A 55,699-nucleotide genomic window follows, 5' to 3' on the forward strand; every position below is an offset into this window, starting at 1 on the left:
CGGCGTCACCGCACGCCGATGCGAATGTTCTTGACTTGCTGGAACTCATGCAGTCCGTCGATTCCACCGGTTCTGCCGAATCCGCTCTGCTTGTAACCGCCGTAGGGGCCCTGGGGTGAGATTCGGCTGTTCTGATTGATCCATACCGAACCGGCCTCGAGCTGCCGCGCCACCTGATGGGCCCGGTTCAGGTCGTTGGTGTGCATGAATGCGTTCAGACCGTACGGGGTGTCGTTGGCGATGCGAACTGCGTCGGCGTCCGCACTGAAGCGCATGAGGGAGACAACGGGACCGAACGTCTCGGTTTGCGCGAGGTCGGAGCTGTTGTCGACATCGCCGAACACCGTGGGCTCGACGAAGTAACCCTGCGCCAGTTCGCCTCCCATCCTGGAGCCACCGGTGAGTAGCTGGCCGGAGCCGTCCTTGGTGGCTTGTTCGATGACGGAGACGATCCGGGCTGCCGACGCCTCGCTGATCACCGGGCCGACACTCACCGTCGGATCGAACGGGTCGCCGACCTTCGCTCTGCCGATCGCGTGGAGGAACTTGTCGACGAAAGCGTCGTACACCGACTCATGGACCAGCAAGCGGCTGGCGCACGCGCAACTCTGACCGGCTTGCATCACCGGGCCCTGGTGAGCCGACAGCGCGGCAGCAAGATCGAGATCGGCGTCGGCGAAGACGATGCTGGCCGATTTGCCGCCAAGCTCTGCCACGACTGGTGTCAGATGTGTGGCCGCGGCCTGGACCACCGCCCGCGCGGTCTGTCCGCTGCCGGTGAACCAGACCTTCCCGATGCCCGGGTGGCGCACCAGGGCGTTCCCGCCTTCGGCGGCCGCGGGAACGACGTTGACCAGACCGGTGGGCAAGCCGGCCTCGGCGCAGAGCTCACCGAAGCGCAGGGCGGCCAGCGGTGCCAGCTCAGACGGCTTGAGTACCACCGCATTTCCCGCCGCCAGCGCCGGGGCCACGCAGGAGGCCGTGACTGCCAGCGACCCGTTCCACGGCGCCAAGACAGCGACCACGCCGTACGGTTCGCGCTCGACGAAGTTGAGGTCGAACGATCCGCTGACCGGAGTGCTCGATCCGTGAGGCTTGTCCGCGTATCCGGCGAAATGGCGCAGGAACTGCTCGAGCATCACGGCGGTGCCGGCATACGAGACCGGGACGGCATAGTCATGGACATTGAGCTCAGCGAGTTGGCCGAGGTGCTCGCGGACAGAATCGGCCAGATCGATCAGCAGGTCACGCCGACGATCTGCGGTCCACGACTGCCATTCTCGTTGCGCGTGGCGCGCCGATTCGACGGCGAGGTCGACGTCGGCGTCGCCCGCGAGCGCAACGGTGGCGTTGGGCAGACCGGTCGCAGGAAATATGTGCCGGTGGTATCCCCCCGAGGTAGCGGTGATGCGGTCGCCGCCGACCAACAAACCCACCGGTTCGTCAATAGTGGCGGGCAGAACGGCTGTGGAGTCGGTCACGATGGTGAACCCGCCTCTGCCGCCCACTCCTCGGATACGCGCAGTTTCTGCTCGCCGATCACCTGGTTCAGGTGCGACGCCTTGGGCCACCCGTAGTAGGCGGCGAAATGCAAAGCCAATTCATCCATTTCGTCGAAAGAGATGTCGCGACTCTTGAGTGCGGCATAGACGTGACTCAGGATCGGATAGGGGGCGTCCTGGAAGGCGACGCAGGCCACGGTGATCAGCCGGCGTTCCTTCATGCCGAGACCCGGACGCAGCCACATCTCGCCGAAAACGAAATTCAGGATTCCCGCGCCCTGAAACGGGTTGTCGCGCAGGGGAGCGTACGGCAGGCAGTTGATGTCCTTGAACGATTGCTCACCGACCGCCAGTCGCTCTTCGGGATCGCTGGGTGTCGGCAGCGGCAGTAATGCCGGTGCAGGGGGTGGCACTGCTCCTCTCTCCCGGTGAATCCGGTCCCATTGTTCATCCACCACCCCGTTGAACCGCGACGCTTTCGGCCAGCCGGCATATACCGCGAAATGCAGTACTGTTTCCCGCATTTCGATGATCGTGACGTCACCGCTGTTCAGTGCTGCATAGACGTGATCATGCAACGGGCCGTCAGCGTCGGCGGCCGCGACGCAGGAGAGCGTGATGAACCGGCGTGCCCGACGGCTCAGCATGGGCCGCTGCCACACCTCGGCAAAAACAAAGTCCAGCATGTTGGTCGTGGCCGGCGTGGAATCCTCGGGCGCGGCGAAGGTCATCACGTCCTCGAACGCGCGTCTGCCGCGCTCGAGTCTGTCGATATCAAAGGTGGTCATGTAGTTTCCTTCTGCTGGGCCGTGCTCATCGGAGCGTGACCCCAGCGTCGACCTTGAACTCCAAACCGGTGACGTGGCGGGACTCGTCGGAGACGAGGAACAGCACCGCGTTGCTGATGTCGATCGCTTCGGTCATCACGATCGGCAGGGCGTTACCGAACAGCGGCGCCAGATCGGGCCGTACTCCGGCGAGCAGGGTGTGTAGCGAATCTGGCCGCATCCCGGTCGCGACCCCCGTGGGGTGCACCGTGTTCACTCGGACACCCTGCGCCGCAAGCTCATTGGCCAACGCTCGACTGAGCCCCACCACGCCATGTTTCGAGGCCGTGTACGGCGTGTGCAGCGGCGTGCCTTTGAGGCCGGCCGCCGAGCTGATGTTCACCACGCTGCCCCCGCGCTCCACCAGATGAGGCAGCGCAGCGGCACAGGTGTTCCAGGTACCGATCAGGTTGACGTCCACAACTGTTCGCCATTGCTCGGAGGTGGTGGTGTCCCACGTACCCGCGGTGAGCACTCCGGCATTGGCGACTGAGGCGTCCAAGCCACCCAATTGTGCAACCCCGTCGTCGACGGCGGCGGTCAGGGCGGCGGCGTCGCGCACGTCGACGGTGTAGCTGACTGCCCGGCCGCCATGCTCTTCCACCAGTCGCGCGGTCTCATCGAGGTCGTCCCGTGTCGACAACGGATACTCGATGTCGGGCAGGGACGCGCAGATGTCGACCAAGATCAGGTCGGCGCCTTCTTCGGCGAGTCGCACTGCGTGACTGCGGCCCATTCCCCGTGCTGCGCCGGTGACCAGCACTCGCTTACCCGCCACTCGGCCGTCACGTGCGCTCACAGTTTGTTGCAGAAGCCGGCGTCAACCGGGAATGCGACCCCAGTGACGTACTGAGCGGCGTCAGAGACCAGGTATACGATCGCGGCGCTGATGTCTTCGGGTTCGAGCAGCCCGACCGGCATCGGGTTCTGCAGGTGCGGCCCGCCGTCGGGGTAAGCCTGCAAGAAGGCCGTCATGGCAGGGTTGGTGGCCATCATCGTGTTGACCGCGGTCGGATGCACGGTGTTGACACGGATACTGTGCGGGGCAAGCGCGTTCGACAACGTACGCATCAGGCCGACGATGCCGTGCTTGGAAGCCGCATATCCCAGTCCGCCACCCTGCATACCGCCGAAACCCACCAGGCCCGCGGTGGAGCTGGTGAATACGATGGATCCGCCCCGCCCCCCGGCGATCAGGTGTGGCATCGCCGCTTTCGCGGTGTTGAAGGAACCGTTCAAGTTCACGTCCACCACGTCGGTCCACATTTCGAGCTCTTCGTCAATCGTCAACGGGCGGAACCCCATCGCGGCGATTCCGGCGTTGGCCAATACGATGTCGAGTCGGCCGAAGTGCTCGACCCCGGTGTCCAGGGCGGTCTTGAGCGCGTGGAAGTCGCGAACGTCGGCCACCGAGCCAAGCATCTTGCCGCCCTGGGCTTCGACCAGGGCGATGGTCTCGTCGAGTTCGGCGGGGGAGGCCATCGGATAGCCGTTGGAGGCGATATCGGCGCAGATGTCGATGCCGATGATGTCGGCACCTTCGGCGGCAAGCCGTATGGCGTGGCTGCGGCCCTGACCGCGGGCAACGCCCGTGATGAAGGCGACTCTGCCATCCAATGAACCCATGAATCCTCGCTTCGTTGCGCTCGCCACAGAGCTATTACGGATGTGAGCTGAGTAACGCTGTTACTCGCGGTAGAGTAACCCCGTTACTCCACGACGGCAAGGGGGTCTATCGGGTGAGCAAAACCGACCCGGCGCGGGCCGACGCGGATCGGGGAGACAATCGGATCTTGAGCATCGTCGTCGAGATACTCGAGACAGAAGGTTATGACGCGGTGCAACTGCGCGCCGTCGCACGCCGCGCACGCACATCGCTCGCGACGATCTACAAGCACTACCCGAACCGGGATGAACTCATTCTGGCCGCGCTGCAGAAGTGGATGGACGAAAACCGATACTCCGGTTTGGTCCGCACCGAACGATCACCGGACGAATCGTTGTATGTGGCCCTGATGCGTTTGCTTCGTTCGATCTTCGAGCCCTGGGAGCGGCATCCGGCGATGTTGACCGCGTTCTATCGCGCTCGGTCATCGCCCAACGGTCACGTGCTGTTCCGCCGAGGCTTGGACATCGTCGCACCAGCGGGGCTGGACGTGCTCGCCGGCGTGGACGAAGCCTTTATCCGCGACCTCGACACCGTCCTGTCCAGCGTGGTGTACGGGCTGTTGGGCCGGTTTGCCCTCGGCGAGATCGCCATTACCGACATCGTCCCTGCCTTGGACCGCACCGTCTACTGGCTGACCGCGGGATATGGTGCCTCCAAAGGGTCACTGGTCGCCGCGGACGGGGCGGCAGAACCGGGGGCTTCGGGCCCGGGGCTGTGATGCCGGGGTTCCGGTCGGAGGCCGCATCGACATGTCGATGCGAGAGAACAGTATTCGATCCGGGCCTGGCAGATAACAGGGTTGGCTCCTGGCTTTTCCCAGGATCGGAGCACTTTGTGCTTGTGCTCCTGGTGGGACCGGCGAGAGGATCTTGACCCGGCGAAACGGGCGACTCAGAGCAGAGATGTCCCCACAGGGCGCAGGTGACGGCACAATCTCGGTCCGATTGAGATGTGATGTCACGCAGTTGCCCTGGAGTCCAGTGCTGTCATCATCGGACGAGTGGCACCAAGAACCGAGGCAAGAACCGACAGTAGGCTGGCAGCTCGCCTCGCCGCGCTCGCCTCGCTGGGGGCCGCAACCATTCACTTCGCCGTGGTGCCTACCCATTGGCACGAGTGGATACCGGCGGGCGTGTTCTTCGTCGCGCTCGCAAGCTTCCAATTGTTGTGGGCGAGGGCGGTGCTCGTCCGCGTGACGACCACTGTTCTGGCCGCAGGGATCTTGCTCAACGCCGGAGCCATCGCGGTGTGGGCGTTGTCGCGGACCGCGGGTGCCCCGTTCGGCCCTCACGCCGGACAAGCCGAAGTCATCCAGGCCGCAGACTTGTGTGCTCTCCTGCTGCAGATCTACGTGGTGATGGGTGCTGGCTGGGTGTGGTACCGCGGCCTGCGCGGCGAGCCGGTGACGGCCTTGGCGAGTGCGGTGGTCCTTCTCGGTGCAGTGGGTGTGGTCGGGCTGGCTTCCACGGTGGGCGTTGCGTCTGGTCTCCGGCACGACCACCACGGGCCGGCAGGTGTCGAGCCTGCTCATCATGGACCCGACGTCGAACAGGCGGACAATCAGCACGGCGACCACCCGCATCCGCCCGCCTCCGCGCCCGTGGAGAAGGCCAACGGCACCCCGGCCCCACCGCCAGAACTTCCGGAACCGCCAGCCCAGCCGGCGAAGCCGTCCGACGACACCCATGATGCCCACGAGCACGACCACTGACGCCTGACTGCTCGGACACCTCAACCCTGTGCCCCTCCTGGTTCCTGATCGAGAACTCCTGCCGTGCCTTTGAATTGGACAGCGGCCGGCGGAAACATCGGTGTAAGGAATTGCAGCACAGGTAATTCGGCACTCACCGATGGGGGCTTGGTCCTTGCACCGCACTGACCTCATCGACGTGCGTGTCGGGCCCAGTGAGACTGTCAGCCAAGGATACGACCAACCCGCCCAACATGAACGCCGAGATGGCGGCCACCAGTGCACCCGTACTGAACGACGGGATGAAACGCCGGATTGCAGTGACCTGGCCGGCGCCTTGGTGGTACTGGTGCTTCAGCGCATGTCCTTTGCCGCGTTTGAGCAGGTAGCGGTTGACGGGGTAGGCGGCGAAGAAGGCCGCGGTCAGGGCGATGGCCATGCCGATCCAGAAGATGGGATTGACCAGTCCGGCGTTCATGGCGCCCGGGATGGCGGCCATGACGAGGTTGTCGACGATCTCCATGGTGGCGATCGAAAGGGTGTCGGCAGCGAGGACCACACTGAGCGCGGTGCCCAGGGCAAGGCCCGCTTTCAGCAGCGGCAAGGTGGAGAGGCTGTAGCCGAACAGGAATGCCAGCGCCACAGCGATGGCGATGGTGGCCAGATTACTCAGGCCCAATGCTGTGCCGATGATGAGGCCGACGATCTCACCAATGGCGCAGCCGGTGAGGCAGTGCAGGGTCGCGCTGACGGCCATCGTGTTGATGTTGTCCATGGCCGTGTGCTCGTGATCGTGGGAGTGGCCGTGCGAGCTGTGGTCGCGCTGGCTGGTCATCGCAAGGCCCCCTCATTGGTAGGTACAACTGCAGGTCTATCATACCCCTGGGGGGTATGCAAGGGTATGTCATTCGAATAGCGCTTATCCCTGGAGCGGCCCGGTACTTGAGTTGTGGACAGGGCTTTTCGAATCTGTTGCGAAGGTCCTCCGTGCGGACCTGCCCTGCTGCTGCGCGGTGATACCCCCGCGATGTTGTTGACGCGCGCATCGGCCACTTGCATCGCAGACCGTCGGTTGCGGCCGGGTCCCATCCGCACGCGCCGAATGCCCTCGGCAACCCTCACGGAAGGGGCCTCCGTCGCGGCACGAATCACCCGAATTGACCGACCAGAATCGGCCCGAGCGTTTCGGCGCCCATGCGACGGGTAGACCCGCACGTACGTCGTCAAAGGGAACCCTATGAACGTCATCGAAACCGCCAAAGAGCGGGCCAGAGAAGTTGCCGCAAAAGTCCTTCATCCCGGTGAGACCGAGCCTCGCTCACAATCGATCACCATTCACGCGCCCCGGCCGGCCGTCGCCGAGTTGTTCCAAGACGCCGAACGACTTTCGGTGGTCTTGGGCGATATCGCCGAAGTGGAGCACCTGGGCCCACACCGGCTGCGGTGGACGTTCTCCGGCGCGGAGAAGGCGGTGTGGGAATGCGTGGTCACCGCCGGCGAGGACCGGGTGGAGTTCACCGATGTGAAACCGGACAACGCGGCGCACGTCGTGCTGGAACTACGCGACGCCTCGCGTGACCGGGGCACCGAAGTGGTGGCACGGATCAGCGCCCCGGCGCCGGGCCTGCTGACCGGACCGTTGACATTCAAAGCGCTCTACCGGGCACGGGCGTTGTTGCAAACCGGCGAAGTGCCGACGCTGCATCACAATTCGAGCGCCCGCACGTCGGATCGCTGAGAGGAAGCCTCATGAGAGCACTGGTGTGGAACGGCGTCAACAATCTGTCGGTGGAGACCGTCGACGACCCCGAGCTGGTCAACCCGCACGATGTCATCGTGCAGGTGAAGCTGACCACCACCTGCGGATCCGACCTGCACTTCATCGACGGTTACCTGCCGGGGATGCGCGAGGGGGACATCTTCGGTCACGAATTCATGGGTGAGGTGGTCGAGGTCGGCCGCGAGGTGACCGAGACGAAGGTGGGCGCCCGCGTGGTGGTCCCGTCGTTCATCGCCTGCAACCGATGCTGGTACTGCGATCACGACCTGTATTCATTGTGTGACACCACCAACCCCAATGCCGAGATGCAGCAACCCATTCTGGGGTCACCGACGGGAGGCATCTACGGGTACACCCACCCCTTCGGGGGTTACGCCGGCTCCCACGCGCAGTACATCCGGGTACCGTTCGGAGACGTCAACTGTTTTGCGGTACCGGACTTCGTGACCGACGAACAGGCCCTGTTCATGTCCGATGCGGTACCGACCGGCTACATGGGGGCCGACTTCTGCGATATCGCCGGCGGTGACACCGTGGCGGTGTGGGGCGCCGGCGGTGTCGGGTTGATGGCGGCAAGAAGCGCCTTGCTGCACGGGGCAGGCAGGGTGTTCTCGATCGACCGGCTCCCCGAACGGCTGGCCCTGGCCGAAAGCCTCGGCGCCGAGACCATCGACTACACCGGCGTCGACAGCGTTGAGGACGTACTGCGGGAGGCCACGGGTGGCCGCGGCCCGGATGCGGTGATCGAGGCGGTGGGTATGGAAGCCCACGGCACCGGTGTGCAGGAAGCCTATGACCGTGCCAAACAGCTGCTGCGGATGGAGACCGACCGCGCCAGCAGTCTTCGCGACGCCATCCACGCCGTCCGCAAGGGCGGGGTGGTGTCGGTGCTCGGCGTGTTCGGGCTGACCGACAAGTTCCCCATGGGCGTACTGATGAACAAGGGTCTGACGCTGCGCACCGCCCAGCAGCACGGGCAGCGCTACATTCCGCAGTTCTTCGACTACGTGCAGCAGGGCGACCTGGACCCGTCGGTGCTGATCACTCACGATTTCCCGCTCGAAGAGGGTGTCCGCGCCTACGACCTGTTCAAGAACAAGACCGACGGGTGCATCCGCGTCGCGCTGCGGCCCTAGCGGGCACGAAGAAAGGCACCCGCGGGGCGGGTGCCTTTCTCGGTCGTCAGCGGACGTTGACGTAGGCCGTCGTCACGTTGTGCGGCGCGAACTGGCGGTCGTAACCGGTGTAGTCCTCGCCGATGATCGACTCGGTGTGGGTGAAGGTCGGCCCCACGCCCACGGAGACGACACTGGCTTCGGCGAGCGGCACATCGGACAACCGGTTGACGACTACTGTGTACCCCTCGGTCTCCAAGCTGGCGATGACGTCTTCGGCGTTGCCCGCACCGGTGGGTGCGGCGGCCGCCGGAGCGGCCAGGCCGAGAACGCCGGCGGTCAGCGCGGCGGCGGCGGATGAGGCGATTGCGTACTTCTTCATGGTCGTGCTTCTTCCGTGTTCCGATAGTTACTGCGGGACCGGGCTTCTGGTCTGTTCTGGCTTCCCGGTCTATCCCTAGCTTCCAGTGCACCCCACCGTCGGCGCGTGCGTAATCCACTACCCGAGTGGCAGACTCGGGCGCATGCCGGATGCCGTTGGTCCTGACCCGCAGTACGACGTGTTCGCCGACGAGTTCTCCGAGCACGCCCGCAGCAACCTGTACAACGCGCACTACGACCGCCCGGCGTGCCTGGCTCTGCTGGGCGACGTCGCCGGCAAGACGGTGCTGGACGCCGCCTGCGGCCCGGGGTTCTACGCCGAGGAACTGGTGGCCCGGGGTGCGCGGGTGATCGGTTTCGATCAGAGCCCGCGCATGGTCGACCTCAGCGCCGAGCGGGCGCCGGCCGGCAGCTTCCGCACCCACGATCTCGCCGCGCCGCTGGACTGGCTGCCGGATGCGTCGGTGGATCTGGTGCTGTTGGCGCTGGCCCTGGAGTACGTGGACAACCGCACCCGGGCATTGAATGAACTACGCCGGGTGCTGCGCCCCGGCGGAGCGCTGGTGCTGTCGCGTATGCACCCCACCGGAGACTGGTTACGCCACGGCGGCAACTACTTTCAGCCGCGGATCATCGACGAGACGTGGAGCGCGGGCTGGCAGGTGCGCTGGTGGCTCTCGCCGCTGGAGCGGACCTGCGAGGAGCTGCACCACGCCGGCTTCCTGATCGAACGGCTGACCGAACCGCGGCCGGTCGAGGACGCGGCGCAGATAGACCCGGAGAAATACGAGCTGCTGCACAGCGCGCCGGTCGGATTCCTGGCTATCCGGGCGATCCCTGACCCGCGGGCATCGTGACCGGAACCGCCACCTCGTTGCGCCGCAGGAACGGCAACGTCCACGGCGGATCGTAGAACCAGGCCACCGGTTCGCCTTCGGGGTGGAAGTCGCTGTCGCGCAGGGTGTTCAGCAGCTGCTCGGTCTTGGCGGCGACGGCCCGGGTACTGCGGTCACCGCTGAAGCGCAGCACCGCTACCGTCTCACCCGGCACCTCAACCAACGTCACCAACCCGTCGTCGGGTTCGGGCAGGGTATCCATGCTCCATTTCGACGGCATGAAGAACCGGATCACCGAATCGCCGTCGGTGGTCCGCGCCTGGGCTACCGGGGCGGTCATGGCGATGGTCTCGCTGTGCTGAGCAACCGGCGCTGTCATCGCGATGGCGACCTTGCGGTGATTGCCGCCGAAGATGTAGCCGGCCAGGCGGCGGAACCCCGCACTGCGCGCATCCTGCCCGCTGCCGGTGACCGCGGTCTGAGCGGCGATCCGCGGCCCGTATCGGCGGATCTCGATCTCGCCGACTTGCGCCTCCCGGACATAGAACGGTTCTTCGGTGCCGACGCGCACACCGACGATACTGGGCAGACCTTCGACGAACTGCACGACCTTGCTCAACATGGGAACAGATGTACCCGGGCCGGGCGCCGCTGTATCAGCAGCAGCCCGGCTTGACGTGTCCGGCGAGGTGGGCGTGCTCGGCGTGGTCCCCGCCGCTGACCGCGGAGACGAACTCATCCAGGTCGATGCGCTGCCCACCGAGCCACGTTCCCGACACCTGCGCCTTCTCGGCGAGGTCGGCGGGGTCCACCGAATAGGGGTCGGCGGTCAATTCGACGAAATCGGCGAGCTTGCCCACGGCGATCGAGCCGACCAGATGCTCACGGCGCAGCGTCGTGGCGGCGTTGATGGTCTGGGCACGCAACGCCTCGTCCAGGGTGATGGCCTGTTCGGGGCCGTGCACGGTACCCGCACGGGTCCGTCGCGATGCCGCGGTGGCCACGTTGATCACCGGTGTCGGCGGCGACACCGAGCCGTCGTTGTGGAAGGACACGCACGCACCGGAGGCCACCGCGTCGGCGAACGCGGCCCACTGGCTGCCGTGCTGGTGGTCGAAGATCTGCCCGTCGAGAAGATCGCCCCAGTAGTAGTACTGGAACGGCGACATCGACACGTGCACACCGAGCCGGGCGGCCCGGTCGAAATGCCGTCGCGTCCCCGCACCGGCATGCTCGATGCGCCACCGGTGATCGGTGCCCAACAACCCGTGGCGGGTGAGCCCGTCCTCGTAGGCGTCCAGCGCCAGATCCAGGGCCAGGTCGCCGTTGGCGTGGAAGGCCATCTGCCAGCCGGCCGGCGCGGCCTTGTCGATGATCGCGTCGAGCTGTTCACGGCTGTAGTTCATCGAGGACGGGCTGCCCGCGACCGCGGGGTCGATACCCGCGGTGCGGGTGGCCTCGGTGTCGAGGTACGGAAACGAGATCGCGATGTTGCCCACCCACGGGGACCCGTCGGTCCACAACTTCACACCGGCCTTGTGCAGCTTGGTCTCCGGTGCGGTGAACGTCTCCGGTTCGGTGTAGGTGTCGGTCGTCGACACCTCCCACATGCTGACCCGCAGCGGGCAGGATGGGGCCGCGGCCAGCGCGTCGTAGCCGGCCCGGAATTTCGGGTCGTAGGTCATGTCCGAGCACGAGGTGTACCCGCCGCGCGCCATCTCGGCGTAGTAGTGCGCCGCCGAGATCAGCGGATTGCCCAGTGTGGCCAGCAGGGGACCGGTGACCGCGAGCAGCACCCCGAGCTCGAAGCCCTGGCCGTTGAGGCTGCCGTCGGGGTTGCGCCCGTACCGCGAGGCCACCGGGTCGGCGGGCGGGTTCACATCCCAGCCGTTCTGTTTGATGAGCGCGCTGTTGAAGTACACGCCGTGACCGGAGTTGTCGGTCACGACCACAACCCGATCGCCGAAGATCTGGTCCAGCTCGGGCGCTTTCGGGGCGGGGTGCCTGTGCAGCAGCGCGTCGTAACCGGCGAACCAGAGCGGGGTTCCGGGCTCGGACTCGGCGATGGCCTCGGCAAAGACGCGCTGTACGTCGTCCCAGGACGCGGCGTCCCAGGGCGCGATGGACCGGGCCGGAGGCTGGGTCGCTATCCCACTGATCAGCGGATGCCCGTGTGGCTCGACGAAGCCGGGCAGCAGGGCGGCCGCGCCGGTGTCGACGATCTCGGCGCCGGGCAGCGCATCGGTGCACTGCGCAACCGTGCCGACGGCCACGATGCGACCGTCGGACACCGCGACGGCCTCCGCCCGGGGGACGGCACCGTCCATGGTGATGACAGTGGCGGCGGTCAGGATGCGATCAGGCACGGGCACAGCGTGCCAGACGATCCGCAGCCGCGTCCGGCAAACCTCAGCGGCGGCGTCCGTAGCGATCGGCGAGCTTGTCTTCGACGGTGACCGGGGCGGCGGTCTCACCCTGCTGGGCTGCCGCGGTTTTCTCGGCGGCTTCCTTGTCGCGGCGGCGCGCCTTCACTTCGGCGTAGACGAAATAGCCCAATCCGATCGGGGCGATGATGCCGAACGCGATCCACTGGATCCCGTAGGACAGGAACGGCCCGGCGTCCAGGTGTGGCAGGGGAATCACCCCGAGCCCGCCCGGTTGGTCCTCGATCAGCTGGAGGTAGGACCCGGCCAGCGGTGTGCCGGTCAGGGCGGAGACCTGCGTGGTGTCGATCGCGTACACCTGCTGGTAGCCGTCCTGGGTGAACGGGTTCTTGCCGGGCGGGGCGGTCTCGGAGTCGCGCAGCCGGGCGGTGATGGTCACCTCACCGGTGGGCAGTGCATCGAGTTGCGGCGGTTTGGAACCCGCCTCGGGACGGACGTAGCCGCGGTCGACCAGGACCGTCGGCCCGTCGTTGACGGCGAACGGCACCAACACCTCGAACGCCGGGTCGCCCTCGACCAGGCGTAGCCGGGCCAGGAGTTGGTGTTCGGGCAGATACCTCCCGGTGGCGGTGACCTCATGCCACTGCTGATCCGGCGCCGACGAATCCTGCTGCGGCAGAACGTCGGTCAGGGGAACCGGATCAGCGGTCAGGGCCGCGTTGATCTGGTCGTTCTCGCGGGAGGTCTGGGTGTTCTTGCCGAGCTGCCAGGGCGCCAGCACCGTGAAACACAGGTAGGCGAACGCACCCACCACCACCGCCATGGCCAGCCATTGCGGTTTCAGCACGAACGCCCAGCGTTTCATCGTGAGTCCAGGTTCTCATCCACCCAGGCATGAAGGCCCGGCAGTGAGGATTCGATGACGGTGTAGACGTCCTCGAAGTCGGTGGGGGTGCCGTAGTACGGGTCCTCCACGTCCAGGGCATGTGCGGCCGAGCGCGGGTCGAAGGACCGCAGCATCCGCAGCCGGTCGGGTTCCACGCCGAGGTCGGTGAGCAGCCGCAGGTGATTGCGGCCCAGCGCCACCACCAGATCGGCTCCCAGATGGTCCTCGTCCACCTGCGCGGCGACGTGGTCGGTCGGGTAGCCGTGCGCCCGCAGCACCGCGTTGGCGCGGCTGTCGGCGCCGTCACCCGCATGCCAGCCCCCGGTGCCCGCGCTGGTCACCCGTACGCGGTCGGCCAGGCCACGTTCGCTGATCTGATGGGCGAACATCTTGGCCGCCATGGGTGAGCGGCAGATGTTGCCGGAGCAGACGAACGTGACGTGCAGTTGCTCAGGCACCGAGCACCTCGCGCAGCGCGGCGATATCGGTCACATGCGTGGCGCACAATTCTGAAAGATCAGCTCCACTGAAGTCCGAGCGGCCGTAACCCCAGCCCACCACCACGGTGTCGATACCGTGTGCGGCGGCGCCCTCCACGTCATGGCGGCGATCGCCGACCATCAGCACCCGCTCGGGCAGCGGCTCGAGCTGCTCGAGGGCGTGTGCCACCACATCGGCCTTCTCGACCCGGGCGCCACCGTCAGCCCCGGCGATCACCTCGAAGTACCCGTCGAGCCCGAAGTGCTCCAGGATGCGGTGGGCCGTCTTCTCGTTCTTCGACGTGGCCACCGCCAGCCGGACACCCTTGTTCTTGAGGTCGCGCAGCACGTCTTCGATGCCGTCGAACACGCTGTTCATCGACCACCCCGTGGTGGTGTAGTCGGCGCGGTAGGCGGCCATCGCGGCTTCGGCGTGCTCGCCGACCAGCGCCTCCAGCGTGCGTGCCATCGGCGGGCCCACGATCCGGCCGGCCAGATCACCCTCCGGTACGTCCGCACCGACGGCGGCCAGAGCGTGACGGAAGCTCGCCACGATCCCCTCGGCGGAATCGGTCAGGGTGCCGTCCAGGTCGAACAACACAAGCTGGGGGTGCTCGCTTTGCAGCACGGAGGGAACTGGTTCTGCCACGCTGCCATTGTCGCCGATGACGCGACCACTACAGTTTCTGAGTGTGACTTCGAGTGCTCAGGGGACCGGCGGCGTCCCGCTTGCCGAGGTCATCGAGGTACTCGACACCGCCTATCCGCCGCAGCTGGCGCAATCCTGGGATTCGGTGGGCCTGGTGTGCGGCGACCCCGACGAGCAGGTCACCTCGGTGAGCGTCGCCGTCGACGCCACCGCCGCTGTGGTCGAGGAGGTCGCTGACGGCGGCCTGCTGCTGGCTCACCACCCGCTGCTGCTGCGCGGGGTGGACACCGTGGCCGCCAGCACCCCCAAGGGTGCGCTGGTGCACCGATTGCTGCGTACCGGGCGCGCCCTGTTCACCGCGCACACCAACGCCGATGCCGCCGCGCCGGGTGTCTCGGACGCGCTGGCCGACGCCCTGGGGCTGACGGTCGTCGACGTGCTGGACCCCGAACCCGCGGGCCCGGAGTTGGACAAGTGGGTGATCTTCGTTCCCGCCGACCACGCCGACGCGGTGCGGTCCGCGGTGTTCGACGCCGGCGCCGGGCAGATCGGTGACTACTCGCACTGCAGCTGGTCGGTGACGGGCACGGGCCAATTCCTGCCGCATGAGGGCGCCACCCCGGCGATCGGGGCCCGTGGTTCGCTGGAGCGGCTGCCCGAGGACCGGGTGGAGGTGATCGCCCCGGCGCGGGTGCGGGCCCGGGTGTTGGCCGCCATGCGTGCCGCGCACCCCTACGAGGAGCCCGCATTCGACGTGCTGGCGCTGGCGCCGCTGCCGTCGGGTGTCGGCATCGGACGCATCGCGGCGCTGCCCGAGCCGGAGCCGCTGTCCGCGTTCGTGGCCCGGGTGGGTCAGCGGCTGCCGGCCACCACCTGGGGGGTGCGGGCCTCCGGTGACCCGGACGCCCTGGTGTCTCGGGTCGCGCTGTGCGGCGGTGCCGGCGATTCACTGTTGAGTGCGGTGACGCAGGCCGGCGTGCAGGCGTACGTGACAGCCGATCTTCGCCACCACCCCGCCGACGAGTACCGGCGCGGCTCGGACATGGCCCTGGTGGACGTGGCGCACTGGGCCAGCGAACAACCGTGGTGCCATCAAGCAGCGTCCGTGCTGCGCAACCATTTCGGTGATCGTCTGCCGGTTCGGGTCAGCGATGTCCGCACCGACCCGTGGAACGTGAAGAGTCAGGGAAGCTATACATGAAAGCTGAAGTAGCACAACAACGTCTGCTCCTCGAGCTGACGGAACTGGACGCCGAGCTGAGTCGCATCGCGCACCGGACGAAGACCCTGGCCGAGCAGAAGAGCCTCGATGACCTGCAGGCCCAGCAGCGCGCCGCCCAGGACCGGTTGGCGGTACTGCAGATCGCCGTCGATGATCTGGACGGGCAGGTCACCCGGTTCGAGTCCGAGGTCGACGGTGTTCGTCAGCGCGAAGACCGGGACCGGGCGCTGCTGGACTCGGGGACGGTGAATCCCAAACAGCTCGCCGAGCTGCAGCACGAGCTGGAGACCCTGGAGCGGCGACAGGCGTCACTGGAGGACTCACTGCTCGAGGTGATGGAGCGCCGCGAGGAGCTGGTCGGACAGCAAGCGGCCGAGCAGGCCGAGATCGACCGGCTGGGCGCCGATGTTGCCGTGGCCCTGCACGCCCGTGACGCGGCGTTGGCCGAGATGGAGCAGACGCGCACGGTGGCGGGGCAACGGCGCGCCGAACTGGCCCAGACCATCGCGGCGGATCTGGTGGCGCTCTACGAGCGGCAGCGCACCGCCGGCGGGGTGGGTGCCGGGCTGTTGCAGGGCCGGCGTTGCGGTGCCTGCCGGATCGAGATCGACCGCGGGGAATCCGCGCGGATCGCCGCTGCGGCCGACGACGACGTGGTGCGGTGCCCGGAGTGTGGGGCGATCCTGTTGCGTATCAAGGGGTTCGGCGCGTGAAGGTGCTGGTCGAAGCGGACGGCGGCTCGCGGGGCAACCCTGGCCCGGCCGGCTTCGGAGCGGTGGTGTTCTCCGCCGACCACGCCACAGTGCTGGCCGAGAGCAAACAAGCCATCGGCCGGGCAACCAACAACGTCGCCGAATATCGCGGCCTGATCGCGGGTTTGACCGAAGCGGCGAGCCTGGGCGCTTCCGAGGTCGCGGTGGCGATGGACTCCAAACTGGTGGTGGAGCAGATGTCGGGCCGCTGGAAGGTGAAGAACGCCGACCTGGCGGTGCTGCATCAGCAGGCCCGGGATCTCGCGTCGGGGTTCTCGGAGGTGACGTTCCGCTGGATTCCGCGTGCGCAGAACTCGCATGCCGACCGGTTGGCCAACGAAGCCATGGATGCGGCGGCCAGTGTGTCCGACGAGGTGAAAGCGGTTGCACCACATGCCAATCCGGCTGGCTGGACAGGAGCCCGCGGTGAGCCGACGCGGATGCTGCTGTTGCGGCACGGACAGACTGAACTCTCGGTCGAGCGCCGCTACTCCGGGCGGGGTAATCCGGCGCTGACCGAACTCGGGCGCCAGCAGGCCGCGGCCGCCGCGGCGTATCTGGCGCAGCGCGGCGGCGTCTCGGCGGTCATCAGTTCACCGCTGCAGCGCGCCTACGACACCGCCGCGGCCGCCGCCAAAGGCCTGGGCCTCGACGTCACCGTCGACGACGATCTGATCGAAACCGACTTCGGCGGCTGGGAGGGGCTGACTTTCGCCGAGGCGTCGGCAGCCGATCCCGAACTGCACGGGCGCTGGTTGCGCGACACCAGTGTCGACCCGCCCGGCGGCGAGAGTTTCGACACCGTGCACACCCGGATACGCCGGGCCCGCACGCGCATCATCTCCGAGCACGCCGGCTCGACCGTGCTGGTGGTGTCGCACGTGACGCCGATCAAGACGATGCTGCGCATGGCCCTCGACGCCGGGCCGGGCATCCTGTACCGGCTGCATCTGGACCTGGCGTCGCTGTCGATCGCGGAGTTCTACCCCGACGGCCTGGCCTCGGTGCGGCTGGTGAACCAGACCTCGTATCTCTGATCAGGTGTGCAGGTGCAGGCGTTCGCCTTGGGCGCCGAAGATCATGATGGCCTCCACGGGCCCGTCGACCGCGCCGAACCAGTGCGGTGTCCAGGTGGTGAACTCGACGGCCTCGCCCGGTTCGATGGTGAAGTCACGATCGCCGAGGACCAGGCGCATCTTGCCGGACAGTACGTACATCCAGTCCTGACCCTCGTGCACCGGAAGCTCTTTCGGCGGAGTCCTGCGTTGCGGATTCACCCGGATCTTGAACGCGTGCAGCCCGCCGGCCGGCCCGTGGCGGGTCAGCGGCCAGAAGGTCACATCGTTGTGGGTGTGTGAGGCGCCGCGCACCCGGGGGTCGGGTTGTTCGGGTTCGCGCAACAGATCGTCGGTGCTGACGGACAATGCGGCGGCCAAGCGCGGGAGGTGGTCGAGCGCCAGCCGGCGCTTGCCCGATTCCAGCCGGCTCAGCGTCGACACGTCGATCTGGGCGCGCCGGGACACGTCGTCGAGCGTCAGTCCCTGGCGTATTCGTAATTCGCGGAGCCGGCGCCGCACCAACGTATCGACGTCGGGAGCCTCGTTTGCCTGCATGGCAAAACAGCTTGGCATTCTGGCCGACCGACTGCAAGCTCGTGTCATGGACGTTGATTGTGTGATCGTCGGTGGCGGCGCCGCGGGCCTCAGCGCCGCACTGGTTTTGGGCCGGGCCCGGCGCCGCACGCTGGTGGTGGACGCCGGACAGCAGAGCAACCGCGCAGCGCACGGGATCGGCGGGCTGTTGGGTTCGGACGGCCGGCCGCCGGCCGAGTTGTATGCCCGCGGCCGGGCCGAGCTGGCCGCCTATCCCAGCGTCGAGGTGCGTGACGGCGTGGTGGTTGATGCCCTCTCGGTCGGTGGCGGGTTCACCGTCGAACTGGCCGACGGTGCCCGCGTGAACACCCGCACCATCCTGCTGGCCACCGGAATGGAGTACCGGCCGATCCCGCTGCCCGGCGTGGACGAGCTGTGGGGCGCCTCGGTGTTCCACTGCCCGTTCTGCCACGGGTGGGAGGTCCGGGACAAGCCGTTGGCGGTGTGCGCCAACGGGGATCGCGCCATCCACACCGCCTTGTTGCTGCGCGGGTGGAGTGACGACGTGGTGCTGCTGACCAACGGCGCGGCCGAACTCTCCGAGGAGCAACGTGACCTGCTGGTCGCGGCCAAAGTCTCGATCGACGAGCGGCCGATCGCCGAATTGGCCGGCGTCAACGGTGAGCTGGACGCGGTGGTGTTCACCGACGGAGATCGACTGCCGCGCAGCGCAATGCTGGTTTCCACGACCATGCACCAGCGGTCGGCGCTGGCCCAGCGCCTGGGCGCGGAGTTCGCCGAGCCCGGACCCGTTGCCGTCGACGCGCTGAAAATCGATCCGTTCTGTCGCACCAGTGTGCCGGGGCTGTTCGCCGCCGGTGACGTGAGTGCTCAGATGCCGCAGGTGGCGGCTGCGGTGGCCGCGGGTTCGCTGGCCGGGGCCGCCGTGATGCAGACGAAGATGTCCGAGGATTTCGGACTGCCCATCCCACAGCCCAGGAGCTGACCATGCCGGAAAGCAGTGAAACACAGCAGATGTGGAACGCCATGTATCGCGAGTCGCCGCGGCGCTGGACCGGTGAGGCGAATGTGCGGTTCGCCGAGGTGGTATCGGCGCTGCCGCCGGGACGGGCGCTCGATCTGGGATGTGGGGAGGGGGGCGACGCCAAGTGGCTGGCCTCTCGGGGCTGGCATGTGGTGGCCGTCGACATCTCCGATGAGGCGCTGCGGCGCGCCGCCGAGGATGCCGGAGAGCTGGCCTCGCACATCGACTTTGCGCACCACGATCTGACGCAGACGTTCCCCGAGGGCGAGTTCGATCTGGTGTCCGCCCAGTTTCTGCAGTCCCCGGTGGACTGGGATCGGTACACCCTGCTGCGGCGGGCCGCCGCAGCCGTCGCCCCCGGTGGCACCTTCGTCCTGGTGGATCACGGCGCTGCGCCGCCGTGGTCGGCGCACAAGCATGCCCATCACGTCTTCACGACCCCGCAGCAGGTCGTCGACGGGTTGGCGCTCGACATGTCGATGTGGCAGGTGCTGCGCGCCGAGGTCGTGGAGCGCGAGGCCGTCGGTCCGGACGGCCAGCACGCTCACATACCCGACAACGTGATCGTGGTGCGGCGCACGGCCTGATGCGGTCAGGCGGCGTCGTGGAACACCAGGCCAAGGGTGAACCGGGTGCCGCTGCGAACCTCGGAGACGCCATGCCGAACGGGCGCGGCCGACCATCCACGCGTTGACGGCACCGGCCGGTCGCGGGTGGTGAACACGAAGCCGTGCCGCCACGGGATCTGGACGGCGGTCCCGCGTGACTGCGCGCGGGGCCGCTGTTCGACGAGCAGGAACTCGCCGCCGGTGTAGTCGACGCCCGGTTCGCTGAGATTGATCACCACTTGCAGGGGAAACACCAACTCTCCGTAAAGGTCTCGATGCAGTGCATTCCAGTCGCCGGCGCCGTACCGCAGCAGGAGGGCGGTGGGTTTGTCCTGCTGGGCGCGATGGCACATCCCCAGCCAGTCGTCGAGGGTGTCCGGCCACGGCGCCTCCCGGCCCAGCCGGTGATACCAGTCGCGGGCGATCGGAAGAAGCCCTGGATACAGCCGTTCTTTGAGGGACTGAATGGGTTCGGGGTAGGGCGTATCGAAGTAGCGGTACTGCCCGGACCCGAACCGGTGTCGCGACATGTCGATGGTGGCCCGGAACAGCCGGTCCTCGGCATAGAGACCGCGGAGCCTGGCCGCGTCGCCGGCGCTGACCAGTTCGGGCAGCAGGGCGCCGCCAGTGCGGTCCAACTCGTCGGCCACCTGCGCCCAATGGATGCTCATATCTCGTAGACGCCCCCGGTGTTCGGAATGTGAGGTCTGTCGAGGAACACTTCCGCGCCCGCGGAGGTTGTGACCTGAGACACCGCCGACGAGAGGTTCAGCCATGCCGACGATGACCAGTGACGAACGTGAAGCCTTCCTGGCCGAGAAGCGGGTGGGGGTGATCGCGGTGGAGCGGCCCGACCGGGCGCCGCTCTCGGTGCCGATCTGGTACGGCTACGAGCCTGGCGGCGAGGTGCTGCTCTGGACCGACGCCGGTTCGCTGAAGGAGCAACTGATCCGTGCGGCCGGGCGGTTTGCCATCACGACGCAGGTGGAGGAGCCGCCGTATCGCTATGTGACGGCCGAGGGGGACGTGACCGCCATCGAGTCGGCCACCCGCGACGTCGTCGAGGCGATCGCGGTGCGATATCTCGGTACCGAGGCCGGTGCGGAGTTCACCGATCAGAGCCTCGGCTCGACGTCGGTGGTGATCCGGATGCGCCCGCAGCGCTGGTTGAGCACGGACTACTCGAAGGAGTAGCTCGCCGGTCCCAGACACGATGACGTTTTGCCCTTTTCGGCCGGGGACCGCGGGGTTATCCGTCGCCGACGTACTTCACTTCGAGTGCGGGGCGTGTGTCCAATGAGAACCTCGCCGTCTAGGTCCGCCACCCGCGGGGGGCATCATCGGGCCGCTGCGAGATCGCAAAGACGGACGCGCGGATCGATGGGTTCATTAAGGGCCACCCCCGCCGCTTTGGAGCGCAAGTGTCACCACCACGACCACCGGAACTGTCACCGATGTCTTGGGAGATGTCAGCATCAATGTCAGTGGGGCCCGATAGTATTCGAACATGCTTTCGAATGATGCGCTCAACGAGGCGATGCTGCAGCTCAGCGCCGATTACTCGCTCCGAGAGTCCCGGATCCGGGCCTCGTGGGCACTCGTTGCACGCATGTACGCCGTCGACATGCAGTGCTGGCGCCCGAGAGCCGGCACTGTCGGTATGCGGGGCCACTGTGTGCGTCTCGGCGGCCTTGACACGGCCGGCATCGCTTCCGCCGCTAGGGGTCTCAACGGTCCCGGTGCGCACGGCCGCGCCCGCATGTCCGGCCGGCTACCCGGGCTGCACACCGGCCCCAGCCCTCCAGCGGAGGTCGTGCCCGTTCTTCGTCGACGATGAAGAGCATCACGTCACCGCCGAGAAACGACGGGCGGTGAACCGGCCATGCACTGGCGGTACGGGCGTTCGGGGCGAGTGCGGCTTGACGATCGCGTGCGGAGTGTCTGCCGGTCGATGTCGGGTGAGCGGCGTGCACCGGGCCGCTGCCGCGGGATGAACGGGACCGACGCGTATTGGTCTTTGACCGGCGTCAACCAGTACCTTGGGTGGGCGAACGAGTTGGCCGGGCGGCCGCGGGTGACCGACCGGTCCTGCAGAGGGGGAGGAGGGACGGTCGGCCATTCGAGGAAAGTCCGGACTTCACAGAGCAGGGTGATTGCTAACGGCAATCCGAGGTGACTCGCGGGACAGTGCCACAGAAAACAGACCGCCGGAAACGGTAAGGGTGAAACGGTGCGGTAAGAGCGCACCAGCATCCCGGGTGACCGGGGTGGCTAGGCAAACCCCACCCGAAGCAAGGCCAAGAAGGTCGCGTGGGGGCGCGACTGCGCAGACGCCCGAGGGTTGCTCGCCCGAGTCTGCGGGTAGGCCGCTCGAGGTACCCGGTGACGGTGTGCCCAGATGGATGGTCGCCACTGAGCGGCTCCGGAGACGGAGCCGCTCAGGACAGAATCCGGCTTACAGGCCAGCTCGTTCGCCTCTACAGCTTGCGCACGGACTTGTCGAGCTTGGCCAGTGCCTCCTCGACCTGCTCCCGCGCGTGATCGGCGAGCTCGTGCTCGCGCTGGAACAGCAGCCCGTAGGTGAAAGTGTCTTCGCCCGCGGCGTGGGCGACGTCGGCTTGCTGACTCAGATGCGCCCGGCTGACGTAGCTGTCCTGGTGTTCCCCCAGCAGCGTCTGGATCTCCTTGGCGGCGCCCGACACCTTGTCGGCGCCCAGTGCCGAGGCCGTGTAACGCAACCGCTTGGCGCTCTTACGGATTCGGTGCAGGGCCTCGTCGCGGTCCTCGGTGGCCTCATCGGCGGCCTTGGCGGCCTTGCGCACACGCTTGTAGGCCGAGTCGATGGTCACCGGAGACGCGTGCTTACCCTCGGCCGTCGTCGGCTCGGCCGTCACCAGCTCTTCGAGAGCATCGAGCAACCGGAAGTACCGGGACGTACGCATGGCCGCCAGCGAGCGACGATGCCCCACCTCGTAGCGTTTCTTGGCGCCCTCGACCAGACGTTCGCGCACCGGGCCGCGCACCAGTTCGGCGGGCAACCCGTCAAGTGCGTTCTCGTAGCGCTCGGCCAGTACCTCCGCATCGCGGGCCACGCCCAGGATGGCCGCGAGCGCGCGCAGTTCGTCGAGTACCCAGCTGTCGTCGGTCAGCCCGAACGACTCCTCGGACTCCTTGAGGAGGCTGCGCAACTTACGCGTCGTGACCCGCATCTGGTGCACCGAGTCCCACACATCGGCGCGCACCGCGCGGTCCCATTCGATCAGCTCAGCCACCTGCTGGGCCACGGCGCGGTGCACCGGATCCGCGGGCAGGGGCGCCTCGGCCTTCGGCTCCGCGCCGGTTGCGAGCACCCGCGCGAGTTTCGACCCCGAGCCGGCCGGGACGGCCCCGGCGTCGAGCAGCCGATTGCCCAGGCGATCCAACAGAGCAGGCTCCGCGTCGGGAGTCAGCAACTCCAGCTCCCACTCCCGCCACGCCTGCTCGTCGCCGCCGACCGCCCATGCGGTGACCTGGTCATCGCAGAATTCGGCCAGCGCGGTGCCGTCGCTGCCGTGCAGCAGCTGGATGTGGCGGGTGGTGCTGATCTGCGCCACCGGCGCCAACGGCCGGTCACGAACGATGGCCAACACCACGTCGAGCAGCTCGGCCGGCACCGTCTCGGTACCAGCATCCAGCGGTAACCGGACCTCCGTGCGAGCGTCCGCGCCGGCGGGCAGCTTGAGGTGCCAGCCCTCGTCGGCGCCACCGGTGCGCCGGCGCAACGTGATCTTGCGTGCCGCCAGGTCGTGATCGGCGGTGTCGAAGTACACGGCGTCCAACGACTCGGCCGGCGACAGCTCTACCCGTGCTACGGCCGACAGTCCGTCGAAGGACGGAGATACCGTCGATTCGGTCACGTCGAACTTGCGCTCGACTTCCTTGTGCCGGGTCGGTTTCGCGCTGGCCATGTCCACCTTCGCTCGTGCGTGCCTCCAAGAGTCTGAACAGAGTGCCACATCCAGGTGAACAAACAGATCCGGGCGATCGCGCCGTCAGCTGGCGATCTGTCGCCTGAACTCTCCGGCGTTGTCCCACGCTTGCCGCTCGGCCGCGAACGCCTCGGCCTGTTGGCGGCGGAACGCCGCGATGGGGTCGGCGTCGCGCTCCAGGAAAGCGAGGTAATCGGCCATCGAGAACTTGCCGTCGGTGATCGCGACATCGCCGCGGCCGGCGGCCATCTCCGCCCGCATGTCCAGCAGCTCCTCGGCACTCACGGGATAGAAGCTGATCCGGTCGAAGTACCGCAGCAGCCACGGCGTGCCCGGCTCGAATGACCGGGAATCGCGTGGGTGGCTGTGGTTCCACACCTGGGTGGTGCGTCCGACGAACTGGTAACCGCCCGGTCCCTCCATCCCGTAGATGCACATGTAGGCCCCACCGATACCCACCGCGTTCTCCGGTGTCCAGGTCCGGGCCGGGTTGTACTTGGTGGTGACCAGACGGTGCCGGGGGTCCAGGGGAGTGGCCACCGGCGCGCCCAGGTAGACATCACCGAGGCCGAGCACCAGGTACTCAGCCCCGTACACCACGTCATGAACCTCGGACACATCGCCGAGTCCGTTGATCCGCCGGATGAACTCGATGTTCCACGGGCACCACGGGGCATCGGCGCGCACGCCATGGATGTAGCGCTGGATCGCCTCGTGCGTGGCCGGGTCGTCCCATGACAACGGGAGCGACACGGTGCGGCTCGGCACCACCAGTTCGTCTGTCGCGGGCAGAGTCTCGTCGATGCCGGCCAGCAGACCGGTGATCTCGCCGATGCTGAGCCGGCCGGGGTCGAACTGCACCTGCAGTGACCGCACCCCGGGGACCAGCTCGGTGATGCCGTCGACACCGCGGGCACGAAGCTCCTCGTAGAGCACGTGCACCCGGGCCCGCATGGCCAGGTCGAGCACCATCGGCCCGTACTCGACGAGCACCCCGCCGTCACCGGCACGCCGCAGCGTCACTTCGGTGCCGTCGGCGGTGGCGTACCGGTTCAGCACTCCGTCGTCGGCGTCGCCGGCTTTCGACAGCACCAGCGGTAACGACGCCCGCCGGTCGACGTCGAGGCTGTGCACCGAGGGTGCCCGGTCGGCGCGCACCGGCACGAACCGCACCGAGTCGCCCGGCGCCAGCTGGCCGAGCTTCCAACGGTCACCGCTGACGACGGTGACCGGGCAGACGAAGCCACCGAGGCTGGGTCCGTCGGGACCGAGGAGGATCGGGGTGTCACCGGTGAAATCAAGTGCACCAACACAATAGGCGGTGTCGTGGATGTTCGACGGGTGCAGTCCGGCCTCTCCGCCGTCGCTGCGCGCCCACCGCGGTTTCGGTCCTTCGAGGCGCACGCCGGTGCGATCGGAGTTGAAATGCACGGTGTAGTCGGTGGCCAGCAGGGTGTCGATGTCGTTGCGGGTGAAGAACTCCGGTGCGCCGTGTGGTCCTTCGGTGACGGCCAGCTCCCAGCGATGACCGATGCTGGGTTGCTCCTCGATGGCCGCCCGGGCGGCGCGGTCCTGGCGCAGCTCGTGCGGGCCGGGGTCGGTGCCGATGGTCAGGTCGTCACCGGCGCGCAGCGCGCGACCGTCATGACCACCGAATGCTGCGAGGGTGAATGTGGCTGTGCTCTCGAGGTATTCGGGCTCGACAAGTCCGCCGGCGAACAACACGTAGCAGCGCATGCCCGGCCCGGTCATGGTGCCGACCTCCAGCGTGCCTCCCGCGGGAATCGAGATCGACTGCCACATGGGGGCGGGTGCCCCGTCGACGCTCACCGGCACGGGCGCTCCGGTGACACATACCCGGGCGCCGTCGGGGAACCGCAGACTCGGACCACTGCGGGTGCACTCCAGGCCGCCGACACCTTCGGTGTTGCCGAGCAGCCGATTGCCGATCCGGAACGACAGGTCGTCCATCGGCCCCGACGGCGGAACGCCGATGTGCCAGTAGCCGATTCGACCCGGCCAGTCCTGCACCGTGGTCAGCATTCCGGGGCTGACCACGTCGATTTTTGTGGTCATGAGCCGGTGATCACCATGCGCACCGGCGTGGGGTCGAAGCCGTTGCACGGATTGTTGATCTGCGGGCAGTTGGACACCAGCACCAGGGTGTCGGAGTCGGCGCGCACGGTCAGCGACTTGCCGGGGGCCGACAGCCCGTCGACGATACCGAGGGTGCCGTCGGCTTCCACCGGGACGTTCATGAAGAAGTTGATGTTGGGCACGATGTCGCGCTTGCCCATACCCCACTTCGAGGCCTCGGCGAGGAAGTTCTCGGCGCAGGCGTGCTGGTGCACGGTGTGGTGTCCGTACCGCAGGGTGTTGGACTCCTTGGAGCAGGCGCCGGCAAGGGTGTCGTGGTTACCCACCTCGTCGGAGACGATGGTGACCAGTGGGGTGCCGTCGGCGGCGCGCAACACCGAACCGGTGGTGAGGAAGATGTTGCCCTGGCCGGCGACGGTGGCCTGGCAGCTGTAGCGCTTGGACGGGTCCACCCGATCGGTGCCGGGGTGCACGCCGTAGAAGAGTGTGTCGACGGCCTGATTGCCGTGCAGATCGATGATCTGCAGCTGCTGGCCGGCACGCAGGATCGCAGACCACGGCGCGCAGGCGGCCACGACTTCATCGGAGATGACGGTGATTTCGGGGGCGAGTGTCATGGGGTGTCCTAGCTGATCGCGGCGGCGTTCTGGGCGCAGGCCCAGGTGCTCTCGGTGTTGAACAGGGCGCGTAGGTACTCGGGGTCGGTGCTCACCGGCGTGCGCAGTTCCTCGTCGGCGCGCCAGGCCAGGACGTCGAGCCCCGTCGTCTCACCACGCGGATCGAGCGGATGGGCCGCGTTGACCAACGCCACCACCACGGGCAGGTGGATCAGCAGGTCCACCGCGGCGCCCGGGCCGGCGGATCCGGTGAATTCCAGCGCACCGTCCTGCGCGGCCCGCACGCCCTGGAAGAACGACGCCGACGGGGCGACGTCGCGGGCGTCCATGCCGTGTTTGGCCGCAGCCAGCAGCATTGCGCTCTGCCCGGCGGGGGTCATACCGCACAGCAGGTCGTGGTGCCCGGAGGAGTCGGCGACGACGGTGGCCAGCACCCGACCCTGGTCGGACAACAGGGGGTGACCGGTACCCAGATAGGCCTGCCACGGCACCTTCATGGTGTCGGCCACGTTCAGCCGTTCCCAGTTGGCGTCGGCGCGGAACAACAGCAGGTGTGCGCAGGCATGGCCGTCGGGGTCGATGAGGCGCAGGCGGCTGCCGCGCCCGAGGACGCGGGTGGTGTAGGACCCGCCGGGAACGCTTTCGGCCCAGACCAACCGGGTGGGGTCGATGCCCTCGGGGGTGGCGGGGACCCGCATCTGCGCACCCGAGGCCTGTGACCGGGCATGCGATCGGGCGCCGTCGGTGGACGCGGTGCTCATAGTTCCTCCCTGACCGATTAACTGTCGGGTGAAAGTTTTGTGGCAGCGCGTTCCGGGGTCATGTCTGCGCTGTTACGTTCGCGTGACACTTTCTGTCGGTTGACAGGTAATGGGATCGGCGCAGGTGGCGCACCCTCCGCGGCATCGCCAATGCAACAATGTGACGCATGCGCACCGACGGCCGTGGGCGGCCGCGCCTGGAGCAATCGCGTCGTCCGGGCAAGACGGCCCGTGAGGAGATCCTCGACGCGGCCGCCGAACTCTTCACCACCCACGGCTACTCCAGCACGTCGACGCGCGCGATCGCCGATGCAGTGGGCATGCGGCAGGCCTCGCTCTACCACCATTTCGCCACCAAGGACGACATTCTCGACGCGCTGGTTGCCGGCACCGTCGACGCACCGTTGGTCCTGGCCCATGAGCTGCTGGCCGAATCCTCGCCGGCTGCCCCGCGGCTGCACCTTCTGGTGGTCAGCGACGTGACCCAGCTGTGCGGCAGCCGCTGGAATCTGGGCGCGCTGTACCTGCTGCCGGAGCTGCGAGTGGACCGGTTCGCGGGCTTTCGCGCCCGTCGCGCCGAATTGCGTGAGCACTACCGGCTGCTGGCCCGTCAGGTCATCGCCGAGTGTGCCGGTCCCGTCGACGCCGACGATCTACCGTTCCGGCTGGTCGAGACCGTGATCAACCGGCGCTCCGATGACAACGGGTGCCCGCCGGAGCAGCCGTGGGTGATCGCCGACGGCGCGCTGCGCTCGCTGGGCTGGTCGGGGGATTTCGACGCGCTTCGGCGGGGGACCGCTGATCGACTGCTCAGCCCACCGGCTAACGTCTCGGCATGACCTTCGAGACACTGCAGTTCGACCAGGCCGGCGCCATCACCACCATCACGCTGAACCGCCCCGAGGCCGCCAACGGGATGAACGACACCATGACCCGTGAACTCGCCGAGGCCGCCGTGCAGGCGGACACCGCCGAGACCAAGGTCGTGGTGATCACCGGTGCGGGCCGATTCTTCTGCGCCGGAGGCGATCTCAAGGCGATGGCCGCGTCACCGCTGGGACCGGGTCCCTTCGTCAAGGGCATCGCCGACGATCTGCATCGCGCCGTCTCGACGTTCGCCCGGATGGACGCCGTGGTGATCACGGCCGTCAACGGCGTGGCCGCCGGTGCCGGTTTCTCGTTGGCGATCAGCGGCGACCTGGTGCTCGCCGCCGATACCGCGGCGTTCACCATGGCCTACACCAGAGCGGGGCTGAGCCCCGACGGCAGTGCGTCGTATTACCTGCCGCGGCTCATCGGTGTGCGGCGCACGCAGGAACTGATGCTGACCAACCGCACCCTGTCGGCGGCCGAGGCTCATGCGTGGGGCCTGGTCAACGAGGTCGTCGAGGGTGCGGCACTGGCCCGGCGGGCCGCCGAGTTGGCCGACCAGATTGCTTCTGGCGCAAAACAATCCCACGCCGCCGTGAAGAAGCTGGTGCTGGCTTCGTTCGGCAACGACATCGAGACCCAGATGGCGCTCGAGGCCGACCTCATCGCGGAGAACGCCGACGGACCCGACGGTGGAGAGGGGATCGACGCGTTCCTGAACAAACGCGCGCCCAGGTTCGCCTGAGCCCGCGTCGGTTCGGGTTCGGGGGCTAGAAGGAGTGTTCTTCGGCGGGGAAGGTACCGCTGGCCACCTCGGCGGCGTATTCGGTTGCCGCGCGGCGCAACTCACCGCCGACATCGCCGAAGCGCTTCACGAACTTCGCGGTGCGGCCGGAGGTCATCCCGGCCATGTCCTGCCACACCAGTACCTGGGCGTCGCAGTTGGGGCCCGCACCGATACCGACGGTGGGGATGGTCAGCTTGCCGGTGATCTGCGTGGCCAGTTCGGCGGGCACCATCTCCAGCACCACGGCTACGGCACCTGCCTCGGCCACGGCAATGGCGTCGTGGATGGTCTGCTCGGCGGCGTCACCGCGCCCCTGCACCTTGAAACCGCCCAGGCCGTTGACACTCTGCGGGGTGAAGCCGATGTGCGCGATCACCGGGATGCCGGCCTGGGTCAGGGTGGCGATCTGGTCGGCCACCCGCTCGCCGCCCTCGAGTTTGACCGCGTGGGCGCCGGTCTCCTTCAGGAACCGCGTCGCACTGGCCAGGGCCTGCATGGCGCCGGCTTCGTAACTGCCGAAGGGCAGGTCGGCGACCACCAGCGCGTGCGGAGCCCCCTTGACCACACCGCGGACCAGCGGGATCAGTTCGTCGATGGTGATGGGCACGGTGGTGTCGTAGCCGTAGACGACATTGGCCGCGGAATCACCCACCAGGAGAACCGGGATCTCGGCCTCGTCGAACACCCGGGCGGTGGAGTAGTCATAGGCGGTGAGCATGGACCACTTGTGGCCTTCGCTCTTCCAGGCCTGTAGATGGTGCGTGCGAACCTTGAAGCGCTTCTTGGGCTGATCGGAGGCAGCGCCATAAACATGCTGCTCTTGCATTCCGGCTTTTTCAGACATCACTGTCCTCTGCGGTGGTCGGTTCGATCCTCGAGGCCCATCAGGGTCCCCGGGTCTGCTGACGCCACCAGTCTGCCAGCCGGGTCCGTTCACGTGAACTGCAAGTTAAGTGGAGTTCCTCACACCCTTCGCTTCTTGGACATACGATCGCCGGATGCAACGGCTCAGCGGGCTCGACGCCAGCTTCCTCTATCTCGAAACTCCGTCGCAGCCCTTGCACGTGTGCTCGATCCTGGACGTCGACACCTCGACGATGCCGGGCGGATACACCTTCGAACGTCTGCGCGACGAACTGGTGGTCCGGATCGCGGCGATGCCGGAATTCCGCGACAAACTGGCCGACAGCCGGTTCAACCTCGATCACCCAGTGTGGGTGGAGGACAAGGACTTTGACGTCGACCGGCACCTGCACCGCATCGGGCTGCCCGGTCCCGGCGGACGGGTGGAGCTGGCCGAGATCTGCGGGCACATCGCCTCGCTGCCGCTGGACCGCTCCCGCCCGCTGTGGGAGATGTGGGTGATCGAGAACGTCGCGGGCACCGACGCGCACGCCGGTGGCCGGCTGGCCGTCATGACCAAGGTGCATCACGCCGCCGTGGACGGGGTCACCGGAGCCAACCTGATGTCCCAGTTGTGTTCCCCCGAACCCGACCCGCCTGCGCCGGATCCGGTGCCGGGTTCCGGCGACGCCAATCAGCTCGACATCGCCGCCCGCGGTCTGGTGCGGTTCGCCAACCGGCCGGTGCACCTGGCCACCAAGGTGCTGCCCTCAACGGTCACCACGGTGGTCGACACGGTACGTCGTGCTATCAGCGGTTCGGCGATGACGAGCCCGTTCACCGCCCCGCAGACCGCGTTCAACGCCAACGTGACCTCACACCGCAATGTCGCCTACGCCCAGCTGGACCTCGAGGACGTCAAGAAGGTCAAGAACCACTTCGGGGTCAAGGTCAACGATGTGGTGATGGCGCTGGTCTCCGGGGCGCTGCGGGAGTACCTGCTCCAGCGCGACGAACTGCCCGACAGCTCCCTGGTGGCCATGGTGCCGGTGTCCGTCCACGACAAATCCGACCGCCCCGGCCGCAACAAGGTGTCGGGGATGTTCGCCAGTCTGTACACCACCATCGCCGACCCGGCCGAGCGGCTGACCGCCATCGCGGAGGCGACTTCGGTTGCCAAGGAACACAGTTCGGCCATCGCGGCGACACTCCTGCAGGACTGGTCGCAGTTCGCGGCGCCCGCGGTGTTCGGCGTGGCGATGCGGGTCTACGCCCGGTCGCGGCTCACCGAGGCGCGCCCGGTGCACAACCTGGTGCTGTCCAACGTCCCCGGTCCGCAGGTGCCGCTGTACTTCCTGGGATCGGAAGTCAAGGCGATGTATCCGCTCGGGCCGATCTTCCACGGGTCCGGGCTCAACATCACGGTGATGTCGCTGATCGGCAAGCTGGACGTGGGCTTGGTCTCCTGCCCGGAGTTGCTGCCGGACCTGTGGACGATGGCCGACGACTTCCAGGTCGGGATGGAAGAACTGCTCGCCGCGGCCAACCGCTGACAGCCGCACCGCCAGATGGCGCGCCTACCAGCGCCTGAGCGGTTCCGGGCTGGGCTCATGGCAGCATATTGCCCATGAGCAAGCTCGCCCGTCGCCGTCCTCTGCGTGCCACCTTGATCGGGGTGACGATCGCGGGACTGGTGTTCGGGGCGGCCGGGTGCAGCAGGCAGGTCGACGGCCAACCGACCGCGGCGGGCGCCCGTGCGGGTGCACCCGTGGCCTGGGAGGCCTGCCAGTTCACGGAGCCGTCGCAGATCGAGCTGCCCGAAGGCACCGAGTGCGGACTGTTGGCAGTACCCGTGGACTACGACGAGCCCGACGGTGACGCGCTGGACCTGGCGCTGATCCGGTTCCCCGCCACGGGAGAGAAGATCGGCTCGCTGGTGTTCAACCCGGGCGGGCCGGGGGAGTCGGGTATCGAGGCCGCGTTCGGCTTGCTGCGCACCCTGCCCGACGAGATCCGGGAGCGTTTCGATTTCGTCGGCTTCGACCCACGCGGGGTCGCCTCGTCGAGCCCGGCCCTGTGGTGCAACTCCGACGCCGACAACGACCGGCAACGCGCCGAACCGCTCATCGAGTACACCCAGGAGGGCGTCGACCGCCTGAACCGGGACACCGAGGAGTACGTCCAGCGGTGCATCGACAAGATGGGCACCGAGTTCCTGGCCAACGTCGGCACCGACAACGTCGCACGAGACCTCGACCGCATCCGCGAAGCGCTCGGTGAGGAGAAGCTGACCTTCCTGGGCTACTCCTACGGCACCCGGATCGGGTCCACCTACGCCGAGCAGTTCCCGCAGAACGTCCGCGCCATGATCCTCGACGGCGCCATCGATCCCAACGCCGACCCGGTGGAAGCCGATATCGCCCAGGCGAAAGCGTTCCAGTCGGCGTTCAACGACTTCGCCGCGGACTGCGCCACCAACCCGGACTGCCCGCTGGGCACCGACCCGGCGAAAGCCGTTGAGGTGTACAAGGATTTGCTGGCCCCGTACGAGCAGACGCCGGCACCGACCCAGGATCCGCGCGGCTTGTCGCACTTCGATGCCACCACGGCCACCATCATGGCGCTGTACTCACCGGCGCTGTGGCGGCACCTGACGCAGGGCCTGTCGGAGTTGCGCGACGGGCACGGCGACACGCTGCTGATCCTGGCCGACATGTACATGCGCCGTGACGGCAACGGTCACTACACCAACGCCACCGACGTCCGGATGGCGGTGAACTGCATGGACAAACCGCGGATCACCGACATGTCGGTGCTGGTGGACGAAGACCGCAGACTGCGCGAGGCCGCGCCGTTCCTGTCGTTCGGCGAATTCACCGGTCTGGTCCCGGAACCCACGTGCAACCTCTGGCCGGCCGAACCCACCAGCGAACCGCACGAGCTGTCGGTGCCGGACCTGCCGGCGACGCTGGTGGTCTCGATCACCGGTGACCCGGCCACGCCCTACGAGGCGGGGGTGAAGCTGGCCGATCAGCTCGGCGGCGGGCTGGTGACCTTCGACGGCACCCAGCACACCGTGACGTTCCAGGGCAATGCCTGTGTGGACGACTACGCGACGCGCTACCTGATCGACGGGGCGATGCCGCCGCCGGACGCCAAGTGCTGATGCGCCGTGGTTATTGATACCGGAGCGTGACCCGCTCGGGTGCGACGCCCGCGGGCGGGCATGCGACGATGTGTCGCATGCGTCGTTCCTTGTTCTCGGGCTCGATGCTGCTCTCGATCGCTCTGCTGGCCGGCATCACTGCGCCCGGTGCGCAGGCCGAGCCGGAACCTGTTGCCACACAACACGTTTGGGCAGACTGCACGCAGTTCGGGTACGGCGTCGACGTGCTGCCCACCGCACAGTGCACCACGGTGCCGGTGCCGGTGAGCGCGGACAACCCCACCGGTCCCCAGGCGGAACTGGCGGTGATCCGCATCCCCGCCAGCGGCACCCGGATCGGTCCGCTGTTCGTCAACCCCGGTGGGCCCGGCGCCTCGGCGGTCGACACGGTGGCCGGTATGGGCCGCGCTCTGGCGGGCAGCCCGATCGCCGAACACTTCGACCTGGTGGGCGTCGACCCCCGCGGGGTCGGGCACTCCACACCGCAACTGCGATGCCGCACCGACGCCGAATTCGACGCCTGGCGGCGCGATCCGATGGTCGACTTCAGCCCGGCCGGGGTGGCGGCCATCGAAGCTCAGTACCAGCAGTTCGCCGACCGCTGCGCCGAACGGATGGGAACCGACTTCCTGGCCGGCGTCGGCACGGTCAACGCGGCGCGTGATCTCGACACGGTGCGGCAGGTGCTCGGCGACGAGCAGCTGAACTACCTCGGGTTCAGCTACGGCACCCAGATCGGCACCTCCTACCTCGAGCAGTTCGGCCAGCATGTGCGCACGATGGTGCTCGACGGTGCGATCGACCCGGCGGTGCCGCCGATGGACGAAACCCTGCGCCAGAACGCCGGTTTCCAAACGGCGTTCAACACCTACGCCGCCAACTGCGCGCGGTCGGAGGGCTGCCCGTTGGGTCAGGACCCGGCGCAGTGGGTCAGTCGGTACCGCGCGCTGGTGGACCCGCTGGTGCGCCAACCAGGCCGGACCGCCGACCCGCGGGGGCTGAGCTATTCCGACGCCATCATCGGCACCGGCAACGCGTTGTACACCCCGCGCTACTGGGATTACCTGACCAGCGGGCTGCTGGGACTGCAGCGTGGCACCGAGGCCGACGACCTGCTGGGGCTGGCCGATCTGTACCAGGGACGCGATGCTGCGGGCCACTACCGCAACAAGCAGGACGCCTTCAACGCGGTGCGCTGTGTCGACGCGCCGGTACCGCAGGACCCGGCCGCCTGGGCGGCCTTCGACCTGCGGATGCGTCAGGTGGCGCCGTTCCAGTCCTACGGTGCCTTCACGGGTTTCGCGCCGCGCGACATCTGCGCATTCTGGCCGGTGCCGGCCACGTCGGCGCCCGCACCGGCGCCGGCCATGCCACCGGGCAAGGTGGTGGTGGTGTCGACGACGCGGGATCCGGCGACGCCGTACCAGGCCGGGGTGGATCTCGCCGGCCAGTTGCAGGCGCCGCTGATCACCTTCGACGGGACCCAGCACACGGTGGTGTTCAACGGGCAGCAGTGCATCGACACGGCGACGGTCAACTACTTCGTCGACCAGGTGCTGCCACCTGCGAATCTGTTTTGCTGAGCGCAGCCGACTCACCGCCGTAACACAGAGTTAACAGGTCTTGCATACGCTCGCCGTCATGGATCGCCAGAAGGAATTCGTGCTGCGCACATTGGAGGAACGGGACATCCGTTTTGTGCGGCTGTGGTTCACCGATGTGCTCGGATTCCTGAAGTCGGTGGCGATCGCGCCCGCCGAACTGGAAGGCGCTTTCGAAGAGGGCATCGGCTTCGACGGCTCGTCGATCGAAGGTTTTGCCCGCGTGTCCGAATCGGACACGGTGGCCCGGCCCGACCCGTCGACTTTCCAGGTGCTGCCCTGGACCACCAGCGGTGGAGATCACCACTCGGCGCGGATGTTCTGTGACATCACCATGCCCGACGGTTCACCGTCGTGGGCCGATTCGCGCCACGTGCTGCGCAGGCAGCTGGCCAAGGCCAGTGACCTGGGCTTCTCCTGCTACGTGCATCCGGAGATCGAGTTTTTCCTGCTGCAGCCCGGTCCCTACGACGGCAGCGTGCCGGTGCCCGCGGACAACGGCGGCTATTTCGACCAGGCCGTGCACGATTCGGCCCCCAACTTCCGGCGGCATGCCATCGACGCGCTGGAGCAGATGGGCATCTCGGTGGAGTTCAGCCACCACGAGGGTGCGCCGGGCCAGCAGGAGATCGACCTGCGCTACGCCGACGCCCTGTCGATGGCCGACAACGTGATGACCTTCCGGTACCTCGTCAAAGAGGTGGCCCTCGGCGAGGGAGTGCGTGCGTCGTTCATGCCCAAGCCCTTCGCGGAGTACCCGGGCTCGGCCATGCACACCCACATGAGCCTGTTCGAAGGCGAGACCAACGCCTTCCACAGCGCCGATGACCCGCTGCAGCTCTCCGACGTCGGCAAGTCGTTCATCGCCGGCATCCTCGAGCACGCCAGCGAGATCAGCGCCGTCACCAACCAGTGGGTGAACTCCTACAAGCGCCTGGTGCACGGTGGCGAGGCGCCCACAGCAGCCTCCTGGGGCGCCGCAAACCGCTCCGCACTGGTTCGTGTGCCGATGTACACGCCGAACAAGTCGTCCTCACGGCGCGTCGAGGTGCGCAGCCCCGACTCGGCCTGCAACCCGTACCTGACGTTCGCGGTGCTGCTGGCCGCCGGCCTGCGCGGGGTCGAAAAAGGTTACGTGCTGGGGCCGCAGGCCGAGGACAACGTGTGGAGCCTGACCGCTGAAGAACGGCGCGCCATGGGCTACCGCGAACTGCCCAACAGCCTCGGCAACGCCTTGGAGGCCATGGAAGGCTCCGAGCTGGTGGCCGAAGCCCTCGGCGAACACGTCTTCGACTTCTTCCTGCGCAACAAGCGCACCGAGTGGGAGACCTACCGCAGCACCGTCACCCCGTTCGAGTTGAAGACCTACCTCAGCCTGTAACGGCTCCCCGCCCGGCAGGATTGCCGAACCGAGGGGCGGTTGCGTTACCGTGCTGACGTGCCCGCGTCCAAACCTGCCTCGCAGCGCCCGAAGCTGCCCAGCGTAGGGCGGCTCGGCCTGCTGGAACGCACCGCGCAGTCCGACCTCACCCGCCTGGGCTGGGACACCGACGCACACATCGAGCTGCTGTGGTCGTTGTCGCGGGCTCCCGACGCCGACGCCGCGCTGCGTGCCCTGGTGCGACTGGCCGACGCCCTGGGCGCCGAGTGGGACGAACTCAACACCGCGCTGCTCAAAGACAAGGGACTGCGCGGCAGGCTGCTCGGGGTGCTCGGCTCGTCGCTGGCGCTCGGTGATCACCTGGTGGCCAACCCGAATTCGTGGCGGCTGCTGCAAGGCGCCACCGCGGGGCCGATCACGCTGCCGTCGGCCGACGAACTCAAGCGCACGTTCCTCGAGGCGGTGTCCCACGTCACCGCCCAAACCGCCCCGGCGACAGTGGTTCCCGTCCTGCGCACGCTGTACCGGGACCACCTGCTGGTACTCGCCGGCCTCGACGTCGCACCTACGGTGGAGAACGAACCGGTACTGCCGTTCCCGACCGTCGGCGCGCACCTGGCCGACATGGCCGACGCCGCGCTGACCGCCGCCCTGCATGTGGCGACCACCATCGTCTGCAAAGGCGACACCAAGCCACCGCGGCTGGCCGTCATCGCCATGGGCAAATGCGGTGCGCGGGAACTCAACTACGTCTCCGACGTCGACGTCATCTTCGTCGGTGAGACCGCGGACGGCACCGAGACGCGGGTGGCCGGGGAGATGATGCGGCTGGCGTCGGAAACCTTCTTCGAAGTGGATGCCGCCCTGCGGCCCGAAGGCAAACGCGGCCAGCTTGTGCGCACCCTGGAATCCCATATCGCCTACTACGAGCGCTGGGCCAAGACCTGGGAGTTCCAGGCCCTGCTGAAGGCCCGGCCCGCCGTCGGTGACGCCGAACTCGGCGAGCAGTACATGGCCGCGCTGATGCCGATGGTCTGGACGGCATGCGAGCGTGAGGATTTTGTGGTCGACGTGCAGGCCATGCGCCGCCGCGTCGTGGAACTGGTGCCCGCCGATGTGCGCAGCCGCGAGATCAAACTGGGCACCGGCGGGCTGCGTGACGTCGAATTCGCCGTGCAGCTACTGCAATTGGTGCACGGCCGCAACGACGATTCGCTGCACGTCACCTCCACGGTGGACGCGCTCGCCGCGCTGGGTTCCGGAGGATATGTCGGCCGCGACGACGCCGCCAACATGACAGCCTCCTACGAATTCCTGCGGCTGCTCGAGCACCGGCTGCAGCTGCAACGCCTCAAGCGCACCCACATGCTGCCCGCCCCCGACGACGACGAGGCACTGCGCTGGCTGGCCCGCGCCGCGCATGTCCGCCCCGACGGCCAGCACGACGCGCTGGGGGTGCTGCGCGAAGAGCTCAAGCGCCAGAGTGTGCGGGTCTCGCGTCTGCACGCCAAGCTGTTCTATCAGCCGCTGCTCGAATCCGTAGGCAACGCAGTCGATTTCGCTTCCGGTCTGAACAACGAGGGGATGTCCAGCGAGGCCGCCGAGCGGCAGCTGGCCGCACTCGGCTACCAGGCGCCGCGCAGCGCGCTGACCCACCTGGCGGCGCTGACCAGCCAGGGCGGCCGGCGGGCCCGGGTGCAGACCGTGCTGCTGCCGACCCTGCTGGACTGGCTTTCCGACACCCCCGATCCCGACGCCGGGCTGCTGGCCTACCGCCGGATCAGCGAGGCGCTGTCCGACGCGCGGTGGTACCTGTCCAGCCTGCGTGACGAGAGTGCGGTGGCCAAGCGGCTGATGCACGTCCTGGGCACCTCGGCGTACGTTCCCGATCTGCTGATGCGCGCCCCGGAGGTCATCCAGTCCTACGCCGACGGGCCCACCGGCCCCAAACTGCTGGACGTCGAACCCGAAGGCGTGGCACGTTCTCTGGTCGCTGCGGCGGGGCGGTACTCGGACCCGGTCAAGGCGATCGCCGCGGCGCGCACCCTGCGCCGGCGTGAACTGGCCCGCATCGCCTCGGCCGACCTGCTGGGCATGCTCGATGTGCGCGCGGTGTGCAAGGCACTCACGTCGGTGTGGGTGGCGGTCCTGCAGGCGGCGCTGGAAGCGGTGATCCGCGCCAACACGCCCGCCGACGGCATCATCCCGGCGAAGTTCGCCGTCATCGGCATGGGCCGGCTCGGCGGCGGTGAACTGGGCTACGGATCCGACGCCGACGTCATGTTCGTCTGCGAGCCCGTCGACGGGGTCGAGGAGAACCGGGCGGTCAAATGGTCGACGTCCATCGCCGAGCAGGTGCGGGCGCTGCTGAACACCCCGAGCGCCGACCCACCGCTGGAGGTGGACGCCAACCTGCGCCCGGAGGGGCGCAGCGGGCCGCTGGTGCGCACCCTGTCGTCCTATGCCGCCTACTACGACCAGTGGGCGCAGTCCTGGGAGGTCCAGGCGCTGCTGCGGGCCCACCCGGTGGCCGGTGACCTCGAGCTCGGGCACCGCTTCCTGCTGATGGCCGACAAGACCCGCTATCCGGCCGGAGGTGTCTCCGAGGCCGCGGTGCAGGAGATCCGGCGCATCAAGGCGCGTGTCGACGCCGAACGGCTGCCGCGCGGCGCGGACCCCAACACCCACACCAAGCTGGGCCGCGGCGGGCTGGCCGACATCGAGTGGACCGTGCAGCTGCTGCAGTTGCGGTTCGCCCACAAGATCCCGTCACTGCATAACACCTCGACGCTGGAATCGCTGGACGCCATCGGCGCCGCGGAGCTGATCGCCGAAGGTGACGTGGACCTGCTGCGGCAGGCGTGGCTGACCGCCACCCGTGCCCGCAGCGCGCTGGTGCTGGTGCGGGGCAAGCCCACCGACCAGCTGCCCGGGCCGGGCCGTCAACTCAATGCCGTGGCCGTGGCCGCCGGTTGGCACAACGACGACGGCAGCGAGTTCCTGGACAACTACCTGCGGGTGACCCGGCGGGCGAAGGCCGTCGTGCGCAAGGTCTTCGGGGGCTAGCTCGGTCGCCGATGCGGCGACGAAGGAGCCGGGGAGGTAGGGCCGAGCTAAAGGGGGTCAGCTCGGTCGCCGATGCGGCGACGAAGGAGCCGGGGAGGTAGGGCCGAGCACGTTTCGTAGAGCCCTCGATGATATGAAGATCGGGTGCGGTTCACCCACGATGCCACCAGCGACGTCGAGTACGAGCGTCAGCGCGCGTACTTCGAGCCCTTCACCGACGCGGTGCGCGACCTGCTGGACGCCACCATCCGAACCGAGGTCGGCGAGGACGCCATCCGGCAGGCGCAGGCCGCCATCGAGGCCGTGACCGCCACGTTGCGCGCCCAGCAGATCGACGGCGCCTACGGCGTGCGGTTCAGCGCCGAAGGCCGCAGCCGGTCCTGGGGCAACCCGGTGATCGGGCTGCGCAACCCGATCGCCCCGCCGCTGGTGATCAGCCGCGACGAGCAGGACCGGTGTGTGGCCGAGTTCGAACTGGGCGCGGCCTACGAAGGTCCGCCGGGGCACGTGCACGGCGGCATGTCCGCGCTGGTGCTCGACCACATCCTCGGCGAGGCAGCCAGTGGGGGACTGACGAAGCCGAACTTCACCGGCACCATCTCGTGCCGCTACGTGCGCGCCACGCCGCTGGGCCGGCTGCGGGCCGAGGCCTACATCGACCGGGTCGAAGGCGTGAAGACCTACGCCCGCGGGTTCATCGCCGACGCCGACGGGGTGTGCGTGGAAGCCGAGGGTGTGTTCATCACCCCCGCTTGGGCGCGCGAGGTCAGCTGACCGGCATGCGGTTCTACGTCAGCGTCGCCTTCTTGGACACCCGGGAAGCCATCGAAGTCGCCAGGGCCGCAGACGAACTCGGCTACGACGGGATCGGCATCCCGGACCATGTGGTGAACCTGGAGAACCTGAAAACACCCTACCCGTACACCAAGGACGGCAAGCGCCGCTGGGAGGCATTCACCGACTGGCCCGACCCCTGGGTGATGATCGGGGCGATCGCGCTGGTGACCACTCGCGTGCGATTCGTCACCACGGTCTACATCCCCGCGATGCGCGATCCCTACTCCGCCGCCAAATCCATCGGCACCGCCGCGGTACTGGCCGGCGGGCGACTGGAACTCGGGGTGGGCGTCGGCTGGTGTGAAGACGAATTCGCGTTGCTGGGACAGCAATTCGAGCGCCGCGGCAAGCGCACCGACGAGATGCTGGAGTTGATGAAACAACTCTGGGCGCCCGGCTGGACCGAGTTCGACGGCGACTTCTACCCGACCCCGCGACTGGAGATGGAACCCACTCCGCCGCCCATCCCGATCTACGTCGGCGGCCTGTCGGACATCGCGTTGCGCCGCGCGGCGCGTCACGACGGCTGGATCGGCGACCTCATCACCACCGATCGGGCGCTGGAACGGGTGTCCCGGCTACGCGAGTTGCGTGCCGACAATGGCCTGTCCATGGATGATTTCACCGTCATCACCCCACTGACCGACGCCTTCACCTCCGAGCATTTTCAAGCTGCCGAGGCCGGCGGAATCCACGGCATCATCACCATGCCGTGGATGTACTACAGCGGAGCCGACGCCACCCTGGCCGAGAAGATCGACGGGATGAAACGCTTCCGCGCCGACATGGCGCTCGACTGAAGGGTTGTCACAACGCGGTGGCCATGGCGCGGTAGCCTTCCCACACACTCCGGTGGTGAGGCGTCCAGGTGGTGGCCGCGCGGAAGCGGGCATTGCTGACCCGCAGGGATCGCGTCATGGACGTGGCACGCTCACCCAGCAATGACGCCAACCGGCCGGGCGCCTCGAGCCATGCCGTCGCGCCGACCGCCTGCGCCATTGCCGCGCTGTTCTGCGCCGCGGTGACGGGCTCGTCATCGACGATGTTGTAGGTGCCGCCGGGGCAGTCGAGCGCCGCGACGACAGCCCCGGCCGCGTCGGCCACATGGATCGATGACAGGTAGGAATCACGGAAGCCCATCCGGAACCCCAGGTGGCGGCGCGCGAGGTTCATGATCTGCTCGCTGTGCGCTGCGCCCGGTCCGTAGAACACGCCGAAGCGCAATACCGTTGCGCTGCAGCCGGACTCGGCGAATCGCCGAGAGCTGGCTTCGGCGGCGTGATTGCCCGCGGAGATCGGATAGTGATCGACCGGCCAGTCCTCGTCGACCCACTGGGCGCCACCGTCGCGGTAGATCATCACCACGGACTCCTGAACCACCCTGGGCACCCCCGCCGCCAACGCCGCATCAACGAGGGTCGCCGACCCTTCGGTGCGGATTCGAGTGCATTCCCGCCACGCGGATTTCAGCATGAACCGCTGCGGAGGCGGCAGTGCCGAGGCCAGATTGACGGCGACGTCGTGCCCGCGCAATGCCGTGGTGAGCCCGGCGCGGTCGAACAGTGACACCTGCACGGCAGTGGCACCCTGATGCCGGAGCACGTCGGCCTTGGCGGTGCTGCGGGCCATCGCCGTCACGGTGTGACCCGCTTCGAGCAGCGCCGGCACCGCATGACTCCCGAGGGCGCCCGTGCCGCCGGTGACGAACACCCGCATAGCTTTTCCTTCACAGACTGCGCGCGATGATGTCCTTCATCACCTCGTTGGCGCCGGCGTAGATGCGCTGCACCCGGGCGTCCTCGTACATCCGGGCGATCAGGTACTCACGCATGTATCCGTAGCCGCCATGCAACTGCACACACCGGTCGATCACCGCGCACTGCTGATCGGTGAGCCAGTATTTGGCCATCGCGGCTTCGGTGCCGTCGAGTTCCCCGCGCAGGTGGGCGTCGATGCAATGGTCGAGAAAAGTCCGTGACACCCGGGCCAGCGTGGTGCACTCGGCGAGTTCGAACGCCGTGTTCTGGAACTCGAACAGGCTGTGCCCGAACGCTTCCCGCGCCTTGGTGTAGGCGATGGTCTCGTCGACCGCACGTTCCATTCCGCCGACGGCCTGCGCACTGACGATCAACCGCTCCTGGGGCAGCTGGGCGATCATCTGACCGAAGCCCTTACCCTCCTGGCCGCCGAGCAGGTTGGCCACCGGCACCCGGACGTCGGTGAACGACTGCTCGGCGGTGTCGGCGCCGTGCATGCCGACCTTGTCGAGCACCCGGGTGACCTGATAGCCCGGTTCGTCGCGCAGGTCGACGATCAGCAGCGAGATACCGCGCGCGCCGGCCTTGGGATCGGTCTTGACGGCCAGCAACGACATGTCCGCGGAGCCGCCGTTGGTGATGAACGTCTTGGACCCGTTGACCACATAGTGGTCACCGTCGCGAACGGCCGTGGTGCGGATGGCCTTCAGATCCGACCCGGCGCCCGGCTCGGTCATGCCGATGGAACCGAGCACTTCCCCGGTGGCCATCAGCGGCAGCCACGCGCGTTTCTGTTCTTCGCTGCCGTAGGCCAGCAGGTAGTGCGGGACGATCCCGCTGTGCACACCGATGCCCAGCGACAGATCGCCGGCGTAACCCTGGGCGTCGAACACCGCGAGATCGTGCGCGAAAGTACCGTCCCCGCCGCCGTATTCGGCGGGGATCGAGCACAGCAGCAGCCCGAGCTTGCCCGCCTCCAGCCACACCTCACGGTCGATGCGCCGCTGGGCATCCCACTTGTCGACCTTGGCCACGACCTCACGCTCGAAGAACCCGCGTGCGAGATCGAACAGAGCCCCCACCTCGTCGTCGTACCAGGACGGGGTGCGCTTGATCGTCATCTCAGCGGCGCCAGCCCCGCCGCGGGGTGCGGCCGGTCACGACACCGCCGCGGGCCACCCGGCGCGACTCGATGGCGTACCGGCCCGGGCCGGTGAAGACCAGCAGCAGGAAGGCGAAGCAGAACAGCACCGCCGGTTCGCCACCGTTGTTGATCGGCCAGAAACCGCCGGGCAGGTGTTGCCAGAAGAAGGCCACGGCCATGTGGCCGGAGGCGATGAACGCCGCTGGGCGAGTGAAGAACCCGACGGTCACCAGCGCCCCGGTCACCAGTTCGATGATGCCGGCCCACCAGTACGGCCAGGTCCCCACGGGCACCTGCGGGCCGCCGGGCCAACCGAACAACTTCGACGTGCCGTGGAGCAGGAACAGCAACCCCACGACGATGCGGAACAGACTCAAGACCGCAGGGGCCTGCGGGTCGAGGCGGGCGTTCAGGTTCTGGGTCATGCACCGACGATACTTTTCAGACCTTGGCCCGAAGGGAGTTTCCGGTCCTATCGTCGCCGGATCGCAACCCTTTGTGCACTCACAATTCGAGCAACACCGTCACCGGTCCGTCGTTCACCAGGGCCACCGACATCTCCGCACCGAACACCCCGGTCTCGACGCAGGCGCCGAGCCGGCGTAGCTCATCGGCGAACGCCGTCACCAACGGTTCGGCGACCGCGGCGGGCGCGGCGGCGTTCCAGGACGGCCGCCGGCCCTTGACGGTATTGGCATACAGCGTGAACTGGCTGATCACCAGGATGGGCGCACCGATGTCGGCGGCGCTGCGCTCGTCGTCGAGAACCCGCAACTGCCAGAGCTTTTCGGCCATCCGCGCAGCCTTGGCCGGGTCATCGTCATGCGTGACACCCACCAAAGCCACCAAACCCTGCGTGTCAGGGTTGATGGCGCCGACCGCCTGCCCGTCGACGGTGACACTGGCCGACGTGACGCGCTGTAGCAACACCCGCATGCGGGCCAGTACAGCACATGGGCTCACCTCCCCGGGGTTCGTGCGTCACCCCGCCTCGGCGCCCGGCGTAGTCAGCTGATGGACTCGCGGAACGCCACCCCCTCCTGGGCAACACCCAGCCAATCGGAGTAATCCATGACCGGATGCACTTCGAATTCGTTCAACGGGCCGAACTTCGTCACGCCGTCCAGGACCTCGGCGGGATCGTCCGTTTCGACGACGGCGAAGCCGCCGGTGCCGTCGAGGCGGCCCAGGAACTGGTGGAAGGTGGTCTGCGATGGCATCTCGTACTTGCTGAACAGTTCGATGCCTCGGCGGGCGGCCTGCTCGTTCTCTCGCTCCGAACCGGTGAGCCTGGTCTTCCAGGCGATCACATACTTCATGACTCCTCCTCGGGGACTGACGCGAGCCAGTGTCCTCGGGCCGGCGGACCGTTTCGGAGGTTCGAACCAGAAATACAAAAATGCCCCGTCCTGCAGGACGGGGCATCTTCGCTCAACGTGATTACACGTCGTAGTACAGCGAGAACTCGTACGGGTGCGGACGGATCTGCACCGGCAGGATCTCGTTCTCCCGCTTGTAGGAGATGTAGGTCTCGATGAGATCCTCGGTGAACACGCCACCCTCGGTGAGGTACTCGTGATCCTCTTCGAGCTTGTCGATGACGGCCGACAGCGAGGTCGGGGCCTGCGGGATCGCGGCGGCCTCGTCCGGCGGCAGCTCGTAGAGGTCCTTGTCGACCGGGGTCAGCGGCTCGATCTTCTTCTTGATGCCGTCGATACCGGCCATCAGCATGGCCGCGAACGCCAGGTACGGGTTGCCCGAGCTGTCCGGGCAACGGAACTCGAGGCGCTTGGCCTTCGGGTTGTTGCCGGTGATCGGGATACGAACGCAGGCCGACCGGTTGCGCTGGCTGTAGACCAGGTTGATCGGAGCCTCGTAACCCGGCACCAGACGCTTGTAGGAGTTCACCGTTGCGTTGGTGAACGCCAGCAGAGACGGCGCGTGGTGCAGGATGCCGCCGATGTAGTGGCGGGCGATGTCCGACAGACCCGCGTAGCCGGCCTCGTCGTGGAACAGCGGCTTGCCGTCCTTCCACAGCGACTGGTGGGCGTGCATGCCCGAGCCGTTGTCGCCGAACAGCGGCTTCGGCATGAACGTGACGGTCTTGCCGTTGGCCCACGCGGTGTTCTTGATGATGTATTTGAACAGCAACACATCGTCGGCCGCGTGCAGCAGCGTGTTGAACTTGTAGTTGATCTCGGCCTGGCCGGCGGTGCCCACCTCGTGGTGGCCGCGCTCCAGGACGAAGCCGGCGTTCTGCAGGTTGGTGGCCATCTCGTCGCGCAGATCCACGTAGTGGTCATACGGAGCAACGGGGAAGTAGCCACCCTTGGGGCGCACCTTGTAACCGCGGTTGGCGCTGCCGTCGGCCTCGAAGGGCTCGCCGGTGTTCCACCAGCCCGACTCCGAGTCCACCTCGTAGAAGGTGCCGTTGATCTTGGAGTCGAAGGACACCGAGTCGAAGATGTAGAACTCGGCCTCGGCGCCGAAGAAGCAGGTGTCGGCGATACCGGTGCTGGTCAGGTAGTTCTCCGCCTTGCGGGCCACGTTGCGCGGGTCACGCGAGTAGGCCTCACGGGTGAACGGATCGTGGACGAAGAAGTTGAGGTTCAGCGTCTTCGCGGCCCGGAACGGGTCGATGCGCGCCGTCGCGGGATCCGGCAGCAGCATCATGTCGGATTCGTGAATCGACTGGAAGCCGCGCACCGACGAACCGTCGAACGCCAGACCGTCCTCGAAGACGCTCTCGTCGAACGCCGAGGCCGGGATCGAGAAGTGCTGGACTGCACCGGGCAGATCGCAGAACCGGACGTCGACGTACTCGACGTTTTCGTCTTTGATCTGCTTGAAGATGTCGTCAGCAGTCTTTTCTGCCACTTACTGCTCCTTCGTGTGCTCGTGTAGGCACAGTTGTGAATTAACCCGCGGCTGACGGTATGGAGCCGATGTTGCACGCCAGTCAACCGCATGTTGCGTGGACGTTACGCAATCAATCTCACCCTATGCTGGCTGCATGGCTCGCGCGCTGTCGTCCTGGCTTTCCGGCCCCGAACCTGCGGACTCCGGACACCAGTCCGCGTACCCGGGTGAAGCGTTCGGTTTGCCTGAATCCGGGCCACGATCCATCGCCCGCTCAGGCCGCCGGTTCGCCGCACTTCTGGTGGACTGGCTGATCGCCTACGGACTCGCCGGCCTGGCCATCAGCCTGGGCCTGTTCTCCCTGGCCTGGCTGTCGACAGCGGTGCTGGTGATCTGGCTGCTGCTCGGCGCGATCTCGGTGCGGTTGTTCAGCTTCACTCCGGGACAGTTCGCGCTGGGGCTGATGGTGGTGTCCATCGACAACCGTATGCATGTCGGGTTCGGTCGCGCGTTGTCGCGTGGGCTGCTGCTGTCGCTGGTGATCCCGGCGCTGTTCATGGACAGCGACAGCCGCGGCATGCAGGACAAGTTCACCTTCACCGCCGTGGTGCGGAGATGACGTGGACGGAGACGCCACAGCCGTCAGACTTCGTGCCGGATCTGGCCGTTCATCAGCGTCATCATCACGTTGGCCGTATGAATGTCGTGCGGATCGATGTCGAAGATGTTCTTCTCCAGGACGATGAGATCGGCGAGCTTGCCTACCTCGACTGAGCCCACCCGGTCGTCGAGCCGGATCTGGTAGGCCGCACCCAGGGTGTTGGCGTGCACCGCCTCGGCGACCGTCAGCTTCTGATCGGCCGGAGCCAGCACCGCCGCGCCGCTGTCGCCGATGAGCTGACGTGTCACCCCGATCTGGATGGAGTCCAGCGGCTTGTAGGTGGAGAAGTAGCCCGCCGCGGGCCAGTCGGTTCCCAGTGAGATCCGGCCGCCGGAGCGCAGCACCTCCTGCGGCCGGTACATCAGGTCCTTGCGCGGCGATCCGTAGCGGGCCGCCATGTTCTCCAGGGTGTCCGGGTCGGCCGACATCCAGTTCGCGGAGAACTGTGCGACGACACCGAGTTCGCCGAAGCGGGGATTGTCGCTGTCCTCCACGTAGACCAGGTGGGCGATGGTGTTGCGGCGGTCGCGGGCGGGGTTGGCGGCGATGGCACGGTCGATGGCGTCGAGGCCCACCCGCGCGGTCCGTTCACCGCAGGCGTGGACATGCACATCGAAACCGGCGGCGTCGATGTCGCCCACCAGCTGGTGCCACTGCTCTTCGGTGAAGGGGGAGCCGCCGGTGGAATCCGGCTTGTCGGCGTAGGGCTCGATCAGCCACGCGGTGTAGCCGCCCTGAGTGCCGTCACCGATGATCTTGACGACATCCACCGACACCAGGTCACCGGAGATCTCGCTGCGGACCCGGCGGAAGTTCTCCACCGTGCCGTCGATGGGGGCGGTGCGCACCGAATACGACGCCACCACCCGGAACGGCAGCTCACCGCTGCGCTCGACGTCGGTGTAGAGGCGCAGAATCGAGGCCTGGTCGTCGCCGATGGGCGGCACCCCCGCGTCGAACACCGACGTGATGCCCGCCGCCGACGCCTTCGGCAGCCAGCCCCGCATGAGCGTGCCCATGGTGTCCGGTGAGATGGGCTCGACGGCGTTGACCAGCCCCAGTACCGCGTTGACCTCGAGGATGTAGCCGGTCGGGTCGCCGCCGGCGTCCCGCGCGTAGTAGCTGAAACCCGGGATCGGGTCCGGGGTGTCGCGGTTGACCCCGGCCATCTCGAGAGCCTTGCTGTTGGCCCACAGGCTGTGCCCGTCGATGGCGAAGAAGAAGCCCGGACGGTCCGGCAGCACAGTGTCCAGGTCGGCGCGGGTGGGGCCGTCGGGACCGAACATGTCCACCCGCCACCCGAAGCCGCGGACCGGGCCATCGGGATGCTGCCGCGCATAGTCGGCGATGGCGGCCTGGGCATCGGCCAGCGTCGGCACCTGCAGATCGACGCCGGAGGTCAGGAACGAACCGAGGAACGGATGCGTGTGGCCCTCGACGAAGCCCGGCATCAACAGCCGCCCGTTCAGGTCGACGATGCGGGTGTTCGGGCCGGCCAGCGCCATGGCGCCGGCCTCGTCGCCCACGAAGCTGATGGTGTTTCCGGTGACGGCCACCGCCTGCGCCCACGGGGTGGGGCCGGCGACGGTGTAGACGGGCCCGTTGCGGAAGACGAGATCCGCGGGACCGGCTGGGGGCGCCGCCTGCGCGTACGGTGTCGCCACCGTGGCGCCCAGGGCGCCTGCGGTCATGGCGGCGGCAGCCGCGCGCAAAGCCGAACGACGGCTGAAGGTGACGTCGCGTCCGTACGCGGCAAAATGGGGTGCCCACTCACACGCAGTGCACATAGCCGAGCCTCTCCGACGCGCTCATCCGCCGAATGGCCAGCACCTGTCTGCGTCGCGCGAATTATCGCGGGCGCAAATCAGATTCACAAGTGCAACACGCTGAGATCGGGCGCGGCCGAACGGAATTCGCGAAGCCCGGCACCGGCGCTGCGTCTACAAGGACCGACGCGCCGTGTCGCGGCGTCAGCGACGCTGGACCTTGCGCTGCACACCGCGAAGCTTCGCGGCGTTGGGCAGCGGCCCCTTGGGCATGGCGGCCGGGCCCATCTTGGTGCCGAGCGCCACCAGACGCGACTCCAGCGAGTCCATCTGTTTGACGTTGATGTTGGCCGGCAGCTTGTTGAGGTGGCGTTCCAGCTTGGCCAGCGGCACCTCGCCCTCGCCGTTGCCGACGATGATGTCGTAGATCGGCACGTCGCCCACCAGGCGGGCGGTGCGCTTCTTCTCCTGGGCCAGCAGCGGCTTGACCCGCGCCGGGGTACCTTCGCCCACGAAGATCACACCCGGCCGGCCGATCACGCGGTGCACGGCGTCGAAATGCCCCGTCGCGGCCACGCCCGGCGTCACGCGCCAACGGCCACGGAGGTTGTCCAGTGCCCATGCCGCGGCGCCGGTCTGGCCCTCGGCCTTGCGGTACACCGACTTCTGCGCGCGGCGGCCGAAGATGATGAACGCGACCAGCGCGCCGAGCACGATGCCCAGCGGAATCAGCATGTACATGGTGAACCCGCCGATGGCGATGCCCGCGGCCACCGACAGCGCCACGATCAGCACAAATGCGCCGATCATGTAGGGCAGCAGACGCTTGTCTTCCTTGCGCTGCATCTGGAAGGCCTGCCACAGCTGGCTCCGACGCTGCTTGGACGCAGCCTTGCGGGCGGCCTTCGCCTGGGCCTTCGCCTCTTTGGCCTGGGCGGAGTTACGGGATTTCGCCATAGCTCTCAGGATACGGCGGCAGGGGAGGTGCTGATACCACCCCGGCGCTTCTCGGCTGCCTGCTGATACAGGCGCCCGGCCCGGTACGACGAGCGCACCAACGGGCCCGCGAGCACTCCGGCGAACCCGATGCCCTCCGCGTACGCGGCGTGCTCGACGAATTCCTCCGGCTTGACCCACCGTTCCACCGGGTGGTGCCGGGCCGACGGCCGCAGGTACTGCGTGATGGTGATCAGGTCGCAGCCCGCGTTGTGCAGGTCGTCGAGGGCGGTGCGCACCTCGTCCGGGGTCTCACCCATGCCGAGGATCAGGTTGGACTTGGTTACCAGGCCGAAGTCTCGGGCGGCCGTGATGACGTCCAGGCTGCGCTGGTAGCGGAACGCCGGCCGGATGCGCTTGAAGATGCGCGGCACGGTTTCGACGTTGTGCGCCAACACTTCCGGCCGCGACTCGAAGACCTCTTCGAGCTGCTCGGGGACGGCGTTGAAATCCGGGATCAGCAGCTCCACGCCGGTACCGGGGTTGAGCTTCTTGATGTAGCGGACGGTCTCGGCATACAGCCAGGCGCCGCCGTCGGGCAGGTCGTCACGGGCGACACCGGTGACGGTCGAGTACCGCAGCCCCATGGCCTGCACGCTCTCGGCCACCCGGCGGGGCTCGTCACGGTCCAGATCAGCCGGTTTGCCGGTGTCGATCTGGCAGAAATCGCAGCGCCGCGTGCACTGTTCACCACCGATGAGGAACGTGGCTTCGCGGTCTTCCCAGCATTCGTAGATGTTGGGGCAGCCGGCTTCTTCACACACCGTGTGCAGGCCCTCGCGCTTCACCAGGCCCTTCAGCTCGGTGTACTCGGGCCCCATCTTGGCGCGGGTCTTGATCCAGGGTGGTTTGCGCTCGATCGGTGTCTGCGCATTGCGCACTTCGAGCCGCAGCAGCTTCCGACCTTCTGGAACGACACTCACTGGGTCGATCCTACGCTCGCCGCAGGGGCGGACACGTGTTCGCGGACAGGCAGAACACCGTCGAGTGCGTCACACACCACAGTGCCCACCCGCTCGCGGACATCGGCCACCCGGACCTGCCGGCCCAGCTCGGCAGACAGCGACGTCACCCCGGCATCGGTGATGCCGCAGGGGATGATGCCGGCGAACGAGCCCAGGTCGCAGTCGCAGTTCAGGGCGAACCCGTGCAGCGTGACCGCACGGGAGACGCGGATGCCGATGGCGCCGATCTTGCGGGCCGGTCGGAGGCCGTCCTCCGGTAGCCACACCCCGGAGCGGCCCTCGACCCGGCCGGCGTCCAGACCGAAATCGGTGCAGACCGTGATGAGGGCTTCCTCCAGGCGCCGAACGAAATTCACCACGTCCAGGGGCTCGGCCAGGCCGATGATCGGATAACCGACCAACTGGCCCGGACCGTGCCAGGTGATCTTGCCGCCGCGATCGGTGTCGACCACCGGGGTGCCGTCCCGCGGCCGTTCATGGTCTTCGGTGCGCCGTCCCGCGGTGTACACCGACGGGTGCTCCAGCAGCAACAGCGTGTCTGGGCCGCCGGCCACGCGCGCGTCGGCGAGCTCGCGTTGCCTGTCCCACGCCGCCACATAGTCCAGCGTGCCGAGCTGACGGACATCGACCGGAGCGGTGCTGGATCTGATGGAACTCATGATGGCCAAATTACGCCCGTTCGCTGGTGACGTAGCTCAGCGCTTCGCCGAGCGTTTGATGGTGGAACTGAAACCCGGCCCGTTCCAGCGCCGCCGGGATGGCGCGCTGCCCGATCAGCAGCCCCTCCTGCGCGAACTCCCCGAGCAGGGCCTTGATGGCGAAACCCGGCGCGATCAGCGGAGTGGGGCGGTTGAGGGCCCGGCCCACCGCGGTGGTGAATTCGGCGTTGGTCACCGGAGCCGGTCCGGTGAGGTTCACCGGACCGGTCAGCTCGTCGTGGAAGATGGCGAACAACAGCGCGCGCACCTCGTCTTCGAGGCTGATCCACGGCATGTACTGCCGCCCGCTGCCCAGCCGCGCACCCAGCCCGAGGGAGAACAGCGGTTTGAGCCGGCCGAGCATGCCGCCGGCGGGGGAGAGCACCAGCCCCGAACGCACGTGCACCACCCGCGCGCCCGCGGCCTCGGCGGCGACCGTCGCCGCCTCCCAGTCGATGCACAGCCGGGCCAAGAAACCCGTACCCGGGCCGCTGGTCTCGTCGACCACGCGGTCCCGGGTGTCGCCGTAATAACCGACCGCGCTGGCGTTGACCAGCGTCGGTACGCCGGCGTCGGCCACGGCCGCTGCCAACACCTCCGTCGGGGCGATCCGGCTGTCGCGCAGGCTCTGCTTGAACGCACCCGACCAACGGCCGCCGCCGACGTTGACCCCGCACAGGTTCACCACCGCGTCCACGCCGATCAGTCCACTCGGGTCGAACTCCCCGGTGTCCGGATTCCAGTGCAGCTCATCGGGATTCGACGGCGCCCTGCGCACGATGCGCACCGCCCGGTGATCGGTCGCGCGCAGGGCGTAGACCAGAGCCGAACCGATCAGGCCGGACGAACCGGCGACGGCGACCGTGGCAGTGCTCATGGCGGCCCAGTGGCCTTTCTACAGACCCAGATCGGCCTCGAACGCACCCTCTTCGAGGCGACGCTTGACCGTCGTCAGGAAGCGTCCCGCGTCGGCGCCGTCGATGAGGCGGTGATCGTAGGTCAGCGGCAGGTAGGACACCGAGCGGATGCCGATGGACTCGTTGCCGAACTCGTCGACGATCACCCGCGGCCGCTTCACGATGGCACCGGTGCCCAGCATCGCCGCCTGCGGCGGAACCAGGATCGGGGTGTCGAACAGCGCGCCCTCACTACCGATGTTGGTGATGGTGAAGGTGCCACCGGACAGCTCGTCGGGCTTGAGGTTGCCCGAGCGGGCCCGGCCGGCGATGTCCTTGATGGCCCGCGCCAGGCCGGCCAGCGACAGGTCGCCGGCGTTGTGCACCACCGGTGAGAGCAGGCCCTGCTCGGTGTCCACCGCGAAGCCGAGGTGCTCGGCGTCGTAGTAGGTGATCTCCTTGCTGTCCTCGTTGTAGCTGGCGTTGACGTTCGGGTGCGCCTTCAACGCGTCGATCACCGCGCGCGCGATGAACGGCAGGTACGTCAGGTTCACGCCCTCGCGCTCGGAGAAGCTCTTCTTGGCCTTGGCCCGCAGCGCCACGATCTTGGTCATGTCGACCTCGTGGACCTGCGTCAGTTGCGCGGTGGTCTGCAGCGACTCACGCGTCTTCTTGGCCGTGATCTGGCGGATCCGGTTGGCCTTCTGCGTGGTGCCGCGCAGATGCGCGAGCGGGCTCTCGGCGGGAGCCTTGGCGGCGGGCGCAGCAGGCTTCTCCGCTGCAGCGGCGGGCTGCTCGGCCGGCTTCTTGGCAGCGTCGGCCGCAGCCAGCACGTCCTGCTTACGGATGCGGCCACCTACGCCGGTGCCCTTCACCGACGCCAGGTCGACGTTGTTCTCGGCGGCCAGCTTGCGGACCAGCGGGGTGACGTACGGGCTGCCGTCACCGGACGGCTCCGCTGCGGGTTCGGGCTTGGTCTCTTGCTTGGGTTCGGGCTTGGGCTCGGGTTTCGGTTCCGGCTTCGGCTCGGGCTTGGTCTCTTGCTTGGGTTCGGGCTTGGCCTCTTGCTTGGGCTCGGGCTTGGGTTCCGGCTTGGCCTCTTGCTTGGGCTCGGGCTTGGGTTCCGGTTTGGCCGCCGCAGCGGCGCCCTTGTCGCCGATCTTGGCCAGCTCGCCACCGACGGCCACGGTGTCGTCTTCTTCGGCGGTGATGCTCAGCAGGGTGCCTGCCACCGGCGACGGGATCTCGGTGTCGACCTTGTCGGTGGATACCTCGACCAGCGGCTCGTCCACCTCGACCGAATCGCCGACGCTCTTGAGCCAGCGCGTCACGGTGCCTTCGGTGACCGATTCGCCGAGCTCGGGCATGGTCACCGAGGTGCCTTCGCCACCACCCGACGACTGCTGCGCGGGTTCGGGCTCCGGCTCAGGTTCGGGTTCCGGTTCGGGTTCGGCCTGCGCCTCGGGCTCGGGCTCCGGCGCTGCTTCTTCGCTGGGGGCGGCTTCGGGCTCGGTGGTACCGCCCGTGCTGTCGCCTTCTTCGGCGTCGCCGATGACTGCCAGCTCGCCGCCGACCTCGACCGTGTCATCCTCCTGCGCCACGATCTTGGTGAGCACGCCTGCCGCCGGGGAGGGGATCTCGGTGTCGACCTTGTCGGTGGAAACCTCGAGCAGTGGCTCGTCGACTTCGACGGTGTCACCTTCTTGTTTCAACCAGCGGGTGACAGTCCCCTCGGTGACGCTCTCACCGAGTGCGGGCATCTGGACTGAAACGGCCATCCTGTTGACTCCTCGAAGGTCAGTCGTTGTTCGACTTACGAGCGGTTCGAGTTCCGGCTTACCACAACGTCGTGTACCGGTTCAGAAACCAGTTGCATTTTGTGCTGGACCATCCTTTCACTCTCGGCGGATACGCATGCACTCAGGGTTGCTCGGAGCTCTGGCACTATCGAAGTGAGAGTGAACTCGGCCGACAAGCAAGGAGCGAACCGGAGTTGGGATTGTTCGACAGGTTCCGGCGCGGCGGCGGCGCGCGCGGCGCCGATCCCGCAGCTGACCTGCGGTACATGCGCGAGTGGGTGGCCACTCACACCGGTGTGGAAGCGTTCGTCGAACCCAAGACGACGGTCACCGAGCTAACTGTGGTGCTGGTCGCCAACGACGGGGAGTGGACGCGCAGGCGCGTCGGCGGCGAGAAGGGCGCCCGCCGGCTGTCCGATCAGCTGAAGATCCCGGTGTACGACGTGCAGAAAGTCGGCTACCCGCAACGCATGCGCGACCACGACGCCCGCCGGCGGATCGAGCGGCGCCGGGCGCTGCGCGACGAACTGGCCGAGGACTGACTGGGCGACGAGGCGGCGAGGAGAGCCAGTCAGCAAGGGGACTAGCGGGTCTTGATTCCGGTACCGGCGGTATGAGGTACTGAGCCATGGCATCAGCTCCCACATTCGTCGACAGCACCGGCGGCGTCCGGATCGCCGCCTATGAAGAAGGCAACCCCGACGGGCCCACCCTGGTGCTCGCGCACGGCTGGCCGGACTCGCACGTGCTCTGGGATGGCGTGGTGCCGCTGCTCGCCGAGAAGTTCCGCATCATCCGCTACGACAACCGCGGCGTCGGCGGGTCGTCGGTGCCCAAGCCGGTCCGGGCCTACCGGATGGAGCGCTTCGCCGACGACCTCGAAGCCGTCCTCACCACGCTCAGTCCCGGCGAACCGGTCCACATCCTCGGCCATGACTGGGGTTCGATCGCGACCTGGGAGTACCTCAGCCGGCCCGGCGCCGCCGACCGGGTGGCGTCCTTCACGTCGGTCTCCGGTCCCAGTACCGACCATTACAAGGCCGGCATCCTCCGGGCGCTGGCGCGGCCGTACCGGCCGGTGCTGTTCCTGCATGCGCTGGAGCACGCGCTGCGGTTGACCTACATGATCCCGCTGTCGATCCCGGTGCTGGCCCCGGTGGTGATGCGGGCGTTGTTCTCCGGCGGGCGCGGCAAGGTTCTGCTGACCGACGGCGTGCCGACCGCGCAGCGGTTCCGAAGTGATTCTGTGGCAACAGATCTGGCGAACTCGCTGAAGATCTACCGGGCGATGACCAGCCGCTCGCCACGGCAGTACCGCCGCGACCACTATGTGGGTGTGCCGGTGCAGTTGATCGTCAACCGCCGTGACCCGGTGGTCCGGCCGCACGGTCTCGACGGTGTGTCCCAATGGGTGCCGCGGCTTTGGCGCCGCGACATCAACGCCGGGCATTGGGCGCCGATGTCGCACCCGCAGGTGCTGGCGCAGGCCGTCACCGAACTGGTCGACCACCTGGACGGGGCGCCCGCCAAGCGAGGGCTGCTGCGCGCGCAGGTGGGCCGGCCCCGCGCCCCGTTCGGTGACACCCTGGTGTCGGTGAACGGCGCGGGCAGCGGGATCGGGCGTGCTACGGCCGTCGCGTTCGCGGCCCAGGGCGCCGAGGTGGTGGTCAGCGACATCAACGAGGACGTCGTCAAGGAGACCGCCGCGCAGATTGCCGCGGCCGGCGGTATCGCACACGCCTACGTGGTTGACGTCTCCGATGCGGACGCAGTCGAGCGGTTCGCCGCCGAGGTCTGCGCCGAACACGGCGTCCCCGATGTGGTGGTGAACAACGCCGGCATCGGACAGGCGGGCGATTTTCTGGACACCCCGGCCGAGCAGTTCGACCGGGTGCTCGAGGTCAACCTCGGCGGTGTGGTCAACGGCTGCCGTGCCTTCGCCCGCCGCCTCGTCGAGCGCGGCGCCGGCGGGCACATCATCAACGTCGCCTCCATGGCCGCGTACGCACCGCTGCAGGGGATGAACGCCTACTGCACCAGCAAGGCCGCGGTCTACATGTTCTCCGACTGTCTGCGCGCCGAATTGAGCTCTGCCGGAATCGGTTTGACCACCATTTGCCCGGGTGTCGTAAACACCGACATCGTGCGTACCACCCGCTTCGACGTGCCCGCCGACAAGGAGGCCGCGGCCGCCGCGGCCCGGGCCCGCGCCCAGAAGGCCTTCGCCGCACGCCGCTACGGGCCCGAGAAGGTGGCCGCCGCGATCCTGGACTCGGTGCGCAAGAACACCGCCGTCCGTCCCGTCACCCCGGAGGCCCACCTGGTCTACGGGGTGTCGCGGGTGGCGCCACAGATTCTGCGCAGCACCGCCCGCGGCAAGGTGGTGTGACATGGGAGCGCCTGACGTGCATGTCGGCTCAGTGTCGAGTGGTGCGTAGCGGAGGCATGAAGTGGCAGTTCGGGGTGGCAGCGCACCGTCGGCCATCGGAACGTCATTGCGCTAGTTCGCCTTTGGCCGTTTCGGTCAGCTTGAACAGATACCTTGCCGGGTTGTGTGAGTGCGTCGATTTGTGGCTGGGCAACTGGCGGCCCTTCCCGCCGGACATGCTTGTTGAAGTGGGGGACACGGTTGTTGCCTTGCGTCAAGCCGTGCGCGTCGGGTTGTGGAGAAAGTGCTGACTGTGGATAAGTAGGCGTTGGCGCTGGTGGATTGCCTTGTGGCGCATGTCTTGTCGGTGGGCGTGGGT

Annotated in this window: 53 protein-coding genes and 1 other RNA gene; 24 read left to right on the forward strand and 30 right to left on the reverse strand. The window is 67.6% G+C overall.

Translation table 11 applies throughout. The features are described 5' to 3' along the window. Positions 1 to 5: 5 nt before the first annotated feature. The 4 genes from AC3A6P_RS02585 to AC3A6P_RS02600 are packed head-to-tail and all read right to left on the reverse strand — an operon-like array spanning position 6 to position 3,955. Positions 6 to 1,460, reverse strand: coding sequence for an aldehyde dehydrogenase family protein (locus AC3A6P_RS02585; protein ID WP_487688156.1), 1,455 nt, complete (start codon positions 1,458 to 1,460; stop codon positions 6 to 8). 17 nt (positions 1,461 to 1,477) lie between these two features. Then, positions 1,478 to 2,290 (reverse strand): carboxymuconolactone decarboxylase family protein, encoded by an 813-nt coding sequence (locus AC3A6P_RS02590; RefSeq protein WP_487687941.1) that lies wholly within the window; start codon positions 2,288 to 2,290, stop codon positions 1,478 to 1,480. A gap of 25 nt (positions 2,291 to 2,315) precedes the next feature. After that, complete coding sequence (locus AC3A6P_RS02595; protein WP_487687944.1) at positions 2,316 to 3,128, reverse strand: mycofactocin-coupled SDR family oxidoreductase; 813 nt, start codon at positions 3,126 to 3,128, stop codon at positions 2,316 to 2,318. After that, a complete protein-coding gene (locus AC3A6P_RS02600) occupies positions 3,125 to 3,955 on the reverse strand; it encodes a mycofactocin-coupled SDR family oxidoreductase (protein ID WP_487687947.1) in 831 nt (276 codons plus the stop codon). The genes AC3A6P_RS02595 and AC3A6P_RS02600 overlap by 4 nt, the downstream gene beginning before the upstream one ends. Before the next feature lie 113 nt (positions 3,956 to 4,068). Between AC3A6P_RS02600 and AC3A6P_RS02605 the strand changes: the two genes are divergently transcribed. Both AC3A6P_RS02605 and AC3A6P_RS02610 read left to right on the forward strand, forming a co-directional pair. After that, positions 4,069 to 4,716, forward strand: coding sequence for a TetR/AcrR family transcriptional regulator (locus tag AC3A6P_RS02605; protein ID WP_487687950.1), 648 nt, complete (start codon positions 4,069 to 4,071; stop codon positions 4,714 to 4,716). A 282-nt stretch (positions 4,717 to 4,998) separates the two neighbouring features. Beyond that, on the forward strand, positions 4,999 to 5,709 hold the full coding sequence (locus AC3A6P_RS02610; RefSeq protein WP_487687952.1) for a hypothetical protein: 711 nt from the start codon (positions 4,999 to 5,001) through the stop codon (positions 5,707 to 5,709). A 133-nt stretch (positions 5,710 to 5,842) separates the two neighbouring features. On the opposite strand, the gene AC3A6P_RS02615 is transcribed toward AC3A6P_RS02610, so the two are convergent. After that, positions 5,843 to 6,523: a DUF4396 domain-containing protein gene (locus tag AC3A6P_RS02615; protein WP_487687955.1), complete on the reverse strand. Its 681-nt coding sequence runs from the start codon at positions 6,521 to 6,523 to the stop codon at positions 5,843 to 5,845. 402 nt (positions 6,524 to 6,925) lie between these two features. Between AC3A6P_RS02615 and AC3A6P_RS02620 the strand changes: the two genes are divergently transcribed. Both AC3A6P_RS02620 and AC3A6P_RS02625 read left to right on the forward strand, forming a co-directional pair. Beyond that, a complete protein-coding gene (locus AC3A6P_RS02620) occupies positions 6,926 to 7,426 on the forward strand; it encodes a hypothetical protein (RefSeq protein ID WP_487687957.1) in 501 nt (166 codons plus the stop codon). 11 nt (positions 7,427 to 7,437) lie between these two features. Beyond that, positions 7,438 to 8,604: a zinc-dependent alcohol dehydrogenase gene (locus AC3A6P_RS02625; protein ID WP_487687960.1), complete on the forward strand. Its 1,167-nt coding sequence runs from the start codon at positions 7,438 to 7,440 to the stop codon at positions 8,602 to 8,604. 46 nt (positions 8,605 to 8,650) lie between these two features. Here the strand turns inward: AC3A6P_RS02625 and AC3A6P_RS02630 are convergent, their stop codons facing one another. Next, positions 8,651 to 8,965, reverse strand: a complete 315-nt coding sequence (locus tag AC3A6P_RS02630; RefSeq protein WP_487687963.1) for a hypothetical protein — start codon at positions 8,963 to 8,965, stop codon at positions 8,651 to 8,653. 142 nt (positions 8,966 to 9,107) lie between these two features. Here AC3A6P_RS02630 and AC3A6P_RS02635 point away from each other — a divergent pair, with 142 nt between their 5' ends. After that, on the forward strand, positions 9,108 to 9,821 hold the full coding sequence (locus tag AC3A6P_RS02635) for a class I SAM-dependent methyltransferase (RefSeq protein ID WP_487687966.1): 714 nt from the start codon (positions 9,108 to 9,110) through the stop codon (positions 9,819 to 9,821). Here the strand turns inward: AC3A6P_RS02635 and AC3A6P_RS02640 are convergent. From AC3A6P_RS02640 to AC3A6P_RS02660, 5 genes are read right to left on the reverse strand one after another with little or no spacing between them, the layout of a single operon-like run. Further along, the gene (locus AC3A6P_RS02640; RefSeq protein ID WP_487687969.1) at positions 9,787 to 10,422 is read right to left on the reverse strand and encodes an SOUL family heme-binding protein; all 636 of its coding nucleotides are present in this window, start codon (positions 10,420 to 10,422) and stop codon (positions 9,787 to 9,789) included. The genes AC3A6P_RS02635 and AC3A6P_RS02640 overlap by 35 nt on opposite strands. Before the next feature lie 34 nt (positions 10,423 to 10,456). Further along, positions 10,457 to 12,166 carry an amidohydrolase gene (locus AC3A6P_RS02645; protein ID WP_487687972.1) on the reverse strand — a complete coding sequence of 570 codons (1,710 nt, stop codon included), beginning with the start codon at positions 12,164 to 12,166 and terminating at the stop codon, positions 10,457 to 10,459. 43 nt (positions 12,167 to 12,209) lie between these two features. Then, positions 12,210 to 13,049: an SURF1 family cytochrome oxidase biogenesis protein gene (locus AC3A6P_RS02650; protein WP_487687975.1), complete on the reverse strand. Its 840-nt coding sequence runs from the start codon at positions 13,047 to 13,049 to the stop codon at positions 12,210 to 12,212. Next, positions 13,046 to 13,528 carry a low molecular weight protein-tyrosine-phosphatase gene (locus tag AC3A6P_RS02655; protein WP_487687977.1) on the reverse strand — a complete coding sequence of 161 codons (483 nt, stop codon included), beginning with the start codon at positions 13,526 to 13,528 and terminating at the stop codon, positions 13,046 to 13,048. Before AC3A6P_RS02655 ends, AC3A6P_RS02650 begins: the two co-directional genes overlap by 4 nt. Further along, positions 13,521 to 14,198 (reverse strand): HAD-IA family hydrolase, encoded by a 678-nt coding sequence (locus AC3A6P_RS02660; protein WP_487687979.1) that lies wholly within the window; start codon positions 14,196 to 14,198, stop codon positions 13,521 to 13,523. The genes AC3A6P_RS02655 and AC3A6P_RS02660 overlap by 8 nt, the downstream gene beginning before the upstream one ends. A 43-nt stretch (positions 14,199 to 14,241) precedes the next feature. Here AC3A6P_RS02660 and AC3A6P_RS02665 point away from each other — a divergent pair, with 43 nt between their 5' ends. The 3 genes from AC3A6P_RS02665 to AC3A6P_RS02675 are packed head-to-tail and all read left to right on the forward strand — an operon-like array spanning position 14,242 to position 17,209. Beyond that, the gene (locus AC3A6P_RS02665; RefSeq protein WP_487687982.1) at positions 14,242 to 15,399 is read left to right on the forward strand and encodes a Nif3-like dinuclear metal center hexameric protein; all 1,158 of its coding nucleotides are present in this window, start codon (positions 14,242 to 14,244) and stop codon (positions 15,397 to 15,399) included. Beyond that, positions 15,396 to 16,133, forward strand: coding sequence for a zinc ribbon domain-containing protein (locus AC3A6P_RS02670; RefSeq protein ID WP_487687985.1), 738 nt, complete (start codon positions 15,396 to 15,398; stop codon positions 16,131 to 16,133). The genes AC3A6P_RS02665 and AC3A6P_RS02670 overlap by 4 nt, the downstream gene beginning before the upstream one ends. Next, entirely contained in the window at positions 16,130 to 17,209 is a 1,080-nt protein-coding gene (locus tag AC3A6P_RS02675) for a bifunctional RNase H/acid phosphatase (RefSeq protein WP_487687988.1), read from the forward strand. Before AC3A6P_RS02670 ends, AC3A6P_RS02675 begins: the two co-directional genes overlap by 4 nt. On the opposite strand, the gene AC3A6P_RS02680 is transcribed toward AC3A6P_RS02675, so the two are convergent. Further along, positions 17,210 to 17,785, reverse strand: a complete 576-nt coding sequence (locus AC3A6P_RS02680; protein WP_487687991.1) for a helix-turn-helix domain-containing protein — start codon at positions 17,783 to 17,785, stop codon at positions 17,210 to 17,212. Between the two features lie 46 nt (positions 17,786 to 17,831). On the opposite strand from AC3A6P_RS02680, the gene AC3A6P_RS02685 reads away from it, so the two are divergent. Continuing rightward, entirely contained in the window at positions 17,832 to 18,770 is a 939-nt protein-coding gene (locus AC3A6P_RS02685; protein WP_487687993.1) for an NAD(P)/FAD-dependent oxidoreductase, read from the forward strand. 2 nt (positions 18,771 to 18,772) lie between these two features. Continuing rightward, on the forward strand, positions 18,773 to 19,396 hold the full coding sequence (locus tag AC3A6P_RS02690) for a class I SAM-dependent methyltransferase (RefSeq protein WP_487687995.1): 624 nt from the start codon (positions 18,773 to 18,775) through the stop codon (positions 19,394 to 19,396). A gap of 5 nt (positions 19,397 to 19,401) precedes the next feature. On the opposite strand, the gene AC3A6P_RS02695 is transcribed toward AC3A6P_RS02690, so the two are convergent. Continuing rightward, positions 19,402 to 20,088, reverse strand: a complete 687-nt coding sequence (locus tag AC3A6P_RS02695; RefSeq protein ID WP_487687997.1) for a 2OG-Fe(II) oxygenase — start codon at positions 20,086 to 20,088, stop codon at positions 19,402 to 19,404. A 103-nt stretch (positions 20,089 to 20,191) separates the two neighbouring features. Here AC3A6P_RS02695 and AC3A6P_RS02700 point away from each other — a divergent pair, with 103 nt between their 5' ends. Together AC3A6P_RS02700 and rnpB are read left to right on the forward strand one after the other, a co-directional pair. Further along, the gene (locus AC3A6P_RS02700) at positions 20,192 to 20,611 is read left to right on the forward strand and encodes a pyridoxamine 5'-phosphate oxidase family protein (protein ID WP_487687999.1); all 420 of its coding nucleotides are present in this window, start codon (positions 20,192 to 20,194) and stop codon (positions 20,609 to 20,611) included. An 858-nt stretch (positions 20,612 to 21,469) separates the two neighbouring features. Then, positions 21,470 to 21,891: RNase P RNA component class A (rnpB, locus tag AC3A6P_RS02705), an RNA gene on the forward strand. A 3-nt stretch (positions 21,892 to 21,894) separates the two neighbouring features. On the opposite strand, the gene AC3A6P_RS02710 is transcribed toward rnpB, so the two are convergent. The 4 genes from AC3A6P_RS02710 to AC3A6P_RS02725 form a co-directional block, all read right to left on the reverse strand. Continuing rightward, on the reverse strand, positions 21,895 to 23,370 hold the full coding sequence (locus AC3A6P_RS02710; protein ID WP_487688002.1) for a CYTH and CHAD domain-containing protein: 1,476 nt from the start codon (positions 23,368 to 23,370) through the stop codon (positions 21,895 to 21,897). Between the two features lie 78 nt (positions 23,371 to 23,448). Further along, entirely contained in the window at positions 23,449 to 25,461 is a 2,013-nt protein-coding gene (locus tag AC3A6P_RS02715) for a 5-oxoprolinase/urea amidolyase family protein (protein WP_487688004.1), read from the reverse strand. Beyond that, on the reverse strand, positions 25,458 to 26,099 hold the full coding sequence (locus AC3A6P_RS02720) for an urea amidolyase associated protein UAAP2 (protein WP_487688006.1): 642 nt from the start codon (positions 26,097 to 26,099) through the stop codon (positions 25,458 to 25,460). The genes AC3A6P_RS02715 and AC3A6P_RS02720 overlap by 4 nt, the downstream gene beginning before the upstream one ends. Before the next feature lie 8 nt (positions 26,100 to 26,107). Further along, complete coding sequence (locus AC3A6P_RS02725; RefSeq protein WP_487688009.1) at positions 26,108 to 26,860, reverse strand: DUF1989 domain-containing protein; 753 nt, start codon at positions 26,858 to 26,860, stop codon at positions 26,108 to 26,110. 167 nt (positions 26,861 to 27,027) lie between these two features. Between AC3A6P_RS02725 and AC3A6P_RS02730 the strand changes: the two genes are divergently transcribed. Together AC3A6P_RS02730 and AC3A6P_RS02735 are read left to right on the forward strand one after the other, a co-directional pair. After that, entirely contained in the window at positions 27,028 to 27,699 is a 672-nt protein-coding gene (locus AC3A6P_RS02730; protein WP_487688012.1) for a TetR/AcrR family transcriptional regulator, read from the forward strand. Beyond that, positions 27,696 to 28,475, forward strand: a complete 780-nt coding sequence (locus AC3A6P_RS02735) for an enoyl-CoA hydratase/isomerase family protein (protein WP_487688014.1) — start codon at positions 27,696 to 27,698, stop codon at positions 28,473 to 28,475. The genes AC3A6P_RS02730 and AC3A6P_RS02735 overlap by 4 nt, the downstream gene beginning before the upstream one ends. Before the next feature lie 25 nt (positions 28,476 to 28,500). Here the strand turns inward: AC3A6P_RS02735 and panB are convergent, their stop codons facing one another. Beyond that, the gene (gene panB / locus AC3A6P_RS02740) at positions 28,501 to 29,343 is read right to left on the reverse strand and encodes a 3-methyl-2-oxobutanoate hydroxymethyltransferase (protein ID WP_487688159.1); all 843 of its coding nucleotides are present in this window, start codon (positions 29,341 to 29,343) and stop codon (positions 28,501 to 28,503) included. Positions 29,344 to 29,515: 172 nt separating this feature from the next. Here panB and AC3A6P_RS02745 point away from each other — a divergent pair, with 172 nt between their 5' ends. From AC3A6P_RS02745 to AC3A6P_RS02775, 7 genes are all read left to right on the forward strand, one after another. Continuing rightward, positions 29,516 to 30,913, forward strand: a complete 1,398-nt coding sequence (locus AC3A6P_RS02745; protein WP_487688017.1) for a WS/DGAT/MGAT family O-acyltransferase — start codon at positions 29,516 to 29,518, stop codon at positions 30,911 to 30,913. 74 nt (positions 30,914 to 30,987) lie between these two features. Further along, entirely contained in the window at positions 30,988 to 32,526 is a 1,539-nt protein-coding gene (locus AC3A6P_RS02750; protein ID WP_487688020.1) for an alpha/beta hydrolase, read from the forward strand. A gap of 77 nt (positions 32,527 to 32,603) precedes the next feature. Further along, positions 32,604 to 34,109, forward strand: coding sequence for an alpha/beta fold hydrolase (locus AC3A6P_RS02755; protein WP_487688022.1), 1,506 nt, complete (start codon positions 32,604 to 32,606; stop codon positions 34,107 to 34,109). A 58-nt stretch (positions 34,110 to 34,167) separates the two neighbouring features. Continuing rightward, positions 34,168 to 35,508: a type I glutamate--ammonia ligase gene (gene glnA / locus AC3A6P_RS02760; RefSeq protein WP_487688025.1), complete on the forward strand. Its 1,341-nt coding sequence runs from the start codon at positions 34,168 to 34,170 to the stop codon at positions 35,506 to 35,508. A gap of 57 nt (positions 35,509 to 35,565) precedes the next feature. Next, a complete protein-coding gene (locus AC3A6P_RS02765) occupies positions 35,566 to 38,574 on the forward strand; it encodes a bifunctional [glutamine synthetase] adenylyltransferase/[glutamine synthetase]-adenylyl-L-tyrosine phosphorylase (RefSeq protein ID WP_487688028.1) in 3,009 nt (1,002 codons plus the stop codon). Positions 38,575 to 38,718: 144 nt separating this feature from the next. After that, on the forward strand, positions 38,719 to 39,348 hold the full coding sequence (locus AC3A6P_RS02770) for a PaaI family thioesterase (protein ID WP_487688030.1): 630 nt from the start codon (positions 38,719 to 38,721) through the stop codon (positions 39,346 to 39,348). A gap of 5 nt (positions 39,349 to 39,353) precedes the next feature. Beyond that, positions 39,354 to 40,211, forward strand: coding sequence for a TIGR03619 family F420-dependent LLM class oxidoreductase (locus tag AC3A6P_RS02775; protein WP_487688032.1), 858 nt, complete (start codon positions 39,354 to 39,356; stop codon positions 40,209 to 40,211). Positions 40,212 to 40,218: 7 nt separating this feature from the next. Here the strand turns inward: AC3A6P_RS02775 and AC3A6P_RS02780 are convergent, their stop codons facing one another. From AC3A6P_RS02780 to glnA (AC3A6P_RS02805), 6 genes are all read right to left on the reverse strand, one after another. Then, positions 40,219 to 41,127 (reverse strand): NAD-dependent epimerase/dehydratase family protein, encoded by a 909-nt coding sequence (locus AC3A6P_RS02780; protein ID WP_487688034.1) that lies wholly within the window; start codon positions 41,125 to 41,127, stop codon positions 40,219 to 40,221. A 10-nt stretch (positions 41,128 to 41,137) separates the two neighbouring features. After that, the gene (locus AC3A6P_RS02785) at positions 41,138 to 42,289 is read right to left on the reverse strand and encodes an acyl-CoA dehydrogenase family protein (protein ID WP_487688037.1); all 1,152 of its coding nucleotides are present in this window, start codon (positions 42,287 to 42,289) and stop codon (positions 41,138 to 41,140) included. Position 42,290: 1 nt separating this feature from the next. Then, positions 42,291 to 42,737 carry a DoxX family protein gene (locus AC3A6P_RS02790; protein ID WP_487688039.1) on the reverse strand — a complete coding sequence of 149 codons (447 nt, stop codon included), beginning with the start codon at positions 42,735 to 42,737 and terminating at the stop codon, positions 42,291 to 42,293. Positions 42,738 to 42,816: 79 nt separating this feature from the next. Continuing rightward, positions 42,817 to 43,248, reverse strand: coding sequence for a D-aminoacyl-tRNA deacylase (dtd, locus tag AC3A6P_RS02795; RefSeq protein WP_487688041.1), 432 nt, complete (start codon positions 43,246 to 43,248; stop codon positions 42,817 to 42,819). 71 nt (positions 43,249 to 43,319) lie between these two features. Beyond that, a complete protein-coding gene (locus AC3A6P_RS02800) occupies positions 43,320 to 43,631 on the reverse strand; it encodes a DUF3303 domain-containing protein (protein ID WP_487688043.1) in 312 nt (103 codons plus the stop codon). Positions 43,632 to 43,752: 121 nt separating this feature from the next. Next, positions 43,753 to 45,189 (reverse strand): type I glutamate--ammonia ligase, encoded by a 1,437-nt coding sequence (glnA, locus tag AC3A6P_RS02805; protein WP_487688045.1) that lies wholly within the window; start codon positions 45,187 to 45,189, stop codon positions 43,753 to 43,755. A gap of 136 nt (positions 45,190 to 45,325) precedes the next feature. On the opposite strand from glnA (AC3A6P_RS02805), the gene AC3A6P_RS02810 reads away from it, so the two are divergent. After that, positions 45,326 to 45,790: an RDD family protein gene (locus tag AC3A6P_RS02810; RefSeq protein WP_487688048.1), complete on the forward strand. Its 465-nt coding sequence runs from the start codon at positions 45,326 to 45,328 to the stop codon at positions 45,788 to 45,790. Between the two features lie 23 nt (positions 45,791 to 45,813). Here the strand turns inward: AC3A6P_RS02810 and AC3A6P_RS02815 are convergent, their stop codons facing one another. From AC3A6P_RS02815 to sucB, 6 genes are all read right to left on the reverse strand, one after another. After that, entirely contained in the window at positions 45,814 to 47,619 is a 1,806-nt protein-coding gene (locus AC3A6P_RS02815; protein ID WP_487688050.1) for an amidohydrolase, read from the reverse strand. 183 nt (positions 47,620 to 47,802) lie between these two features. Further along, positions 47,803 to 48,555 carry a DUF4191 domain-containing protein gene (locus AC3A6P_RS02820; protein ID WP_487688053.1) on the reverse strand — a complete coding sequence of 251 codons (753 nt, stop codon included), beginning with the start codon at positions 48,553 to 48,555 and terminating at the stop codon, positions 47,803 to 47,805. Positions 48,556 to 48,560: 5 nt separating this feature from the next. After that, complete coding sequence (gene lipA, locus AC3A6P_RS02825; RefSeq protein WP_487688054.1) at positions 48,561 to 49,517, reverse strand: lipoyl synthase; 957 nt, start codon at positions 49,515 to 49,517, stop codon at positions 48,561 to 48,563. Further along, on the reverse strand, positions 49,514 to 50,221 hold the full coding sequence (gene lipB, locus AC3A6P_RS02830) for a lipoyl(octanoyl) transferase LipB (protein WP_487688162.1): 708 nt from the start codon (positions 50,219 to 50,221) through the stop codon (positions 49,514 to 49,516). The genes lipA and lipB overlap by 4 nt, the downstream gene beginning before the upstream one ends. Before the next feature lie 7 nt (positions 50,222 to 50,228). After that, complete coding sequence (locus AC3A6P_RS02835) at positions 50,229 to 51,134, reverse strand: TIGR01777 family oxidoreductase (RefSeq protein WP_487688057.1); 906 nt, start codon at positions 51,132 to 51,134, stop codon at positions 50,229 to 50,231. An 18-nt stretch (positions 51,135 to 51,152) separates the two neighbouring features. Then, positions 51,153 to 52,931, reverse strand: coding sequence for a 2-oxoglutarate dehydrogenase, E2 component, dihydrolipoamide succinyltransferase (sucB, locus tag AC3A6P_RS02840; protein WP_487688059.1), 1,779 nt, complete (start codon positions 52,929 to 52,931; stop codon positions 51,153 to 51,155). A 215-nt stretch (positions 52,932 to 53,146) separates the two neighbouring features. On the opposite strand from sucB, the gene AC3A6P_RS02845 reads away from it, so the two are divergent. Both AC3A6P_RS02845 and AC3A6P_RS02850 read left to right on the forward strand, forming a co-directional pair. Then, positions 53,147 to 53,494: an oxidoreductase gene (locus tag AC3A6P_RS02845; RefSeq protein WP_487688061.1), complete on the forward strand. Its 348-nt coding sequence runs from the start codon at positions 53,147 to 53,149 to the stop codon at positions 53,492 to 53,494. Between the two features lie 86 nt (positions 53,495 to 53,580). Further along, complete coding sequence (locus tag AC3A6P_RS02850; RefSeq protein WP_487688064.1) at positions 53,581 to 55,341, forward strand: SDR family oxidoreductase; 1,761 nt, start codon at positions 53,581 to 53,583, stop codon at positions 55,339 to 55,341. The last annotated feature ends 358 nt before the right edge of the window (positions 55,342 to 55,699 follow it).

This window comes from Mycobacterium sp. Soil_C_30 (assembly GCF_057656995.1).

What these genes read in the sequence shown, in the direction of transcription:
- AC3A6P_RS02615 (WP_487687955.1), bottom strand. Translation starts at nt 6,523, where the DNA reads ATGACCAGCCAGCGCGACCACAGCTCGCACGGCCACTCCCACGATCAC.
- AC3A6P_RS02735 (WP_487688014.1), top strand. Translation starts at nt 27,696, where the DNA reads ATGACCTTCGAGACACTGCAGTTCGACCAGGCCGGCGCCATCACCACC.
- AC3A6P_RS02700 (WP_487687999.1), top strand. Translation starts at nt 20,192, where the DNA reads ATGCCGACGATGACCAGTGACGAACGTGAAGCCTTCCTGGCCGAGAAG.
- AC3A6P_RS02650 (WP_487687975.1), bottom strand. Translation starts at nt 13,049, where the DNA reads ATGAAACGCTGGGCGTTCGTGCTGAAACCGCAATGGCTGGCCATGGCG.
- AC3A6P_RS02625 (WP_487687960.1), top strand. Translation starts at nt 7,438, where the DNA reads ATGAGAGCACTGGTGTGGAACGGCGTCAACAATCTGTCGGTGGAGACC.
- AC3A6P_RS02745 (WP_487688017.1), top strand. Translation starts at nt 29,516, where the DNA reads ATGCAACGGCTCAGCGGGCTCGACGCCAGCTTCCTCTATCTCGAAACT.
- AC3A6P_RS02775 (WP_487688032.1), top strand. Translation starts at nt 39,354, where the DNA reads ATGCGGTTCTACGTCAGCGTCGCCTTCTTGGACACCCGGGAAGCCATC.
- AC3A6P_RS02715 (WP_487688004.1), bottom strand. Translation starts at nt 25,461, where the DNA reads ATGACCACAAAAATCGACGTGGTCAGCCCCGGAATGCTGACCACGGTG.
- AC3A6P_RS02630 (WP_487687963.1), bottom strand. Translation starts at nt 8,965, where the DNA reads ATGAAGAAGTACGCAATCGCCTCATCCGCCGCCGCCGCGCTGACCGCC.
- AC3A6P_RS02810 (WP_487688048.1), top strand. Translation starts at nt 45,326, where the DNA reads ATGGCTCGCGCGCTGTCGTCCTGGCTTTCCGGCCCCGAACCTGCGGAC.
- AC3A6P_RS02750 (WP_487688020.1), top strand. Translation starts at nt 30,988, where the DNA reads ATGAGCAAGCTCGCCCGTCGCCGTCCTCTGCGTGCCACCTTGATCGGG.
- AC3A6P_RS02815 (WP_487688050.1), bottom strand. Translation starts at nt 47,619, where the DNA reads ATGTGCACTGCGTGTGAGTGGGCACCCCATTTTGCCGCGTACGGACGC.
- AC3A6P_RS02590 (WP_487687941.1), bottom strand. Translation starts at nt 2,290, where the DNA reads ATGACCACCTTTGATATCGACAGACTCGAGCGCGGCAGACGCGCGTTC.
- AC3A6P_RS02850 (WP_487688064.1), top strand. Translation starts at nt 53,581, where the DNA reads ATGGCATCAGCTCCCACATTCGTCGACAGCACCGGCGGCGTCCGGATC.
- AC3A6P_RS02820 (WP_487688053.1), bottom strand. Translation starts at nt 48,555, where the DNA reads ATGGCGAAATCCCGTAACTCCGCCCAGGCCAAAGAGGCGAAGGCCCAG.
- AC3A6P_RS02785 (WP_487688037.1), bottom strand. Translation starts at nt 42,289, where the DNA reads ATGACGATCAAGCGCACCCCGTCCTGGTACGACGACGAGGTGGGGGCT.
- AC3A6P_RS02680 (WP_487687991.1), bottom strand. Translation starts at nt 17,785, where the DNA reads ATGCAGGCAAACGAGGCTCCCGACGTCGATACGTTGGTGCGGCGCCGG.
- panB (WP_487688159.1), bottom strand. Translation starts at nt 29,343, where the DNA reads ATGCAAGAGCAGCATGTTTATGGCGCTGCCTCCGATCAGCCCAAGAAG.
- AC3A6P_RS02720 (WP_487688006.1), bottom strand. Translation starts at nt 26,099, where the DNA reads ATGACACTCGCCCCCGAAATCACCGTCATCTCCGATGAAGTCGTGGCC.
- AC3A6P_RS02690 (WP_487687995.1), top strand. Translation starts at nt 18,773, where the DNA reads ATGCCGGAAAGCAGTGAAACACAGCAGATGTGGAACGCCATGTATCGC.
- AC3A6P_RS02790 (WP_487688039.1), bottom strand. Translation starts at nt 42,737, where the DNA reads ATGACCCAGAACCTGAACGCCCGCCTCGACCCGCAGGCCCCTGCGGTC.
- AC3A6P_RS02800 (WP_487688043.1), bottom strand. Translation starts at nt 43,631, where the DNA reads ATGAAGTATGTGATCGCCTGGAAGACCAGGCTCACCGGTTCGGAGCGA.
- AC3A6P_RS02670 (WP_487687985.1), top strand. Translation starts at nt 15,396, where the DNA reads ATGAAAGCTGAAGTAGCACAACAACGTCTGCTCCTCGAGCTGACGGAA.
- AC3A6P_RS02640 (WP_487687969.1), bottom strand. Translation starts at nt 10,422, where the DNA reads ATGTTGAGCAAGGTCGTGCAGTTCGTCGAAGGTCTGCCCAGTATCGTC.
- AC3A6P_RS02730 (WP_487688012.1), top strand. Translation starts at nt 27,028, where the DNA reads ATGCGCACCGACGGCCGTGGGCGGCCGCGCCTGGAGCAATCGCGTCGT.
- glnA (WP_487688025.1), top strand. Translation starts at nt 34,168, where the DNA reads ATGGATCGCCAGAAGGAATTCGTGCTGCGCACATTGGAGGAACGGGAC.
- AC3A6P_RS02685 (WP_487687993.1), top strand. Translation starts at nt 17,832, where the DNA reads ATGGACGTTGATTGTGTGATCGTCGGTGGCGGCGCCGCGGGCCTCAGC.
- AC3A6P_RS02635 (WP_487687966.1), top strand. Translation starts at nt 9,108, where the DNA reads ATGCCGGATGCCGTTGGTCCTGACCCGCAGTACGACGTGTTCGCCGAC.
- AC3A6P_RS02780 (WP_487688034.1), bottom strand. Translation starts at nt 41,127, where the DNA reads ATGCGGGTGTTCGTCACCGGCGGCACGGGCGCCCTCGGGAGTCATGCG.
- AC3A6P_RS02600 (WP_487687947.1), bottom strand. Translation starts at nt 3,955, where the DNA reads ATGGGTTCATTGGATGGCAGAGTCGCCTTCATCACGGGCGTTGCCCGC.
- AC3A6P_RS02835 (WP_487688057.1), bottom strand. Translation starts at nt 51,134, where the DNA reads ATGAGCACTGCCACGGTCGCCGTCGCCGGTTCGTCCGGCCTGATCGGT.
- dtd (WP_487688041.1), bottom strand. Translation starts at nt 43,248, where the DNA reads ATGCGGGTGTTGCTACAGCGCGTCACGTCGGCCAGTGTCACCGTCGAC.
- AC3A6P_RS02620 (WP_487687957.1), top strand. Translation starts at nt 6,926, where the DNA reads ATGAACGTCATCGAAACCGCCAAAGAGCGGGCCAGAGAAGTTGCCGCA.
- sucB (WP_487688059.1), bottom strand. Translation starts at nt 52,931, where the DNA reads ATGGCCGTTTCAGTCCAGATGCCCGCACTCGGTGAGAGCGTCACCGAG.
- AC3A6P_RS02695 (WP_487687997.1), bottom strand. Translation starts at nt 20,088, where the DNA reads ATGAGCATCCATTGGGCGCAGGTGGCCGACGAGTTGGACCGCACTGGC.
- AC3A6P_RS02725 (WP_487688009.1), bottom strand. Translation starts at nt 26,860, where the DNA reads ATGAGCACCGCGTCCACCGACGGCGCCCGATCGCATGCCCGGTCACAG.
- AC3A6P_RS02755 (WP_487688022.1), top strand. Translation starts at nt 32,604, where the DNA reads ATGCGTCGTTCCTTGTTCTCGGGCTCGATGCTGCTCTCGATCGCTCTG.